Source organism: Cupriavidus sp. 21MJTG02-4 (assembly GCF_057798975.1).
The window spans coordinates 226355-280008 of record NZ_JBYOJP010000001.1 but is presented as its reverse complement, the minus strand read 5'-3'; the positions used below and the strand labels follow the sequence as shown (position 1 = coordinate 280008).

At 66.0% G+C, this 53654-nt stretch carries 59 protein-coding genes and 1 tRNA gene (2 of these 60 running past the window's edge); 38 read left to right on the top strand and 22 right to left on the bottom strand.

The features are described from left to right. Together AC3FKH_RS01360 and AC3FKH_RS01355 are read right to left on the bottom strand one after the other, a co-directional pair. Window positions 1-907, bottom strand: partial view of a YifB family Mg chelatase-like AAA ATPase gene (locus AC3FKH_RS01360; protein ID WP_488672286.1) — the 5' portion only. The gene continues 635 nt to the left of window position 1, outside the view; 907 of the gene's 1542 nt are visible here — the first part of the coding sequence; the start codon lies at window positions 905-907; its stop codon lies beyond the left edge, outside the window. Between the two features lie 116 nt (window positions 908-1023). Further along, the gene (locus tag AC3FKH_RS01355; protein ID WP_483710282.1) at window positions 1024-1302 is read right to left on the bottom strand and encodes an accessory factor UbiK family protein; all 279 of its coding nucleotides are present in this window, start codon (window positions 1300-1302) and stop codon (window positions 1024-1026) included. 379 nt (window positions 1303-1681) lie between these two features. Between AC3FKH_RS01355 and AC3FKH_RS01350 the strand changes: the two genes are divergently transcribed. The 12 genes from AC3FKH_RS01350 (at window position 1682) to mnmH (ending at window position 12261) form a co-directional block, all read left to right on the top strand. Further along, entirely contained in the window at window positions 1682-2479 is a 798-nt protein-coding gene (locus tag AC3FKH_RS01350; protein WP_488672284.1) for a TorF family putative porin, read from the top strand. Window positions 2480-2530: 51 nt separating this feature from the next. Beyond that, window positions 2531-2869, top strand: coding sequence for a P-II family nitrogen regulator (locus AC3FKH_RS01345; protein WP_488672283.1), 339 nt, complete (start codon window positions 2531-2533; stop codon window positions 2867-2869). 26 nt (window positions 2870-2895) lie between these two features. Next, window positions 2896-4428 carry an ammonium transporter gene (locus AC3FKH_RS01340; RefSeq protein ID WP_488672282.1) on the top strand — a complete coding sequence of 511 codons (1533 nt, stop codon included), beginning with the start codon at window positions 2896-2898 and terminating at the stop codon, window positions 4426-4428. Between the two features lie 439 nt (window positions 4429-4867). Next, the gene (gene gshA, locus AC3FKH_RS01335; protein ID WP_483731085.1) at window positions 4868-6163 is read left to right on the top strand and encodes a glutamate--cysteine ligase; all 1296 of its coding nucleotides are present in this window, start codon (window positions 4868-4870) and stop codon (window positions 6161-6163) included. 9 nt (window positions 6164-6172) lie between these two features. After that, window positions 6173-7126, top strand: a complete 954-nt coding sequence (gshB, locus tag AC3FKH_RS01330) for a glutathione synthase (protein WP_488672279.1) — start codon at window positions 6173-6175, stop codon at window positions 7124-7126. A gap of 123 nt (window positions 7127-7249) precedes the next feature. Beyond that, window positions 7250-7705 (top strand): PTS sugar transporter subunit IIA, encoded by a 456-nt coding sequence (locus AC3FKH_RS01325; RefSeq protein ID WP_488672277.1) that lies wholly within the window; start codon window positions 7250-7252, stop codon window positions 7703-7705. Continuing rightward, window positions 7674-7943 (top strand): HPr family phosphocarrier protein, encoded by a 270-nt coding sequence (locus AC3FKH_RS01320; RefSeq protein ID WP_483710288.1) that lies wholly within the window; start codon window positions 7674-7676, stop codon window positions 7941-7943. Before AC3FKH_RS01325 ends, AC3FKH_RS01320 begins: the two co-directional genes overlap by 32 nt. A 49-nt stretch (window positions 7944-7992) precedes the next feature. Then, window positions 7993-9753 carry a phosphoenolpyruvate--protein phosphotransferase gene (ptsP, locus tag AC3FKH_RS01315; RefSeq protein ID WP_488672275.1) on the top strand — a complete coding sequence of 587 codons (1761 nt, stop codon included), beginning with the start codon at window positions 7993-7995 and terminating at the stop codon, window positions 9751-9753. Window positions 9754-9876: 123 nt separating this feature from the next. Beyond that, window positions 9877-10269, top strand: a complete 393-nt coding sequence (locus AC3FKH_RS01310; protein ID WP_488672273.1) for a (2Fe-2S)-binding protein — start codon at window positions 9877-9879, stop codon at window positions 10267-10269. Between the two features lie 121 nt (window positions 10270-10390). Further along, the gene (gene bfr / locus AC3FKH_RS01305; protein ID WP_224081290.1) at window positions 10391-10870 is read left to right on the top strand and encodes a bacterioferritin; all 480 of its coding nucleotides are present in this window, start codon (window positions 10391-10393) and stop codon (window positions 10868-10870) included. Between the two features lie 148 nt (window positions 10871-11018). After that, a complete protein-coding gene (locus tag AC3FKH_RS01300; RefSeq protein ID WP_488672899.1) occupies window positions 11019-11168 on the top strand; it encodes a hypothetical protein in 150 nt (49 codons plus the stop codon). Then, window positions 11161-12261 (top strand): tRNA 2-selenouridine(34) synthase MnmH, encoded by a 1101-nt coding sequence (mnmH, locus tag AC3FKH_RS01295; RefSeq protein WP_488672271.1) that lies wholly within the window; start codon window positions 11161-11163, stop codon window positions 12259-12261. Before AC3FKH_RS01300 ends, mnmH begins: the two co-directional genes overlap by 8 nt. Before the next feature lie 18 nt (window positions 12262-12279). Here mnmH and AC3FKH_RS01290 read toward each other — a convergent pair whose 3' ends face one another. The 3 genes from AC3FKH_RS01290 to gpmA form a co-directional block, all read right to left on the bottom strand. Next, complete coding sequence (locus AC3FKH_RS01290) at window positions 12280-13029, bottom strand: HesA/MoeB/ThiF family protein (RefSeq protein WP_488672270.1); 750 nt, start codon at window positions 13027-13029, stop codon at window positions 12280-12282. Between the two features lie 97 nt (window positions 13030-13126). Beyond that, a complete protein-coding gene (locus tag AC3FKH_RS01285; protein ID WP_488672268.1) occupies window positions 13127-14725 on the bottom strand; it encodes a S41 family peptidase in 1599 nt (532 codons plus the stop codon). 171 nt (window positions 14726-14896) lie between these two features. Then, window positions 14897-15643 (bottom strand): 2,3-diphosphoglycerate-dependent phosphoglycerate mutase, encoded by a 747-nt coding sequence (gene gpmA, locus AC3FKH_RS01280; protein ID WP_483710294.1) that lies wholly within the window; start codon window positions 15641-15643, stop codon window positions 14897-14899. A 176-nt stretch (window positions 15644-15819) separates the two neighbouring features. On the opposite strand from gpmA, the gene AC3FKH_RS01275 reads away from it, so the two are divergent. The 5 genes from AC3FKH_RS01275 to AC3FKH_RS01255 all read left to right on the top strand — a co-directional run bounded on the left by AC3FKH_RS01275 (window position 15820) and on the right by AC3FKH_RS01255 (window position 19364). Further along, complete coding sequence (locus AC3FKH_RS01275) at window positions 15820-16233, top strand: rhodanese-like domain-containing protein (protein ID WP_488672265.1); 414 nt, start codon at window positions 15820-15822, stop codon at window positions 16231-16233. Between the two features lie 91 nt (window positions 16234-16324). Then, window positions 16325-16582 carry a glutaredoxin 3 gene (gene grxC, locus AC3FKH_RS01270; RefSeq protein WP_483710296.1) on the top strand — a complete coding sequence of 86 codons (258 nt, stop codon included), beginning with the start codon at window positions 16325-16327 and terminating at the stop codon, window positions 16580-16582. A gap of 119 nt (window positions 16583-16701) precedes the next feature. Beyond that, window positions 16702-17226, top strand: coding sequence for a protein-export chaperone SecB (gene secB, locus AC3FKH_RS01265; RefSeq protein ID WP_483710297.1), 525 nt, complete (start codon window positions 16702-16704; stop codon window positions 17224-17226). 110 nt (window positions 17227-17336) lie between these two features. Beyond that, entirely contained in the window at window positions 17337-18353 is a 1017-nt protein-coding gene (locus AC3FKH_RS01260) for an NAD(P)H-dependent glycerol-3-phosphate dehydrogenase (RefSeq protein WP_488672262.1), read from the top strand. A 33-nt stretch (window positions 18354-18386) separates the two neighbouring features. After that, on the top strand, window positions 18387-19364 hold the full coding sequence (locus AC3FKH_RS01255) for a Bug family tripartite tricarboxylate transporter substrate binding protein (RefSeq protein ID WP_488672261.1): 978 nt from the start codon (window positions 18387-18389) through the stop codon (window positions 19362-19364). A gap of 9 nt (window positions 19365-19373) precedes the next feature. Here AC3FKH_RS01255 and trmL read toward each other — a convergent pair whose 3' ends face one another. Together trmL and AC3FKH_RS01245 are read right to left on the bottom strand one after the other, a co-directional pair. Further along, window positions 19374-19844, bottom strand: coding sequence for a tRNA (uridine(34)/cytosine(34)/5-carboxymethylaminomethyluridine(34)-2'-O)-methyltransferase TrmL (gene trmL, locus AC3FKH_RS01250; protein ID WP_488672259.1), 471 nt, complete (start codon window positions 19842-19844; stop codon window positions 19374-19376). Between the two features lie 81 nt (window positions 19845-19925). Next, entirely contained in the window at window positions 19926-20750 is an 825-nt protein-coding gene (locus tag AC3FKH_RS01245) for a ComFC family protein (RefSeq protein ID WP_488672257.1), read from the bottom strand. Between AC3FKH_RS01245 and AC3FKH_RS01240 the strand changes: the two genes are divergently transcribed. The 8 genes from AC3FKH_RS01240 to AC3FKH_RS01205 all read left to right on the top strand — a co-directional run bounded on the left by AC3FKH_RS01240 (window position 20685) and on the right by AC3FKH_RS01205 (window position 27538). Further along, window positions 20685-21686, top strand: a complete 1002-nt coding sequence (locus AC3FKH_RS01240) for a methyltransferase domain-containing protein (RefSeq protein ID WP_488672255.1) — start codon at window positions 20685-20687, stop codon at window positions 21684-21686. The genes AC3FKH_RS01245 and AC3FKH_RS01240 overlap by 66 nt on opposite strands. Window positions 21687-21989: 303 nt before the next feature. Continuing rightward, entirely contained in the window at window positions 21990-22499 is a 510-nt protein-coding gene (locus AC3FKH_RS01235) for a DUF2244 domain-containing protein (protein ID WP_483711444.1), read from the top strand. A gap of 59 nt (window positions 22500-22558) precedes the next feature. Next, entirely contained in the window at window positions 22559-23824 is a 1266-nt protein-coding gene (coxB, locus tag AC3FKH_RS01230) for a cytochrome c oxidase subunit II (RefSeq protein ID WP_488672253.1), read from the top strand. A gap of 38 nt (window positions 23825-23862) precedes the next feature. Beyond that, window positions 23863-25470, top strand: a complete 1608-nt coding sequence (gene ctaD / locus AC3FKH_RS01225) for a cytochrome c oxidase subunit I (RefSeq protein ID WP_483710304.1) — start codon at window positions 23863-23865, stop codon at window positions 25468-25470. A 71-nt stretch (window positions 25471-25541) separates the two neighbouring features. Further along, the gene (locus tag AC3FKH_RS01220; RefSeq protein ID WP_488672870.1) at window positions 25542-25673 is read left to right on the top strand and encodes a cytochrome oxidase small assembly protein; all 132 of its coding nucleotides are present in this window, start codon (window positions 25542-25544) and stop codon (window positions 25671-25673) included. Window positions 25674-25698: 25 nt separating this feature from the next. Beyond that, on the top strand, window positions 25699-26325 hold the full coding sequence (locus tag AC3FKH_RS01215; RefSeq protein ID WP_488672251.1) for a cytochrome c oxidase assembly protein: 627 nt from the start codon (window positions 25699-25701) through the stop codon (window positions 26323-26325). Between the two features lie 16 nt (window positions 26326-26341). Next, window positions 26342-26566: a DUF2970 domain-containing protein gene (locus tag AC3FKH_RS01210; RefSeq protein ID WP_483710306.1), complete on the top strand. Its 225-nt coding sequence runs from the start codon at window positions 26342-26344 to the stop codon at window positions 26564-26566. A gap of 111 nt (window positions 26567-26677) precedes the next feature. Continuing rightward, window positions 26678-27538 (top strand): cytochrome c oxidase subunit 3, encoded by an 861-nt coding sequence (locus AC3FKH_RS01205; protein WP_488672248.1) that lies wholly within the window; start codon window positions 26678-26680, stop codon window positions 27536-27538. Window positions 27539-27664: 126 nt separating this feature from the next. On the opposite strand, the gene AC3FKH_RS01200 is transcribed toward AC3FKH_RS01205, so the two are convergent. Then, entirely contained in the window at window positions 27665-27874 is a 210-nt protein-coding gene (locus AC3FKH_RS01200) for a twin transmembrane helix small protein (protein ID WP_488672246.1), read from the bottom strand. Window positions 27875-27982: 108 nt separating this feature from the next. On the opposite strand from AC3FKH_RS01200, the gene AC3FKH_RS01195 reads away from it, so the two are divergent. The 5 genes from AC3FKH_RS01195 (at window position 27983) to AC3FKH_RS01175 (ending at window position 32262) form a co-directional block, all read left to right on the top strand. Further along, the gene (locus AC3FKH_RS01195; RefSeq protein ID WP_488672244.1) at window positions 27983-28738 is read left to right on the top strand and encodes an SURF1 family protein; all 756 of its coding nucleotides are present in this window, start codon (window positions 27983-27985) and stop codon (window positions 28736-28738) included. 63 nt (window positions 28739-28801) lie between these two features. Further along, entirely contained in the window at window positions 28802-29458 is a 657-nt protein-coding gene (locus AC3FKH_RS01190) for an SCO family protein (RefSeq protein ID WP_488672243.1), read from the top strand. A gap of 12 nt (window positions 29459-29470) precedes the next feature. Beyond that, window positions 29471-30574, top strand: a complete 1104-nt coding sequence (locus tag AC3FKH_RS01185) for a COX15/CtaA family protein (protein ID WP_488672241.1) — start codon at window positions 29471-29473, stop codon at window positions 30572-30574. After that, window positions 30571-31506 (top strand): heme o synthase, encoded by a 936-nt coding sequence (cyoE, locus tag AC3FKH_RS01180; RefSeq protein WP_488672239.1) that lies wholly within the window; start codon window positions 30571-30573, stop codon window positions 31504-31506. Before AC3FKH_RS01185 ends, cyoE begins: the two co-directional genes overlap by 4 nt. Before the next feature lie 135 nt (window positions 31507-31641). Continuing rightward, window positions 31642-32262 (top strand): SCO family protein, encoded by a 621-nt coding sequence (locus tag AC3FKH_RS01175; protein WP_488672237.1) that lies wholly within the window; start codon window positions 31642-31644, stop codon window positions 32260-32262. 96 nt (window positions 32263-32358) lie between these two features. Here AC3FKH_RS01175 and rpoH read toward each other — a convergent pair whose 3' ends face one another. Then, entirely contained in the window at window positions 32359-33288 is a 930-nt protein-coding gene (rpoH, locus tag AC3FKH_RS01170; RefSeq protein ID WP_483710313.1) for an RNA polymerase sigma factor RpoH, read from the bottom strand. A 348-nt stretch (window positions 33289-33636) separates the two neighbouring features. On the opposite strand from rpoH, the gene AC3FKH_RS01165 reads away from it, so the two are divergent. Beyond that, a complete protein-coding gene (locus tag AC3FKH_RS01165) occupies window positions 33637-34512 on the top strand; it encodes a pirin family protein (RefSeq protein ID WP_488672236.1) in 876 nt (291 codons plus the stop codon). Between the two features lie 12 nt (window positions 34513-34524). On the opposite strand, the gene ybiB is transcribed toward AC3FKH_RS01165, so the two are convergent. The 5 genes from ybiB to AC3FKH_RS01140 form a co-directional block, all read right to left on the bottom strand. Beyond that, window positions 34525-35535 (bottom strand): DNA-binding protein YbiB, encoded by a 1011-nt coding sequence (gene ybiB / locus AC3FKH_RS01160; RefSeq protein WP_488672234.1) that lies wholly within the window; start codon window positions 35533-35535, stop codon window positions 34525-34527. Window positions 35536-35622: 87 nt separating this feature from the next. Beyond that, window positions 35623-36426 carry an ABC transporter ATP-binding protein gene (locus AC3FKH_RS01155; protein ID WP_488672232.1) on the bottom strand — a complete coding sequence of 268 codons (804 nt, stop codon included), beginning with the start codon at window positions 36424-36426 and terminating at the stop codon, window positions 35623-35625. A 32-nt stretch (window positions 36427-36458) separates the two neighbouring features. After that, a complete protein-coding gene (ntrB, locus tag AC3FKH_RS01150) occupies window positions 36459-37361 on the bottom strand; it encodes a nitrate ABC transporter permease (RefSeq protein WP_488672230.1) in 903 nt (300 codons plus the stop codon). Window positions 37362-37422: 61 nt separating this feature from the next. Further along, complete coding sequence (locus AC3FKH_RS01145) at window positions 37423-38736, bottom strand: CmpA/NrtA family ABC transporter substrate-binding protein (RefSeq protein WP_488672228.1); 1314 nt, start codon at window positions 38734-38736, stop codon at window positions 37423-37425. Between the two features lie 354 nt (window positions 38737-39090). Then, complete coding sequence (locus AC3FKH_RS01140; RefSeq protein WP_488672226.1) at window positions 39091-39753, bottom strand: ANTAR domain-containing response regulator; 663 nt, start codon at window positions 39751-39753, stop codon at window positions 39091-39093. Between the two features lie 217 nt (window positions 39754-39970). Here AC3FKH_RS01140 and AC3FKH_RS01135 point away from each other — a divergent pair, with 217 nt between their 5' ends. Together AC3FKH_RS01135 and maiA are read left to right on the top strand one after the other, a co-directional pair. Beyond that, entirely contained in the window at window positions 39971-40672 is a 702-nt protein-coding gene (locus tag AC3FKH_RS01135; protein WP_488672224.1) for a fumarylacetoacetate hydrolase family protein, read from the top strand. A gap of 4 nt (window positions 40673-40676) precedes the next feature. After that, window positions 40677-41324 (top strand): maleylacetoacetate isomerase, encoded by a 648-nt coding sequence (maiA, locus tag AC3FKH_RS01130; protein WP_488672222.1) that lies wholly within the window; start codon window positions 40677-40679, stop codon window positions 41322-41324. 67 nt (window positions 41325-41391) lie between these two features. Here maiA and ftsY read toward each other — a convergent pair whose 3' ends face one another. Beyond that, window positions 41392-42519 (bottom strand): signal recognition particle-docking protein FtsY, encoded by a 1128-nt coding sequence (gene ftsY, locus AC3FKH_RS01125; RefSeq protein ID WP_488672220.1) that lies wholly within the window; start codon window positions 42517-42519, stop codon window positions 41392-41394. A 194-nt stretch (window positions 42520-42713) separates the two neighbouring features. Between ftsY and AC3FKH_RS01120 the strand changes: the two genes are divergently transcribed. From AC3FKH_RS01120 to AC3FKH_RS01100, 5 genes are all read left to right on the top strand, one after another. Continuing rightward, entirely contained in the window at window positions 42714-44234 is a 1521-nt protein-coding gene (locus tag AC3FKH_RS01120; RefSeq protein WP_488672218.1) for a M16 family metallopeptidase, read from the top strand. Window positions 44235-44277: 43 nt separating this feature from the next. Beyond that, the gene (locus tag AC3FKH_RS01115; RefSeq protein ID WP_488672217.1) at window positions 44278-45633 is read left to right on the top strand and encodes a M16 family metallopeptidase; all 1356 of its coding nucleotides are present in this window, start codon (window positions 44278-44280) and stop codon (window positions 45631-45633) included. A gap of 82 nt (window positions 45634-45715) precedes the next feature. Next, window positions 45716-46360, top strand: a complete 645-nt coding sequence (gene rsmD, locus AC3FKH_RS01110) for a 16S rRNA (guanine(966)-N(2))-methyltransferase RsmD (RefSeq protein ID WP_488672215.1) — start codon at window positions 45716-45718, stop codon at window positions 46358-46360. 179 nt (window positions 46361-46539) lie between these two features. Then, a complete protein-coding gene (coaD, locus tag AC3FKH_RS01105) occupies window positions 46540-47025 on the top strand; it encodes a pantetheine-phosphate adenylyltransferase (RefSeq protein WP_211947085.1) in 486 nt (161 codons plus the stop codon). Window positions 47026-47093: 68 nt separating this feature from the next. Then, window positions 47094-47354, top strand: a complete 261-nt coding sequence (locus AC3FKH_RS01100) for a YfhL family 4Fe-4S dicluster ferredoxin (RefSeq protein WP_066739904.1) — start codon at window positions 47094-47096, stop codon at window positions 47352-47354. A gap of 117 nt (window positions 47355-47471) precedes the next feature. Here the strand turns inward: AC3FKH_RS01100 and AC3FKH_RS01095 are convergent, their stop codons facing one another. The 7 genes from AC3FKH_RS01095 to lolB form a co-directional block, all read right to left on the bottom strand. Then, window positions 47472-49340 carry a PhoX family protein gene (locus AC3FKH_RS01095; RefSeq protein ID WP_488672212.1) on the bottom strand — a complete coding sequence of 623 codons (1869 nt, stop codon included), beginning with the start codon at window positions 49338-49340 and terminating at the stop codon, window positions 47472-47474. Between the two features lie 225 nt (window positions 49341-49565). Beyond that, entirely contained in the window at window positions 49566-50162 is a 597-nt protein-coding gene (pth, locus tag AC3FKH_RS01090) for an aminoacyl-tRNA hydrolase (protein WP_483710326.1), read from the bottom strand. Between the two features lie 132 nt (window positions 50163-50294). Beyond that, window positions 50295-50909: a 50S ribosomal protein L25/general stress protein Ctc gene (locus AC3FKH_RS01085; protein ID WP_483710327.1), complete on the bottom strand. Its 615-nt coding sequence runs from the start codon at window positions 50907-50909 to the stop codon at window positions 50295-50297. A 131-nt stretch (window positions 50910-51040) separates the two neighbouring features. Then, window positions 51041-51994 carry a ribose-phosphate pyrophosphokinase gene (locus tag AC3FKH_RS01080; RefSeq protein WP_483710328.1) on the bottom strand — a complete coding sequence of 318 codons (954 nt, stop codon included), beginning with the start codon at window positions 51992-51994 and terminating at the stop codon, window positions 51041-51043. Window positions 51995-52088: 94 nt separating this feature from the next. Then, a tRNA-Gln gene (locus AC3FKH_RS01075) sits at window positions 52089-52165 on the bottom strand. 59 nt (window positions 52166-52224) lie between these two features. Then, complete coding sequence (gene ispE, locus AC3FKH_RS01070) at window positions 52225-53103, bottom strand: 4-(cytidine 5'-diphospho)-2-C-methyl-D-erythritol kinase (RefSeq protein ID WP_488672209.1); 879 nt, start codon at window positions 53101-53103, stop codon at window positions 52225-52227. After that, a protein-coding gene (lolB, locus tag AC3FKH_RS01065) for a lipoprotein insertase outer membrane protein LolB (RefSeq protein ID WP_488672207.1) crosses the window boundary here: on the bottom strand, window positions 53100-53654 show its 3' portion. 60 nt of this gene lie beyond the right edge of the window; only the last 555 of its 615 coding nucleotides appear in the window; the start codon falls outside the window, past its right edge; the stop codon is at window positions 53100-53102. The genes ispE and lolB overlap by 4 nt, the downstream gene beginning before the upstream one ends.

Here is a 53654-nt window from a genome sequence, read left to right as displayed (position 1 = left end):
TCTCGCCCGGGCGTGGATTGCCGCCCCCACCGACCATGGCCGGCCCGGACGCGGTGTGATGGGGCGACCGGCACGGCCGCACGCCCCATCGCGAGGGCTTGAAGCCGCCCGGCGTCAGGCTTAGCACGGCGGCCGATTCCAGGGCCTCGTCGAGCGACATCGGCGGCAGCAGTCCGGGCAGGCGCTGGGCCAGCATCGACTTGCCCGTGCCGGGCGGCCCCACCAGCAGGGCGGAATGCTGGCCAGCGGCGGCCACTTCCAGCGCCCGCCGCGCCTGCGCCTGGCCGCGCACGTCGCGCAAGTCCGGCCCAGGCTCCGGCACCAGCGCGAGCGCGGCCGGGACCGCGCGGGCAATGCGCTGGTCGAGCGGCGGCGCGAAGTGGCTACAGACCTCTCGCAGCGTGGCGGCGCCGTGGACGGCCAGGTCTTCGATGAGTGCCGCCTCGGCACCGTTGCCCGCTGCCACCAGGAACGCGCGCGGGGTGTCGCCGCAGGCCTGCCGCACGGCGTTCTCGCGCGCCAGGCGCATGGCCATCGCCAGCGCGCCGCGCACCGGCCGCAGGTCGCCCGACAGCGACAGCTCGGCGGCGAACTCGTATTGGTCCAGCTCCGTTGACGGTATCTGCCCGCTGGCCGCCAGGATGCCCAGCGCAATGGCCAGGTCGAAGCGGCCCGATTCCTTCGGCAGGTCCGCCGGCGCCAGGTTGACGGTGATCCGGCGGTTCGGGAACTCGAAGCCGCTGTTCAGGATGGCGGCGCGCACGCGCTCGCGGCTTTCGCGCACGCCGGTGTCGGCCAGGCCGACGATGGTGAAGACTGGCAGGCCATTGGCCAAGTGGGCTTCGACACGCACGGGCGGCGCCTCGATGCCGGTGAGCGCGCGGCTGTGCAGGACGGCAAGGCTCATATGTCTCGAACGTCGTTGTGACGCGGTTGTGATGGAAGCTTGTTGGAAACGTTAACGAAAAAGGCCGCCGTGAAACGGCGGCCTTTCGGCAACGGGTCGGGCCAGCGGCCTGGGCGTCATGCGCCCCCGGTGCTGTCCACGGCACCAGGGCCGGGCGGAATGCCGGCACGACGCTCCAGCTCGGCCACGCGTTCTTCCAGTTCCTCCAGGCGCGCGCGCGTGCGGGCCAGCACCTGCGACTGCACATCGAATTCCTCGCGCGTGACCAGGTCAAGCTTGGCGAAGCCCTGGGTCATCATGCTGCGCACATTCTTTTCAATGTCCCTTGCCGGCGAGTTGCGCAGTGCCTCGTTGACCTTGTTCTGCAGGTCGTTGAAGAGATCGGTGGGTTTCATGGTTTCTCCTTCGCGCACCTTGGTGGTGCCAATGCCGGGAACGACCTGCCGCAAGCCTCGCTTTCGCACAGGAATTGGGCGTCCCCGTTGCGGGCGATCCGTTCGCTGGCGTGTCGGCCGGTCATCTTCAGGCTTCGATTATCGCCCTTCAGGCACGTCGGTGAAAGTCTGCGGGGCGGCTGTTCACACCTTTTGACGCGATCCAGCCTTGCTGCAAGGCAGGTTCAAGCCTGACTTTGCTCATCTTCTCGCGCTCCTTGCTTTCCCGGATACCCGTGACTTACGTAGCTGGCACGGCTGTTGCAGTAGTGGGTTCGCCAGATCACCAGAATCGCCATAAACGAAATCCGAGCCAAATAAGGAAAAGGAGAGGGAATCCATGAAGAAGTTGGCCCTTGCAGTCAGCGCGGTCATTCTCTGCAGTTCCGCCGCCACCGCATTCGCCCAGACCGCCACGGAAGCGGCCGCGCCAGCCCCGGCTGCCGCTGCCGCCGAGCCCGCGTCGCCCCATACGTTCACGGCCAACGTCGCGCTGGTGTCGGACTACCGCTATCGCGGTCTCAGCCAGTCGAACCGGCGTCCGGCCATTCAGGGCGGCTTCGACTACGCGCACGAAAGCGGCTTTTATCTCGGCAACTGGAACTCCAGCATCAGCTGGATCTCGGATGCCGACAAGTCGGTGTCGGCGCCGGTCGAGATGGATTTCTACGGCGGCTTCAAGAACACCTTCAAGGCCAGCGACCTCGAGTTCAACTATGACGTCGGCGTGCTGCAGTACTTCTATCCGGGCGGCTACAGCCAGCCGCGTCCCTACACCACCGAGGTTTATGCCGGCATTGGCTATGGCCCGGTATTCCTGAAGTATTCCCAGGCACTGACCAACCTGTTCGGCATCGCCAACAGCCAGTACAGCAGCTACATCGACCTGAGCTTCAACTACCCGCTGAATGTGTGGGACCTGACGCTGAACGCGCATGTCGGCTACCAGAACGTCCAGCACATCAGCGCCGCGTCCTACCTGGACTGGAAGCTCGGCCTGACCAAGGACCTGGGCAAGGGCTTCGCCGTGGCGGTGGCCTATATCGGCACCAACGCGAAGGACTCGTTCTACACCAACAGCTATAACCACAACGTCGGCAACAACACGGGGTGGGTGTCCCTTTCCAAGACCTTCTAATCGAGCGTTAGTCCGGGCACGTCGCAGCGGTCGTGCCCACAGGAGAAATCGATGAAACTGATCATCGCAGTCATCAAGCCGTTCAAGCTCGACGAAGTGCGCGAGGCACTGTCGGACGTGGGCGTATCCGGCATCACCGTCACGGAAGTGAAGGGCTTCGGCCGCCAGAAGGGCCACACCGAGCTGTATCGCGGCGCGGAGTACATCGTCGACTTCCTGCCCAAGGTGAAGATCGAAGTGGCCGTTCCCGACGACGTGGTGGACCGCGCCATCGAAGCCGTCGAGAAATCGGCACGGACCGGGAAGATCGGCGACGGCAAGATTTTCGTCGCGCCGATCGAGCAGGTCATCCGCATCCGCACCGGCGAGACCGGCGGCGATGCCCTGTGACAGCACAACGACAAGAGGGTAAGCAAATGAAAACCTGGTTCAAGCGAATCCTGACGGCGGGCGCGATGGCGCTGGCCATCGGCACGGCCGGAGTCGGCCTGTCCACCCATGCCGTCGCGCAGGACAAGCCGGCGGCCGAAGCCTCCGCGCCGGCCGCATCCGTGGCGCCCGCGGCGGCACCTGCCGCCGCCGCGACCGCTCCCGCAGCGGCTGCGCCGGCCGAAGCGGCTGCCGCGCCGGCCGCCCCCGTGCCCAACAAGGGCGACACCGCCTGGCTGCTGGTCAGCACGGCCTTCGTGATCCTGATGACGCTGCCGGGCCTGGCGCTGTTCTATGGCGGCCTGGTGCGCTCCAAGAACATGCTGTCGGTGTTGATGCAGTGCCTGATGATCTTCTCCGTGGTGGCGCTGCTGTGGGCCGTCTATGGCTACAGCTTCGCCTTTACCGAGGGCAACGCGTTCTTCGGCGGCACCGATCGTCTGTTCATGAAGGGGCTCACGGTCGACGCCGTGGCCGCGACCTTCAGCAAGGGCGTGGTCGTGCCGGAACTGGGCTACTTCGCCTTCCAGTGCGCCTTTGCCTGCATCACCTGCAGCCTGATCATCGGTGCCTTCGCCGAGCGCGCCAAGTTTTCGGCCGTGCTGGTGTTCGTGGTGCTGTGGTTCACCTTCGCCTACATCCCGATGGCCCACATGGTCTGGTTCTGGCCCGGCCCTGACGCCTTCACCGATGCCGCCGCGGGTACGGCCGCAACCGGCAAGTCCGGCTGGCTGTTCCAGAAGGGCGCGCTCGACTTCGCCGGTGGCACCGTGGTGCACATCAACGCCGCCGTGGCGGGCCTGGTCGGTGCCTTCCTGTTCGGCAAGCGTATCGGCTTCGGCCGCGAGGCGATCCGTCCGCACAGCCTGACTTTCACCATGGTCGGTGCCTCGCTGCTGTGGTTCGGCTGGTTCGGCTTCAACGCCGGCTCGGCACTGGAAGCCAACGGCTCGGCCGCACTGGCCTTCGTCAACACGCTGCTGGCGACCTGCGCCGCGGTGCTGTCGTGGACCTTCGGCGAGTGGATCGGCAAGGGCAAGCCGTCGATGCTGGGCGGTGCCTCGGGTGCAGTGGCCGGTCTGGTGGCCATCACCCCGGCAGCCGGATTCGTCGGCCCGATGGGCTCGATCGCGATGGGGCTGGTGGCTGGCCTGCTGTGCCTGTGGGGCGTGACCGGCCTGAAGCGCATGCTCGGCATGGACGACTCGCTCGACGTGTTCGGCGTGCACGGCGTTGGCGGCATCCTGGGTGCGCTGCTGACCGGCGTATTCGCCGCGCCGAGCCTCGGCGGCACGGGCATCTACGACTACGTGGCCAACAAGGTGGCGGACGACTACTCGATCGCCGGCCAGGTCTGGATCCAGTTCCAGGGCGTGCTGACCACCATCGTGTGGTCCGGCGTGGTGGCCTTCGTGGCCTACAAGCTGGTGGACATGCTGATCGGCCTGCGGGTGCCGGAAGAAGAAGAGCGCGAGGGCCTCGATATCACCTCGCACGGTGAAACCGCTTATGAGGTCTGATCGAAAAGGTGTTGTGCTGGAGAGCTGATTTGGGAATCGACTCTCAGGAGTTTTGCCCGGCCGCGTGCCGGGCTTTTTTCTGTTACGCCGCAAGGGCCGGCCTGGCGCGGCAACGGGCGGTTCTTCGCCGGGTGCTTAAATCCGATCTTAAAAAGCTTCAATTGTATTTGGGGGGTAGCGCACATACATTGCCAGTGAGGCAGTTTCCTCCACCTGCAGAACGCTCCCCGTATCTGTCAGGCCATTTAAAGGCGCGGCCAATGCCGCGCTTCTTTTTTTGTACCGCCGCCGGGGTTTACATCTGCGCGGGCGTCCCCATATCCACATCCCTTATGCTGCGCCGGGCATATCCTTATAAAGGGCGTGCCAGCAGCCAATTGGCCGTTCCTCTACAATCTGGGCGAACGATTAAGACGACCAATAGATCAACAGGATGGATATGGTCCCGCATCTCATCACCGCGCTGAACGGTCCGCTGCTCGAACTGGAGAAGAAAATCCTGGACGCCACGCCGTCCATCGAGCGCTGGTTCAGGCTGGAATGGCAGGAACATACGCCTCCGTTCTACTGTTCGGTGGACCTGCGCAATGCCGGTTTCAAGCTGGCGCCGGTCGACACCAACCTGTTCCCGGGCGGTTTCAACAACCTGGCGCCCGAAATGCTGCCGCTCGCCGTGCAGGCGGCCATGGCCGCGATCGAGAAGATCTGCCCGGACGCCAAGAACCTGCTGCTGATCCCCGAGCGCCATACCCGCAACATGTTCTACCTGCAGAACGTGGCGCGGCTGTCGCTGATCATGCGCCAGGCGGGCCTCAATGTGCGCCTCGGGTCGCTGTCCGAGGAAATCACGGAGCCGACGCCGATCGAACTGCCCGACGGGCAGACGCTGGTGGTGGAGCCGCTGGCACGTCTCGGCACCAAGGACCGCCGCCTCGGGCTGAAGGATTTCGATCCCTGCTCGATCCTGCTGAACAACGACCTCTCGGCCGGCATTCCGCCGATCCTCGAGAACATCAACGAACAGTACCTGCTGCCGCCGTTGCACGCCGGCTGGTCGACGCGCCGCAAGACCAGCCACTTCGCCGCCTATGACGAGGTCGCCAAGAAGTTCGCCAAGCTGATCGACATCGACCAGTGGATGGTCAACCCGTACTTTGCGCGCTGTTCGGGCGTGAATTTCCACGAGCGCATCGGCGAGGAAGCGCTGGCCGACTCGGTCGAGGCCGTGCTCAAGAAGGTGGCCAAGAAGTATCGCGAATACGGCATCAAGGAAACGCCTTACGTGGTGGTCAAGGCCGATGCGGGCACTTACGGCATGGGCATCATGACCGTGCGCGACCCGTCCGAGGTCAAGGGCCTGAACCGCAAGGAACGCAACAAGATGAGCGTCGTGAAGGAAGGCCTGGAGGTCAGCGACGTCATCATCCAGGAAGGCGTCCATACCTTCGAGAAGGTCAACGAGGCCGTGGCCGAGCCGGTGGTCTACATGATCGACCGCTACGTGGTCGGCGGCTTCTACCGCGTGCACACCGGCCGCGGCAACGACGAGAACCTGAACGCCCCGGGCATGCACTTCGTGCCGCTGGCGTTCGCGCCCAACGGCATCCCGGACAGCCATGCCAAGCCGGGCGCGGCGGTGCCGAACCGCTTCTACATGTACGGCGTGGTGGCGCGGCTGGCCCTGCTGGCGGCCTCGCTCGAACTCGAAAAGACCGACCCGAATCCGATTCTCTGACGAGCCGCCATGCGCATCCTCTTCATCACCGATCCGCTGGAGACCTTCAAGACCTACAAGGACTCCACCTACGCCATGATGACGGAGGCCGCCGCGCGCGGCCACCAGCTGTCCTGGAGCCTGCAGTCGCAGCTGTCGCTGTTCGGCGACCAGGTCGAGACCGTGGCCACGCCGCTGCAGCTCACGGGCGACAGCCATGACTGGTTCCGCGAAGGCACGCCGGCGCTCACGTCGCTGAAGGACTTCGACGCGGTGCTGATGCGCAAGGATCCGCCGTTCGACATGGAGTACGTCACCAGCACCTGGCTGCTGGAGCTGGCCGAGTCCCAGGGCGCGCGCGTGTTCAACAAGCCGAGCGCCATCCGCGACCATTCAGAGAAGCTGGCGATCAACCAGTTTCCGGAATTCATCACGCCGACGCTGGTGACGCGCGACATCGCGCGCATCCGCGACTTCCACGCCGAACACCGCGACATCATCATCAAGCCGCTGGACGGCATGGGTGGCATGGGCGTGTTCCGGGTGGGCCCGGACGGCATGAACCTCGGTGCCATCGTCGAAACGCTGGGCGAGGACGGCCGCCGCACGCTGATGATCCAGCGCTATATCCCGGCGATCAAGGACGGCGACAAGCGCATCCTGCTGATCGGCGGGGTGCCCGTGCCGTATTCGCTGGCGCGGGTGCCGATGGCCGGCGAAGTGCGCGGCAACCTGGCCGCGGGCGGCACGGGCCGCGCGCAGGAGTTGAGCGTGCGCGACCGCGAGATTGCCGAGGCTCTGGCGCCGGGGTTGTGGGAGAAAGGCTTGCTGCTGGTGGGGCTCGATGTGATTGGCGATTACCTCACGGAAGTCAATGTGACGAGCCCGACCTGTTTCCAGGAGATCACCCAGCAGACCGGATTCCAGGTGGCCGCGATGTTCGTCGACGCGCTTGAACATGCCGTGGAGGCACCTGGCGCCTGAGCGGCGGAAGCTGCCGCGACGGTTCGGCTAAGAGCAGTCCGAAAGCCGGCGGAAGCGGGCAGGAGCGCGAAAAAACCGGGGAAGGCGCCTGCTACAATCGGGCCAGTCCAACGGATTCACACCATGGCAGGAATTCTGATCATCGCGCACACCCCCTTGGCTTCGGCCTTGCGCGATTGCGCCACCCACGTCTACTGTGGCCAGCCGCAGCGGCTGGAGGCCATCGACGTTCTTCCTGATGCGGATCCTGCCGCCGTCCTTGCCGAAGCCAGGCAACGGCTCGATGCCGTCTGCGACGACAACGGCGCGCTGGTACTGACCGACATCTTCGGGGCCACGCCGGCCAATATTGCGGCGCGGCTGGCGGAGCCGGGGCGTGTCCGGGTGCTGGCCGGCGTCAACTTGCCGATGCTGGTGCGCGCCATCTGCTATCGCGGGGAAAAGCTCGACCAGCTGGTGGCCAAGGCGCTTGCCGGGGGATCGCAGGGCGTGCTGCAGGTCGGCACAACAACCGTACAAAACCAAACAGCCAACCATCCCGACCGATATGCTGCAGAGGGACACCACCATAATCAATAAGCTCGGGCTGCATGCCCGCGCATCGGCCAAGCTGACCCAGCTGGCCGGCAGCTTTGCCAGTCAGGTCAAGATGTCCCGCAACGGGCGCCAGGTCGATGCCAAGAGCATCATGGGCGTGATGATGCTCGCGGCGGGCATCGGGTCCACGGTGACCATCGAGACCGACGGGCCGGACGAGCAGGCGGCGATGGACGCGCTGCTGGCGCTGATCGCCAATCGCTTTGGCGAGGGCGAGTGAGGTCCGCCGCGCCACGACGCCTCCCTGAACGTTCCTGACGGAGCGGCACATGTCATTTGCCCTGCACGGCATCCCGGTCTCCCGCGGCGTCGCCATTGGCCGCGCCCATTTGCTGGCGCCCGCGGCGCTGGACGTCTCGCACTACCTGGTGGATGAAGACCGGCTCGACGACGAGGTCGAGCGCCTGCGTTCGGCCCGCGCCGCCGTGCGGGCCGAACTGTCCGCGCTCAAGCGCGACCTGCCGCGCGAAGCCCCCGAGGAAATGGGGGCGTTCCTGGACGTGCACGCGATGATCCTCGATGACGAGGCCTTGTCGCGCGAGCCGGAAGCCCTGATCCGCGGGCGCCGCTACAACGCGGAGTGGGCGCTGACCACGCGGCTCGAAGAGCTGATGCGCCAGTTTGACGAGATCGAAGACGAATACCTGCGCGAGCGCAAGGCCGACATCCAGCAAGTGGTGGAGCGGATCCTGAAGGTGCTGGCCGGCGCGCCGGTGCTGGCGCCCGCGCCTGTGCCCGCCCTGGCCGCCGACGGCGAGCCGGCGCCGGGCGTGATCGTGGTGGCCCACGACATCGCGCCGGCCGACATGCTGCAGTTCCGCCACACCGTCTTCCACGGCTTTGTGACCGACATGGGCGGCCGCACCTCGCACACGGCCATCGTCGCGCGCAGCCTGGACATCCCCGCGGCGGTCGGCGTGCAGAGCGCCAGCGAGCTGATCCGGCAGGACGACTGGATCATCATCGACGGTGACGCCGGGCTGGTGATCGTCGATCCGTCGGCCATCATTCTCGAGGAATACCGCCACCGCCAGAGCGAGCGCGTGCTGGAAAAGAAGCGCCTGCAGCGCTTGCGGCACACGCCGGCGGTCACGCTGGACGGCCAGGAGATCGACCTGCTGGCCAATATCGAAATGGCCGAGGACGCCGGCGCCGCGCTGGCGGCGGGCGCCGTGGGCGTTGGCCTGTTCCGCTCGGAATTCCTGTTCATGAACCGGCGCGGCGAGTTGCCCGACGAGGACGAGCAGTTTGCCGCCTACCGTCGCGCGGTCGAGGCCATGCATGGCCTGCCGGTGACCATCCGTACCATCGACGTCGGTGCCGACAAGCCGCTGGACGGACGCGGCGACGATTTCGAGACCGCGCTCAATCCGGCGCTCGGGCTGCGTGCGATCCGCTGGTCGCTGTCGGAGCCGGCCATGTTCCTGACGCAACTGCGTGCCTTGCTGCGCGCCTCGGCCTTCGGGCCGGTGCGACTGCTGGTGCCGATGCTGTCGCATGCGCGCGAGATCGACCAGACTCTCGAATTGCTCGCGCAGGCCAAGCGCCAGCTCGACGAGTGCGGCGTGCCCTACGATCCCGGCCTGAAGGTCGGCGCCATGATCGAGATCCCGGCCGCGGTGCTGCTGTTGCCGCTGTTCCTGAAGCGCATGGATTTCCTGTCGATCGGCACCAACGACCTGACGCAATACACGCTCGCCATCGACCGTGCCGACAATGCCGTGGCACACCTGTTCGATCCGATGCACCCGGCCGTGCTGCAACTCATTGCCCGGACCATCCGCGAAGCCAACCGGGCCGGCGTGCCGGTGGCGGTCTGCGGCGAGATGGCCGGTGATCCGGGCATGACGCGCCTGCTGCTGGGCATGGGCCTGCGCGAATTCTCGATGCATCCGGCGCAGCTGCTGCGGGTCAAGCAGGAAGTCCTGCACGCCGATTGCACCCGTCTCGAGCCGCTCGTGGACCAGGTGCTCAGCGCCTACGACCCCGAGGAGCAGGAAGCCGCGCTGCGGCAACTCGCTAAGCCCTAGGACGCAAAGGGTTTTTCTGCAAGTTTGCCCAGAATCGTCACTTTTACATGATGAATGTGCGCCAAAAACTGCTTGTTACGCGCCCTGACGTGATGCAAATCCCACCTTTGCACATGTGGCTTAATGGGAATTGTTATCATTTTCGATCTTTGGTATTCTGACGTTCATTCGAGCGGCATGCCGGTGCCGCCAGCCCCCAAGGAGGGAGTTGTGTACGTCTGCATCTGCAACCAGATTACCGATCGCGAAATCCATGGAGCCGCGCTTCTGGGCGTCGAGACCCTCGACGAACTGGCCGAGACGCTTGGCGTCGGGACTTGTTGCGGCCGGTGCCGCGAGTGCGCCCACGAGGTGCTGCAGGAAGGCGTAGCGGCCGTGCGCAATGTGACCGCAGCCAAGATCGGGAGCATTCCGGTTGTGGAGATTTCTACCTGTTCGGTGCCCAGCACATGTACCATAATGGACACTCGGGACCCGGCAGTCGCGAACGACCAGCGTCAGGCGCTGGTGGCTTGAACGCGCCCATGAACTGAAACGCGGTTCACGGCGCGTTTTCGCGCATTCTTGATTCGACTGCAAACGGCGCCTCTGGCGCCGTTCGTGTTTTGGCGCGGGCCCGATGCAACAGGAGCCACCCATGAAAGGTGACAAAAAGGTCATCCAGCATCTGAATGCCCAGCTCAAGAACGAGCTGACCGCGATCAACCAGTATTTCCTGCACGCGCGCATGTATCGCCACTGGGGCCTGAAGAAGCTCGGCGACGTGGAGTACAAGGAATCGATCGGCGAAATGAAGCACGCCGACCGGCTGATCGAGCGCATCCTGATGCTCGACGGCCTGCCCAACCTGCAGGACCTGCACAAGCTGCTGCTCGGCGAGGACACGCCGGAGATGCTCAAGTGCGACCTGAAGCTCGAGCAGGGCGCGCATGCCACCGTGAAGGAAGGGATTGCCTACTGTGAATCCGTTGGCGACTATGTCAGCCGCGAGATCCTGGTCGATATCCTCACCGACACCGAGGAGCACATCGAATACCTGGAGACGCAGCTGGACCTGATCGACAAGGTCGGCCTGCAGAACTACCTGCAGTCGCAGATGGAGCCGGGCGAGCAGTAAGCCGCCAGTTCCTGCCGGGCTGCCTTTTCGGGCGGCCGGCATCCCCGCGTGGCGCATCCGGGCGCCGCCGACTTGTTTGCCCGCCTGCAGTAACCCTTCTCATTCCAATTCTTTTCTTCATCCAGACCGCCGTACAGGAGCCATGACCATGGCCGAATCCATTCGCCTGACGCAGGACAGCCACGGGGCCGGCTGTGGCTGCACCATTTTCCCCAATATGCCCGACGTGATTCGCGCCGGAATGGAACTCGCCGCTATCGTTGAACTCGTCGTGCGCCGGAGGTGGCCTGATGCGTAAGGACACCGACGACTTCCGGCAGCTGTTTCTGAGCGGCGCGCCGATGATGGATGTGCGGGCGCCACTGGAGTTTGCACGCGGCGCTTTCCCGGGCACCGTCAGCTTGCCGCTGATGGACGACGAGGAGCGGCATCAGGTCGGCCTTTGCTATGCGCAGGCGGGGCAGGACGCGGCGATCGAACTCGGTCATCGCCTGGTGTCGGGCGATATCAAGGCCGCGCGGCTAGCGCAATGGGCGGCGTTTGCCCGCGCGCATCCGGACGGCTACCTGTACTGCTTCCGTGGCGGGCTGCGCTCGCAGATCGTGCAGCGGTGGCTGCGCGACGAGGCGGGCATCGAATACCCGCGCGTGACCGGCGGCTACAAGGCCATGCGCAGCTTCCTGATCGACGTGACGGAGCAGGCCGCGGCCACGCGGGATATTCTCGTGCTGGGTGGCATGACCGGCACAGGCAAGACCGACGTCATCGACGAGGTGCCGGCGGCCGTGGACCTGGAAGGGCTGGCCCGTCACCGCGGCTCCGCGTTTGGCCGCCGCGCGCAGGCGCAGCCGCCGCAGGTCGATTTCGAGAACGCGCTGGCCATCGACCTGTTGCGGCGGGCCGATGCCGGTTACCGCGCGCTGGTGGTTGAGGACGAGGGCCGCTTCATCGGCGGCCGCGACCTGCCCAAAGTGCTGTGGCAGCGCATGCAGGCGAGCCCGCTGGTGTGGCTGGAGGCGTCATTCGACGAGCGTGTCGAACGCGTATTGCGCGACTATGTGCTGGGACTGGCTGCCGAGCACATCGACCAGCTTGGTCCGGAGGCCGGGTTCGAAGCGTATGCGGCGCGTCTGCGTGATGCCATGGCGGCAATCTCCCCGCGCCTGGGCGGCGAGCGCTACGCGCGGCTGTCGACGCTGCTCGAACAGGCGCTGGTCCGCCAGTCGGAGCAAGGCGAAACCGGCTTGCATCGCGGCTGGATCGAAGTGCTGCTGCGCGACTACTACGATCCGATGTACGCTTACCAGCAGCAGAATCGCGCGGCGCGCATCGTGTTCCGCGGCGACCGTGCCACAGTGACCGAGTGGCTGCGCGAGCGCTCCGCGCGTTGAGGTTAGCCCGGCGTCGCGCTAGTGTCCCGCGCAGACCGGGCAGTCCGGCGTCCGCGCGAGCTGCATCGTGGTCCACTCCATCGTCATGGCATTGACCATCAGCAGCCGGCCGGCCAAGCTCTGGCCGACGCCGCTGAGCAGCTTGAGCGCTTCGGCCGCCTGCACGGTGCCGACCATGCCCACCAGCGGCGCGAACACGCCCATGGTGGCGCAGGCGACTTCGGGCGCTGGCTCTGACGGCGGGAACAGGCAGGCGTAGCACGGCGCGTCGTCGCGGCGCCGGTCGAACACACTGATCTGGCCATCAAAGCGCAGCGCCGCACCGGATACCAGCGGCACGCGGTGCCGCACGCAGGCCCGGTTGACGGCCTGGCGCGTGGCGAAGTTGTCACAGCAATCGAGCACCACGTCAGCCTGCGCCACGAGCTGGTCCAGCTCCGCATCGCCGACGCGGGTTGCGATGATTTCCACCTGCACGCCCGGGTTGATGCGCAGCATGCCTTCGCGCGCCGATTCCACCTTCAGGCGGCCGACGTTTTCAGTGGTGTGGATGATCTGGCGCTGCAGGTTGGTCAGGTCCACATGGTCGTTGTCGACCACGCTGATCCGCCCGACGCCGGCCGACGCCAGGTAGGGCAGGGCGGCGGCGCCGAGGCCGCCGGCGCCGATCACCAGCGCGTGGGCACCCAGCAGGCGTTCCTGGCCTTCGATGCCCAGTTCATCGAGCAGGATATGGCGCGAGTAGCGCAGCAGTTGATCGTCGTTCATGGCATCAGGCTCAGGACAGGGCCCGGAGACAGCGCTCAGGGCAGGGCGTGCAATGTAAAAAGCGGCCCCGCGGGGCCGCTTCTGGTCAGGGTGCCGCTCAGGGCGAGGGCGCCTTGCCGGTCGGCGTGCCCAGCGGCGCGCCCATCGGCGCGCTGGCCGGCGGCTGCTTGGCCGGGGCCGGCGCAGGCTTGGCCGCCGGAGCGCTGCCCTTCTTCGCCGGTGCGGCCTTGGCCGGCTTGTCGGCGGGCGGGTTGGTTTCGAGCTTCGACTTGGAACGCTTGACCGGCTGGCCATCGAGCTGGGCGATGGCCTGCTGCAGCATGAAGTCGTCGGCCGAGCCGAATTCGATCGGCTTCTTGCGGCGGTCCTTCTCGCGCTCTTCCGGCGTCTTCTTCGCGTTTTCCTCTTCCAGGCGGCGCAGTTCTTCCACGCGGCGCTGTTCGCGCTCGTTCATTTCCGGCTCTTCCGATTCCTGCTTGTTGTGCAGGTGGCGCTCGGTGTCGATCTCGCGGGTGATCAGCGCGTCGTCCGGATCGCCGTCCGCGTTCTGGTCGACCGGGATGTCCGGGCGGATGCCCCTGGCCTGGATCGACTTGCCCGTCGGCGTGTAGTAGTACGCGATGGTCAGCTTGATGCCGGTGTCATTGGTCAGCGGCCGCACGGTCTGCACCGAACCCTTGCCGAACGTGGTCTTGCCCATGATCAGCGCGCGGTGGTGATCCTGCAGCGCGCCGGCCACGATCTCGGACGCCGACGCCGAATAGGCGTTGGTCAGCACGACCATCGGGATCTTCTTGTACAGCGCCGGCAGGTCCTTGAGCGGATCGTCCTCGATCGACGACAGGCGGTAGTTGTTGAAGGTCGCCTTGTACACGCGCTTGGCGTCGGGAACCTGGCCATTGGTGGAGACCACGGTCGAGTCTTCCGGCAGGAACGCCGCGGCCACGCCGACCGCGCCTTGCAGCACGCCGCCGCCGTTGTTGCGCAGATCCAGGACGATGCCCTTCAGGGCCGGGTTCTTCTGCGACATTTCGTTCAGCCTGCGCCCCAGGTCCGCCACCGTGCGTTCCTGGAAGCTGGTCAGGCGCACCCAGCCGATGGTGTTGTTGTCCAGCATCTTTGTCTTGACCGACTGGACGCGGATCTCGGCGCGGGTGATCGAAACCGGGAAGGTCCGTTCCTCGCTCTTGCGATAGATCGTCAGCGTGACCTTGGTGCCCGGTTCGCCGCGCATGCGCTTGACCGCCTGCTCAAGCGGCAGGCCGCGCACGGGCTTGTCATCGATACGGGTGATCAGGTCGCCGGGCTGGATGCCGGCGCGGAACGCGGGCGTGTCCTCGATCGGGTTGATGACCTTGACCAGGCCTTCTTCCTGCGAGATCTCGATGCCCAGGCCGGCGAAGCGGCCGCGCGTGCCTTCCTGCAGTTCCTTGAAGTCCTTTTCATCCAGGTAGGCCGAGTGCGGGTCGAGGCTGGCGACCATGCCCTTGATGGCTTCGGTCAGCAGCTTCTTGTCATCGACCGGCTCCACATATTCGCGCTTGATCTGCCCGAAGATGTCGGCCATCAGCCGCAGCTGGTCCAGCGGCAACGGGCCGGAAGAATTCTGCGCGGTTGCCGAAATCTGCAGCGTGGCGAGCACGCCGGCGACAAGTCCGACCGAGACGAGACTGATGTTCTTGAGCGTCTTACGCATGAGGGCTGCCTGAACGTGTACGTAGGGGGATTATGCCGGCTGCAGCCGCCACGCGTGGGGCGCGGGGCGGTTTGTCCGACAGTATAAGTGGGTGTGAAGAAAAAGGCCTGTCACGTACCGGCGGTCGGTGGGCGGCCGCACCTTGGCTGGTGCAGGCCGCCCGGCGGGCTTTCAGCGCGCCTTGCCCTGGCTGGCCACGGCCGCCAGCGAGGCGGCGATGGCTTCCTGGTCGCCCAGGTAGTAGTGGCGCAGGGGGCGCAGGTTGGCATCGAGCTCATAAACGAGCGGGGTGCCGTTGGGGATGTTGAGGCCGACGATATCGTCATCCGAGATCTGATCCAGGTATTTCACGAGGGCGCGGATGCTGTTGCCGTGAGCGGCGATGACCACGCGCTTGCCCGATTGGATGTCGGGCGCGATGGATTCGTTCCACAGCGGCAGCACGCGGGCCACGGTGTCCTTCAGACATTCGGTCAGCGGGATTTGTTCGCGCGGAACGCTGGCGTAGCGCGGATCGTCGTACGAGGCACGCGGATCGGTAGGTTCCAGCGCGGGCGGCGGGGTGTCGTAGCTGCGGCGCCACACCAGCACCTGCTCGTCGCCGAACTTGGCGGCGGTTTCCGCCTTGTTCAGGCCCGCCAGCGCACCGTAGTGCCGTTCGTTCAGGCGCCACTCGTTGCGCACCGGGATCCACATCTGGTCCATTTCGTCCTGCACGTGCCACAGCGTGCGGATGGCACGCTTGAGCACCGAGGTGTAGGCCACGTCGAAGGCGAAGCCGGCATCCTTGAGCAGCTTGCCGGCCAGGCGGGCCTGGGCGGCGCCGGTTTCGGTCAGGTCGACGTCGACCCAGCCGGTGAAGCGGTTTTCGAGATTCCACGTCGACTCGCCGTGGCGGATAAGGACTAGCTTGTACATGCTGCTGCTTCCAGAGTGTAGGTAACCTGCGTGCGCCGGTATCGCCCCGTGAGCGTCGCCATGTGCCAGCCAGGCAACAATGAGGCGACAATGGCCGCTGTGGCCTGACAGCGGAGGCCCGGACACCAAACCGCGTATTTTATAATGCCGCCGACCCAACCCAACGGAACGCCAACGTGAATTTCTTCGCCGACTATAACAACCTTGCCCTGATCGCCCTTGCAGTGGTCTCCGGCGGACTGCTCGCCTGGCCCACGATTGCCCGCGGCACCGGCGGAAAAGCCGTCAATACGGTGGCTGCCACCCAGCTGATCAACAAGCGCGGCGCCGTGGTGGTCGACATCCGTGATGCGTCCGAGTATGCCAAGGGCCACCTGCCGCAGGCCAAGAGCGCCCCGCTGGCCGACCTGGCCTCGCGCGCGGCCGGTCTTGCAAAGGACAAGGCCGTCCCCATCATCGTGGTATCCCAGACTGGCCAGGGCCTCGGCAAGGCTCAGGCAGCGCTGAAGGAAGCCGGGTACAGTGAGACGTATGCCCTTGAAGGCGGCCTCGCCGCCTGGCAGCAGGCCGGTCTTCCGGTCATCAAGTAAGCCGCGCCCGACTGGCCGGCCTGTCCGTCACATCGCGCCGGACCCCGCATTTCGCAGGGCCGTGGCGTTTGAGTATCGAAGGAGATTCAGCATGGCCCGCGTCGTCATGTACAGCACGGTGGTGTGTCCCTATTGCGTGATGGCCGAGCGCCTGCTCAAGGCCAAGGGCGTAGAGACGATCGAGAAGATCCTGATCGACCGCGAACCCGGCAAGCGCGAAGAAATGATGTCGCGCACCGGCCGCCGCACCGTGCCGCAGATCTATATCGACGACACCCATGTTGGCGGTTTCGACGATCTCTCCGCGCTGGACCGCCAGGGCGGCCTGTCGCCGCTGCTGGCTGCCTGAGCCCGCCCCGGCGCGGGTGATATTGCCACCCGCGTCATGTACCATATGCGTTTTCCAACCGGGCGCAGGCTCGTGCCGATACCGGCCGCCACGCCCAACGCCCATCCCGGAAGCCTTTCATGAGCGACCAGCAAAACACCCAGCAGGAAGACCAACCCTTCTTCAATATCCAGCGCGTGTACCTCAAGGACATGTCGCTCGAGCAGCCGAATTCGCCGGGTATCTTCCTGGAATCGGAAGCGCCGTCGGTCGAAGTGCAGGTCAACGTGGCCGCTTCGCAGCTGCAGGAAGGCATCTTCGAAGTGGTGGTGACGGGCACCGTGACGACCAAGGTCCAGGAAAAGGTCGCCTTCCTCGTGGAAGCGCACCAGGCCGGCATCTTCGACATCCGCAACGTGCCGGTCGAGCAGCTCGACCCGCTGCTGGGCATTGCGTGCCCGACGATCCTGTATCCGTACCTGCGCGGCAATATCGCCGACGTGATCACGCGCGCCGGCTTCCAGGCCATCCACCTGTCGGAAATCAACTTCCAGGCCCTGTACGAGCAGCGCCTGCAGGCCGCCATGGAAGAAGCCCAGGCCGCCGGCGGCGGCAACAGCAACAGCGGCATCGTGATGCCTGACGGCAGCCAGGCTCGCCACTGATCCCGCAGTCCCGCACTGCCTGACGAAACGGGGCTGCGGCCCCGTTTTGCCTTTCCGGGGCACGTGCACCGGATTACCATCGATTGCGCCGATCCACCGTTCGAGCCGCCATGAAACTGACCTTCCTCGGTGCGGGTGCCTGGGGTACTGCACTCGCCAGCCATGCCGCCGTCAACCATGACGTGATCCTGTGGGGACGCGATCCTGCCCAGCTTGCCGCGATCGGGGCCAGCGGCAGCAACGATGCCTATCTGCCGGGCGTACGGTTGTCTGAGCGGCTGCGCGTCGAGGCCGATTTCGAGCAGGCGGTCGCTCATGCCGCCGACGATCCGGACGGTCTCGTGGTGGTCGCCACGCCGGTCTCGGGCCTGCGCGAGATGACCCGCAGGCTGGCCACGCGCGGCGAGGGCCATGTCCGCATGCTGTGGCTGTGCAAGGGCTTCGAAGCCGGCACGCATGCGCTGCCGCACCAGATGGTGCGCGAGGAGCTCGATGCCGCCGGCCGTACCAGCGGATTCGACTACGGCGTGCTGACCGGGCCGAGCTTTGCCCGCGAAGTCGCGCTGGGTTTGCCGTGCGCACTGACGGTGGCTGCGAGCGTGCCCACGCTGGCCGAGTGCGCGCAAGCCGCCTTCCACCACCACGCCATGCGCATTTACGGCAGCGACGACCTGACCGGTGTCGAGGTCGGCGGTGCCGTGAAGAACGTGCTGGCGATTGCCACCGGCGCCAGCGACGGCCTCGGATTGGGCCTGAACGCACGCGCCGCGCTGGTGACGCGCGGTCTGGCGGAAATGACGCGCCTGGGCCTGGCGCTCGGCGGTCGCGTGGAAACGTTCATGGGCCTGGCCGGCGTGGGCGACCTGATCCTGACGGCTACCGGCGACCTGTCGCGCAACCGCAAGGTCGGCCAGCAACTCGCGGCCGGGCAGACCCTGGAGCAGGTCCTTGCCGGACTCGGCCACGTCGCCGAAGGCGTGCGGTGCGCGCAGGCCGTGGCGGCGCTGGCCGCTGCCCACAAGATCGAGATGCCGATCACGCGCGCCGTGTGCGCGGTGCTGTTCGAAGGCCTGGGCGCCGCCGATGCCGTCGCACAACTGCTGCAACGCGATGCGCGCGACGAATAGCGTCAACTCCCCTTTTCCCGAACCGGTTTCCGCATGATTTCCCGTCGCCACGCGCTGATCGCGCTTGCCTGCGCCAGCGCCGCTGGGGCTGTTTCCCCGGCCTGGGCCGACACCTGGCCGTCGCGGCCGCTGCGCATGGTGGTGCCATTTCCGGCAGGGTCGTCGCCGGACCTGATCGCGCGCATCCTCACCGAAAAACTGGCGTCCACGCTCGGGCAGCCGGTGGTGGTGGAAAACCGTCCCGGCGCCGGCGGCAATATCGGCACCGGCATGGTGGCAAAGGCGGCGCCGGACGGCTACACGCTGCTGTTTACGATCAACGGGCCGCTGGTGACGGCGCCATCGCTGTCGCGCAACCTGAGCTATGACCCGTTCCGCCAGCTGGCTCCCGTCACGCTGGTGGCGACGTCGCCCAATGTGCTGGTCGTCGATGCCAACCTGCCCGTGCATAACGTGCGCGAGTTCGTGGCGCTGGCGAAATCCAGGGCGGGCGCGCTGAACTACGGCTCGGTTGGCAATGGCAGCGCCGCGCACCTGGCAATGGAACAGCTCAAGGCCATGGCCGGCATCGACCTGCAGCATGTGCCCTATCCGGGCTTCCCGCAGGTCACCACCGCCATGGTCGGCGGGCAGATCCAGGCCGGCTTCATGGTGCCCGCGATTGCGATGCCCCTGGTCAATGCAGGCAAGCTGCGCATCCTGGCGGTGACGACGACCGGCCGCACGGCGGTGCTGCCCTCGGTGCCGACCGTCGCGGAATCCGGATATCCCGGTTTTGAAGCGATTTCATGGCAGGCGGTGCTGGCGCCGGCGGGCACGCCGCCGGCGATCATCGACCGGCTCTACCGCGAGCTGGTGGCTATCATCGGCAGCGCCGACGTGCGCGAGAAGATGCGCGCCCAGTATTTCGTGCCGGCCGGCACGGCGCCGGCATCGCTGCGCCAGACCATGGCGAGCGAGAAGGTACGCTGGGACAAGGTGATCCGCGCTGCCGGCGTGCAGCCCGAATAACGGTCGCACTCAGGCGCCGCCGGCAAAGCCGTTCTGGCGCCAGGCTTCGAAGACGACCACCGCCACAGTGTTCGACAGGTTCAGGCTGCGGTTATTGGGCCGCATCGGCAGGCGGATGCGCTGCGACGCCGGGAATCCTTCGCGCCGTTCCGGCGCCAGCCCGCGCGTCTCCGAGCCGAACACGAACCAGTCGCCAGGCTGGAAGCTGACTTGCCCGAACGGCGTGGAGCCGTGCGTGGTGAGCGCGAACATGCGCGCCGGGTCGGGCTGTTCGCTGGCCATCAGCGCGTCCCAGTTGTCATGCACGCGCATGGTCGCGTACTCGTGATAATCGAGTCCCGCGCGCCGCATGCGGGCGTCTTCCAGCGGAAATCCCAGCGGCTTCACCAGGTGCAATTGCGCACCGGTGTTGGCGCACAGGCGGATCACATTGCCGGTATTGGGCGGGATCTCCGGTTCGACCAGGACGACGTTGAACATGGGGACTTCCTTGCAGGGGCATCGAAAACGGTGCGCAGCTTACCGCGCGACCGCGGCGCTGTCATCCGCGCTGTCATCCGTTCAGGGCGTGCGCAGCGCCACGATCACGCTGACCCGCGCCGCACCGTGCGCTTTCAGCGTGCGCGCCGCTTCATCCAGCGTGGCGCCCGTGGTCATGACGTCATCGACCAGGCCGATGTGCCTGCCCGCGAGCGACTGCGGGCGGCCCAGGCGGAACGCGCCGCGCACGTTCAACTGCCGATGCGCCAGATCCAGCAGGTGCTGGGTGGCGATGTCGCGCGGTCGCTCGAGCAGCACGGGGTCGCTGGGCACGCCGAGGTGGCGCGCGAGCGGCCGGGCGATCTCCCAGGCCTGGTTGAAGCCGCGTTCGGCCAGCCGTTGCGGCGACAGCGGTATCGGTGCGATCAGGTCCGGCCGTAGCGCGCCGGTGCGTAACCCGCGCTGCATCCGCTCCGCCAGCGCGCACGCGAGCCAGCTGGCCAGTGGCAGCACCTTGCCGTACTTCAGTGCCAACACCAGCGAGTCCTGAGGGAACGCGTAGTCGCCCAGCGCGATGGCCTGGTCGAATGCGGGGCGGTGCTGGGCACAGGCCGGGCAGGGCTCGCCGGGCGCCCGGCCCATTGCGCAGACCGGGCAGCGCGACACCGGGTAGAGCAGGTCGCTGACGCAGTCGCGGCAGACCACTTCGTCCTGCACCACGCCGCAGAGCGCACAGGCGCACGGCAACAGCGCACGCGCCAGCCCGCGCACGTGCCCGGCGGCTTTCGCGGTGCGCGCGTATACTTGCCGTCCAGCCGCCCGCCAACGCGCGCGGCCGCCATGCGCGGTGTCTGCTGCCGCGACTTCCCCGTCTTCCTGTTGCCTGGTTTTCCCGTGTCCCTGCATGCCGCCGATTCCCCCGATGCCTTCCTGCCGCCCACGCGCCTGACCCGGCTGGCCTTCGACCGGCGCAGCGCCGCGTTCGGCCAGCTCGACTTCCTGCTCGGCGAGATCGGCCGCCGCATGCAGGAGCGCATGGAAGTCGTGCGCCTGGCGCCGCAGCGCGCGCTGGATCTTGGCTGCGGGCATGGCCAGGGGCTGGCGGGCCTGCGAGCACGCTTTCCCGATGCGCAGATCGCCGGCCTCGATATCTCCGGCGCGATGCTGGCCGAAGCGGGCCAGCGTGATCCGCAGCGGCGGCCCGGCTGGGTTGGCCGCCTGCTCGGCAAGCGCCCGCTGTTCGATCTGGTCCAGGGCGATCTTGCCACATTGCCTTTTGCGCCCGGCAGCTTCGACCTGCTGTGGTCCAACCTGGCCCTGCACTGGCACCCGGAGCCGCACCGCGTGTTCCCCGAATGGCATCGCGTGACGCAGGACGAAGGCCTGGTGATGTTTTCGCTGTTCGGTCCCGATACGCTGCGCGAACTGCGCGCGGCCTTCGCCGAGGTCGATGCCGCGCCTCATACGTTGCGCTTCGTCGACATGCACGATATCGGCGACATGCTGGTCCACAGCGGCTGGTCCACGCCGGTGATGGACATGGAAACGCTGACCGTGACCTACGAATCGCCCGAGACGCTGCTGCGCGAGGTCCAGGCCTTCGGTGGCTTGCGTGCGCACCCGGACGCGCGCCACGCCGGCCTGCATGGCCGGCGCTGGCACGAGGCGGTCTGCGCGGCCCTGGCGCGCCGGCGCAACGCCGATGGGGTGATCCCGCTGAGCTTCGAGATCGTCTATGGCCACGCGTGGAAACTGCCCCCGCGCGGTGCGCAGCAACTCGATGACCAGGGCCATGCCGTGGTGCCGCTGGACAAGATCGGCCGGGCAAGACCGCGTCGCTGAACGCGGCGCCAGCGGTTACGACTGTATTGACTTTCGTGTAGCGGCGCGATGTGCCGATCGCCCGCAAAGCCGCGCTGGCATTGGCTTTACGGGTAGTCCGATTGATAGCGTCTAAGCATAAATCCTTACGGCGCGCAAGCGCTTTGGTCAATGTGCGGCCTTGTCCGTGTATGCGAAGCGCCCTATAATGCGCCAGTTTGTCGCAGTGGTCCCCTGGCACAAGAACGTCCTGGAGTTGCACTCGCAAGGTGCACTCCTGGCGCAATCGTCCCGGGTGTGCATCCAAATGCAGAGTGGTTGGCGATGCAAGACTTGGGTATCGCATTCCAGACGGCAAGTGGTGACTCCGGCGGAAATCTCGACGGACCTCCTCCCGCGCCCCACGACTGGCTGATGAAGCGGAATTGCTCGCTTTCCCCACGCCAGGTCGGCTGGTTTTACCTCTCGATCTTCACTGTCTCGCTTGCCATCGCGTTGTTTTTCGCGGTGCAAGGGTCCTGGCTCGTGCTGCCATTTGCCGGCCTGGACCTGCTCGGACTGGGGATTGCTCTGCTTGTGTACGCACGTCATGCGACGGACTATGAGCGTGTCAGCATCAACGATGGCGTGCTGGTCGTGGAGACAGCCAGCGCGCAGCGGTTGACGCGCGAGGAATTCAACCCGCACTGGGTGCGGGTCGAACTGGGGGAATCGCCCCGCGCGCTGGTAACGCTGCGCTCGGGCGGGCGCGATGTGCAGGTGGGGTGCTATCTGGACCTGCACAGGCGGCGCAAGTTCGCCCAGGAGCTCGCAGCGGCCCTGCGCCGCCTCTGAGAGGTGGCAGGGGCGGAGGCGGGGGGCAGATTTGAATCTGTAAATTGGGTAGATAACAAATGAAAATGTGGAAGAAGGCATCCGCAGTTTGTCTGGCGAGCGCATCCCTGCTTGCCAGCCAGGCGGCCCTGGCGGTCAGTGACATGCCCGGCGGTCCCGCCGTGCGTCAGCTGAACCTGACCGAGCCGGTCACCAAGATCGCCGAGCAGATTCACTGGCTGAACTGGATGATGCTGATCATCTGCACGGTGATCTTCGTCGCCGTGTTCGGCGTGATGTTCTATTCCATCTTCACGCACCGCAAGGCCAAGGGTGCCAAGTCCGCCTCCTTCCACGAAAGCATCACGGTCGAAGTGGTCTGGACCATCGTCCCGTTCCTGATCGTGATCGCCATGGCCCTGCCGGCGACGAAGACCGTTGTGGCCATGAAGGACACCACCAATTCCGACGTCACCATCAAGGCCACCGGCTACCAGTGGAAGTGGGGCTACGACTACCTGAAGGGCGAGGGCGAAGGCATCTCCTTCGTGTCGACCCTGACCACTCCGCGCGAACAGATCAACAACGAAGCGCCGAAGTCCAACACCTACCTGATGGAGGTGGACAACGAGCTGGTGGTGCCCGTCAACAAGAAGGTGCGCATCGTCACCACGGCCAATGACGTGATCCACGCGTGGATGATCCCGGCCTTCGGCGTCAAGCAGGATGCCATCCCCGGCTTCGTGCGCGACACCTGGTTCAAGGCCGAGAAGATCGGCGTGTACCGCGGCCAGTGCGCCGAGCTCTGCGGCAAGGAACACGCCTTCATGCCGATCGTCGTGCGCGTCGTGTCCGACGCCGACTACACCAAGTGGGTCGACGGCAAGAAGAAGGAAATGGCCGCCAAGGCCGATGATCCGAACAAGACCTGGACGCTGGACGAAATGAAGGTCCGCGGCGAGAAGGTCTACACCGCCAACTGCGCGGTCTGCCACCAGCCCAACGGCAAGGGCGGCGGCGCATTCCCGGCGCTGGACGGCTCCAAGATCGTGAACGGCCCGAAGGCCGGCCAGATGCACATCATGCTGGAAGGCAAGAATGCCATGCCGTCGTGGAAGCAGCTGTCCGATACCGAACTGGCCGCGGCCATGACCTACGTGCGCAACAGCTGGAGCAACAAGACCGGCGAAGTGATCCAGCCCAGCGACTTCGTGAATGCCCGCGCCGGCAAGTTCCCCGAAGGCGGCGGCGCCGCGGGCGGCGAGGCACCGAAGGCGGACGCCAAGCCCGCCAAGGAACAGGGCAGCAAGCAGGCCAGCATCGCGGGCAACCGCAGCGCGGGCTGACCGGCTGAAGACAGGACAGGATTAGAGGAGCATTTGCGATGAGTACTGCTACCCACGACGCAATCGGCCATCCGCACGATCACGCGCACGACGACCACGCGCACGATCACCCGCATGGCTGGCGCCGCTGGTTGTTCGCGACCAACCACAAGGACATCGGCACGCTGTACCTGCTGTTTTCGTTCACCATGCTACTGTCTGGCGGCGTGCTGGCGCTGCTGATCCGCCTGGAGCTGTTCGAGCCGGGCCTGCAGTTCTTCCGCCCCGAACTGTTCAACCAGTTCACCACCATGCACGGCCTGGTGATGGTGTTCGGCGCGATCATGCCGGCCTTCGTCGGCTTCGCCAACTGGATGATCCCGCTGCAGATCGGCGCCTCCGACATGGCGTTCGCGCGCATGAACAACTTCAGCTTCTGGCTGATGCCGCCGGCCGCGCTGCTGCTGGCCGGCTCGTTCTTCGCGCCGGGCGGCGCCACCGCCGCCGGCTGGACGCTGTATGCGCCGCTGTCGGTGCAGATGGGTCCGGGCATGGACATGGCGATTTTCGCCATGCACATCATGGGCGCTTCGTCGATCATGGGCTCGATCAACATCATCGTGACCATCCTTAACATGCGCGCCCCGGGCATGACGCTGATGCGGATGCCGATGTTCTGCTGGACGTGGCTGATCACCGCCTACCTGCTGATCGCCGTGATGCCCGTGCTGGCCGGCGCCATCACCATGGTGCTGACCGACCGCCACTTCGGCACGAGCTTCTTCTCGGCCGCGGGCGGCGGCGACCCGGTCATGTACCAGCATATCTTCTGGTTCTTCGGGCACCCCGAGGTGTACATCATGATCCTGCCGGCGTTCGGCATCATCTCGCACGTGGTACCGGCCTTCGCGCGCAAGCGCCTGTTCGGCTACAGCTCGATGGTGTACGCCACGGCGTCGATCGCCATCCTGTCGTTCATCGTGTGGGCGCACCACATGTTCACGACCGGCATGCCGGTGACGGGCCAGCTGTTCTTCATGTACGCGACCATGCTGATCGCGGTGCCGACGGCCGTGAAGATCTTCAACTGGATTGCGACGATGTGGCGCGGCTCGATGACCTTCGAAACCCCGATGCTGTTCGCGATCGGCTTCATCTTCGTGTTCACCATCGGCGGCTTCACCGGCCTGATGCCGGCGGTTGCGCCGATCGACATCCAGTTGCAGGACACCTACTTCATCGTGGCGCACTTCCACTATGTGCTGGTGGCCGGCTCGCTGTTCGCGCTGTTCGCGGGCTTCTACTACTGGGGTCCGAAGTGGAGCGGTTTCATGTACAACGAAACCCGCGGCCAGATCCACTTCTGGGGTTCGCTGATCTTCTTCAACGTGACCTTCTTCCCGATGCACTTCCTGGGTTTGGCCGGCATGCCGCGTCGCTATGCCGACTACCCGACCCAGTTCGCGGACTTCAACGCGATCGCGTCGATCGGGGCACTGGGCTTCGGCCTGATGCAGGTGTATTTCTTCTTCTTCGTGGTGCTGCCGTCCTACCGTGGCGGCGAGAAGGCCGCGGACAAGCCCTGGGATGGTGCCGAGGGCCTGGAGTGGACCGTGCCGTCGCCGGCGCCGTTCCACACCTTTGAAGTGCCGCCGCAAGTTCGCTAAGCACTGAACGCAACAAGGCACGGAGGGCGCCAGCCGCCTTCCGTGCCGGCAGGTAATACAAGATGCAGAAGATGCAGGCTCCACAAAAAAACCCATCGCAAGCAGGCCAGAAAGCCGCCAACCGGCGCCTGGGACTGATCCTGTTTTCCATCGTGGTGGTTTTCTTTCTGGGGTTCTTCGCCAAGATGGTGTTCCTTGGCTGAAGCTGCGGGGTAGCGGGGAAGCGGGATGAGCGTCGATCAGCAGGAGCAGCAGCCAGGTCAGGGCAGGGAAGCCGACAAGCGGTTCAACCGCGGCATGATGCTGCGGCTGGTCGTGATCGTTGGCGTGATGTTCGGCTTTGGCTACGCGCTGGTGCCGCTGTACAAGAAGATATGCGACCTCACCGGGATCAACGTGGTGACCACGCGCGAGCTGTATGGCGGCTCGCTCAAGAACACGCAGGTCGACACGAGCCGCACCGTCACGGTGGAGTTCGATTCGAACGCGCGCGGTCCCTTTGCCTTCCGTCCGGTGAAGAACAGCATGCAAGTGCATCCGGGCGAGATGGTGACGATCGTCTACGAGGTGGCCAACGGGCAGTCGCGCGATATCTCGGCGCAGGCGATCCCGAGCTACGCGCCCAAGCAGGCGACCGAGTACTTCAAGAAGCTCGAGTGCTTCTGCTTCAAGCAGCAGACGCTCAAGGCCAAGGAAGCGCGCGAGATGCCGGTGGTATTCGTGATCGATCCGAAGCTGCCGAAGGACGTGAAGAACATCACGCTGTCGTACACCTTCTTTGAAGTGGGTACGCCGGTGGCGCAGGCACCGCAGGGCGCGCTGGAAAGCCCGCCCGCGGCGCGCAGCGGCGGCTGAGGCAGGAGGAAACGCCGTGGACGAGTTGAAAGACGCGGTCAAGCGCAAGATGTCGTTCGCGCAGACCATGCGTGCGGTGTTGTGGTCGTTCATCGGCCTGCGCAAGGGCGCGGAGCACGAGAGCGACATGGCCAGGCTGAACCCGGTGCACGTGGTCATTGCCGGGGTGATCGCGGCGGTTGTGTTCATCGCGATCCTGGTCACGATCGTACGGGTCGTGGTCAGTTCGGCCGCGGCCTAGCAGGGCAGGTAGGGTAGACAGAAAAGCAGTGCCGCCGGCGGCCAGGGAGACAAGGCCGCCGGGTGTGCCGATATAACGATTGAACCAAGACTCTGAGCTGGAGATAAAAGAATGAGTGCGAATCGCGCAAACGCTCCGTACTACTTCGTACCGGGACCGTCGCGCCACCCGATCACGGCAGCCATCGGCCTGCTGATGACCGGCGCCGGCGCTGCCGGCTGGGTGAACGGACAGCACTGGGCGCCGTACCTGTGCGGCTTCGGCCTGCTGTGGTTCCTGTTCGTGCTCAAGAGCTGGTTCGGCGACGCCATCGGCGAATCCGAAGGGGGCATGTACGGCAAGAACATCGATCTGTCTTTCCGCTGGTCGATGGGCTGGTTCATCTTCTCCGAGGTGATGTTCTTCGCGGCCTTCTTCGGCGCGCTGTTCTACGCCCGCACCATCGCCATGCCGTGGCTGGGCGACCTCGACAACAGGATCCTGTGGCCCGACTTCGCCGCCGTATGGCCCAACACCGGCCCCGCCGGCGTGGTCGAGACCTTCCAGACCATGGGCCCGTGGCCAATCCCGACCATCAACACGGCACTGCTGCTGATGTCGGGTGTGACGCTGACCTGGGCGCACCACGCGCTGCTGGCCGGCAAGCGCAGCCAGCTGATCCAGGGCCTGGTGCTGACCATCCTGCTCGGCGCGATCTTCATGTGCTTCCAGGCGTACGAGTACATGCACGCTTACTCGGAACTGAACCTGAAGCTCACCTCGGGTGTGTACGGTTCCACGTTCTTCCTGCTGACCGGCTTCCACGGCTTCCACGTGACCATGGGCGCGATCATGCTGACCGTGGTGCTGATCCGCGTGCTCAAGGGGCATTTCACGCCCGAGCATCACTTCGCGTTCGAAGGCGCCGCCTGGTACTGGCACTTCGTTGACGTGGTGTGGCTGTTCCTCTACATCGTGGTGTACTGGCTGTAAGCAGCAATTTGTCGTACCGGCGGAAGGCCTGAAGCGCCTTCCGCGGCGGACCACAAAACAGAAGCGCCGCAGGAGGGAAACCCAGCCTGCGGCGCTTGTTTTTTGCGGTTTCGGGAAACCGGCCGACTAGGGATTCACGCGGATGCCGGTGCTGTGGATCCAGCCCATCCAGTTCGAGAACAGGATGAACAGGAACAGCGCCACCGAGAAGCCCACGCGCAGCATCAGCGAGCGCATCATGTTCGGTGTCCTGCCGCGGTCGCGCATCATGAAGAAGAGGGCCGAGGCCAGGCTGCCGATGATCAGGAGAAAGGCGACGATGATGACAAAGCGCATGGCGGGGCAGGCTGGCCGCAATACGTACGATACGTGCCGCGGGCTCGGGGGCGGAAAGGGTCATTATCGCACCGCCGGCATGTCGCCGTATGCGACGGGAGCGGACCGATGAAGCTGTGGCGCGCCCTGAGTCCGGTGCCGACTGTCGCGGCCGCAGTGGTAATCGCGGTGACCTGCGCGCTCGGCAACTGGCAGCTCAATCGGGCGCACGAGAAGATCGCGCGTGCCGAACGGCTGCAGGCGCTGGCCGCACAGCCGCCGGTGACGTTGACCACGGCGCCCGCTTCGGGTGGCCTGGCGGACCGCACCGTGCGCGTCACCGGGCGTTTTGACGCGGGCCGGACCGTCTTGTTGGATAATCGCCCCCACGGCAATGGCTCCGACAGCCGCGCCGGCTTCCTGGTGCTGACGCCCCTGCAGATCCGGAGTGATGACGCCGCCGCCCGCAGTGTGCTGGTGCTTCGTGGCTGGCTCCCGCGAGATGTCCAGGACCGCACGCGCATTGCGCCATTCGCGACGCCAGCCGGTGAAGTCACCGTCGAAGGCACGGCACTTGCCGCGGTGCCCAAGGTCTATAGCCTGGGCCAGCCCGCAAGCGCCGAAGCCGGACAACGGATTCGACAGAACGTGGACCTGGGTGCCTATGCGACCGAGACCGGGGTGGCGTTGCAGCCGATCGTGATCGAGCAGCGCACCGATACGGGCGACGGCCTCGCGCGCGACTGGGCGCCGGCCGACCTGGGGGCCGACCGGCACTACGGCTACGCCTTCCAGTGGTTCGGCCTGGCCGCGCTGACACTGGTGCTGGTAGTCGCGCTGGGCTGGCGCCGCGCACGCCGGCTTGCCGGGGCAGGGCCCACTTGACGGACAACAGGCGCGCGCCACCGGGCGGGCGCCACGACCAACGAACGAACGACAGACGTACGCATGCCACACCAAGACTCCGCCCCGGCTCCGGCCGGCACGGCACCAGCGCCGGATTCGCGCATCGACGCCCGCACCCGCCGCGGCCGCATCCAGATGCTGATGCTGTTGCTGGTGTGCGCATCGCCGGTGATCGCGTCTTACCTGACCTTCTATGTCTTCAAGCCGACGGGCGGCGCCACCAACTATGGCGCGCTGATCGATCCCCAGCGTCCGATGCCCGCCGTTCGCGTCGCCAACGAGCGCGCCGAAGCCGTGCCGCTCGAAAGCTTCCGCGGCAAGTGGCTGCTGGTAACGGCCGATGGGTCGGCCTGCGACGAAGCGTGCGCAAAGAAGCTGTTCACCATCCGCCAGATCCGCGCGGGTCAGGGCCAGGACCGCGAACGGATCGTGCCGGTGTGGCTGATCACGGACGAAGGCGCTGTCGACGAACGCCTGTCCGCGGCCTACAACGAGCCCTACGCCGGCGTGCGCTTCCTTCGCATTGCGCCTGACGTGGCCCGTCAATGGATACCCGCGGCCGAGGGCGGCCGCATCGAGGACACCATCTTCCTGGTCGATCCGCTTGGCAACCTGATGATGCGCTTCCCGAAAGACCCCGACCCCAAGAAGATGAGCGGCGATCTCAAGAAGCTGCTCCGGGTCTCGCGCATCGGCTGAGGGACGACTGGCATGCTGCTTCAACTCGCCATCATCGGCGTCCTGATCGCGCTGTTCCCGATCTCTTACGTGCTGGTCCGCGGCGACCGCAACAAGTACCGCAAGCTGGTCTGGATCACCGCTTTCCTGACGCTCGACCTGATCATGTTCGGCAGCTTCACGCGGCTGACCGATTCCGGCCTCGGCTGCCCGGACTGGCCGGGCTGCTACGGCCATTCCAACCCGCATGCGGCGATGGAGCCGATCCACGCCGCCCAGACCGCGCTGCCCAGCGGCCCGGTAACCCTGGCCAAGGCGTGGATCGAGATGATCCACCGCTATTTCGCCATGGCGGTGGGCGTGCTGATCATCACGCTGATGGTGCTGGCGTGGGTCAAGCGCAAGGAACTGAAGCAGTCGCCGTGGTTCGCCACCAGTGTGCTGCTGCTGGTGTGCGTGCAGGGCGCGTTCGGCGCGTTCACCGTGACCATGAAGCTGCAGCCAATCATCGTCGTGACGCACCTGCTGCTTGGCATGAGCCTGCTGGCGGCGCTGATCTGGCTCGGTTCGCGCAATGATCCGCCGCATCCCGTGGCGCGGCAGGCCGGGGCGTTGCGCTGGCCCGCGCGCGCGGCGCTGCTGCTGCTGGTGATCCAGATCTTCCTGGGCGGCTGGGTCAGCACCAACTACGCGGTGATGGCCTGCACCGATTTCCCGCTGTGCAACGGCCAGCTGGTGCCGGAGATGGATTTCACGCACGGCTTCACGCTATGGCGCCAGCTCGGCATGACGGCTGATGGCGACTACATTCCCCATGCGGCGCTGGTGGCGATCCACTGGGTGCACCGCGGCTTCGCCGTGGTGGTGCTTGGCTACCTGGCGTGGTTCGGCCTGCGCGCGCGCAGGCTCGAAGGGCTGGGCGGCACGTCGCGCTGGCTGCTGGCCGCGCTGGCGCTGCAACTGGCCACCGGTCTCTCGAACATCGTGCTGGACTGGCCGCTGGTGGCCGCCGTGCTCCACAACGGTGGCGCGGCGGTGCTCCTGCTGCTGCTGGTGCGACTCAACTACAATATAGGGCTCGCGACCCGTCCCGCCGACGCTGCCTCAAGCGTGCCGGCTGCCGCTCGCGCCACATGAAAGACAAACTCCCTCCCGTGGTTACTGCAACACAACCCCATCCCGTGGGCCGGCTGCGTCACCTGGCTCGCCAATATGCCGCCCTGACCAAGCCGCGCGTCACGCAGCTCGCGGTGTTCTGCGCCATCATCGGCATGTTCCTGGCCACGCCGGGCATGGTGCCATGGCGCGTGCTGATCGGCGGCGCCGCCGGCATCTGGCTGCTGGCCGGGGCCGCGTTCGCGATCAATTGCCTGGTCGAGCAGAAGATCGACGCGCTGATGCGCCGCACCGCCTGGCGCCCGTCGGCCACCGGCGAGATCACCACCACCCAGACGCTGATCTTCTCGGCAGTCCTGGGCGGCGCCGGCATGTGGCTGCTGCACGTGTTCGCCAACGACCTGACGATGTGGCTGACCTTCGCCACCTTCCTGGGCTATGCGGTCGTCTACACCATCCTGCTCAAGCCGGCCACGCCGCAGAACATTGTCATCGGCGGCCTGTCGGGCGCCATGCCGCCGGCGCTGGGCTGGGCGGCCGTGGCCAACGACGTGCCGGCCGAGGCCTGGTTCCTGGTGCTGATCATCTTCACCTGGACCCCGCCGCATTTCTGGGCGCTGGCCTTGTACCGCCGTGCCGACTACGCCAAGTCCGGGCTGCCGATGCTGCCGATCACGCATGGCGAAAAGTACACGCTGCTCAATATCCTGCTGTACACGCTGGTCATGATCGCCGCGACGCTGCTGCCTTTTGTGTATGGCATGTGCGGCTATATCTACCTGGCCAGCGCACTGGTACTGGGCGCCTGGTTCCTGAAGTACTCGTGGACGCTGTACCGCAATTACTCCGACGAACTGGCGCAGCGCACCTTCCGCTTCTCGATCCTGTACCTGTCGATCCTGTTCGCGGCTTTGCTCGTCGATCACTACTTCAAGTTCGTGCCGCAGGTCTGAGCGGCACCATTGTTCGCGGCCTGCGGCATCTTGTCGCGGCCGCCGTGCCGCACGGCGCGGATGGGCGATACTGTGTGCTGCCCTCGCCATCGCGCGCCACCGCAGTCTTGCCGGCGCCCCGACTTCCTATCTCGCATGAACAAGCCAAGCCAATCTTCCGGGCTCCTCGCCTCGTTCCGCCGCTTTGCCGCGCTGGCCTTCCTGGCGCTGGCGCTTGCCGCCTGCGGCCAGCAGAAGGCCTCGTTCCGCAACGTCGATATCAGCGGCGGCGCGGACTTCGGCAAGGATTTTTCGCTGACGGACCATAACGGAAAAGTCCGCACGATCGCCGACTTCAAGGGCAAGGTCGTGGTGATGTTCTTCGGCTACACGCATTGTCCCGATGTCTGCCCGACCACCATGGCCGAACTCAAGGCGGTGATGGAGCAGCTCGGCCCGGACGCCGACAAGGTGCAGGTGCTGTTCGTCACGGTCGATCCGGAGCGCGATACGCAGGCGCTGCTGGCGCAGTACGTGCCGGCGTTCGATCCGCGCTTCCTGGGCATGCGGCCGGCCGACGAGGCGGCGCTGCAGAAGGTCGCGAAGGATTTCAAGGTGTACTACGCGAAGGTGCCGGGTTCTTCGCCGAACAACTACACCATGGATCACTCGGCCGGCAGCTACGTGTTCGACCCGGAAGGGCGGCTGCGGCTTTTCATCCGCCACGGGCAAGGGCCGGAGCCGATTGCCCACGACATCAAGCAGCTGCTGTCCTGAGCGCAGCGCGGGAATGAAAAAAGGCCGGTCCAGTGGACCGGCCTTTTGCATGGCGCCAGCGGTTATGGCGCCAGCAGTTGCCCGGGCGCGGCGGGATCAGGCAAATGCCTGCAGCGCGCCCTTCATCTTCTTCATGGCCGCCGCTTCGATCTGGCGAATCCGTTCGGCCGACACGCCGAATTCATCGGCCAGCTCATGCAGCGTGGCGCCGCCCGAGCCATCGTCCTCGACGTTCAGCCAGCGCGCCTCGATGATGCGGCGGCTGCGGTCGTCCAGGCGCGTCAGCGCTTCTTCCAGGCCCTCGACCTGCATACGGTCGTGACGCTGGGCTTCCAGCACCCGCGTGGGCTCGTTGTGGTTGTCCGCCAGGTAGGCGATCGGGGCGAAGTCTTCCTCGCCGTCTTCGATTTGCCCCTCCAGTGCGAGATCGCCACCCGACAGGCGGGTTTCCATCTCCATCACTTCTTCCGGCTTGACGTTGAGCTCGCGCGCAACGGCTTCGACCTGCTCCGGCGTGAAGGTATGGGCACCCTTCTTGTGGCTGCGCAGGTTGAAGAACAGCTTGCGCTGGGCCTTGGTGGTCGCCACCTTGACCATGCGCCAGTTCTTCAGCACGTACTCGTGGATCTCGGCCTTGATCCAGTGCATCGCATACGACACCAGGCGCACGCCCTGGTCCGGGTTGAAGCGCTTCACGGCCTTCATCAGGCCGATATTGCCTTCCTGGATCAGGTCAGCGTGCGGCAGGCCATACCCGAGGTACTGGCGTGCGATCGACACCACCAGGCGCAGGTGGGACATCACCAGCTGGCGTGCGGCATCAACGGAATCATGGTCGCGCAGTTCGCGCGCGAGACGCTGCTCTTCCTCGGCGGTCAGCAGGGGAATGCGGTGGATGGCCTGGATATAGCTTTCCAGGTTGCCCACGGTGGCCGGGAAGGTCAATGCAAAGCTTCCAGCCAGCTTGGGCGCCGTCGGCAGACGGCTGTTCAGCACGGTTTGGTCGGCAGGCAAGACTGCGTTCACTCAATTACTCCTTTCGCATCCGGCGGTTCAGTTGCCGGTGTGCCACTCCGGACGGGAGGACACAGCATTGCAACACATCTTAGCACTCAAGCCGGGTGAGTGCTAATTGGAGTCCCTGACGCCCTGATAGTTCCTGATGATTGTCATCTATATTTGGATAGTGTTATGCGCACCAAGTTGCTCAGACGGCATATCCGGCGCTCGGACATCCTGTGTTAGAGGTCCGCGAGGGTTCGGGGTTCGCACCGGCCGGCGGGATACAGTATTGCGCCAGACGCTACACTGACAGTGCCGTCGCGAGCACCGTCACGGCTTGTGCAAGAGCCTGCCCCACGATCCGGAGGAGCTATGTCTGCCATCGAACACCTGCTCAAGCCCCATGTACGAGACCTGGGCGATTTCACCGTGCGCCGCCTGCTGCCGGCCGCTGCCGCCCAGACCGTCGGCCCGTTCATCTTCTTCGACCATATGGGGCCGGTGACGCTGCCGCCTGGCCACGGTGCCGATGTGCGGCCGCATCCGCATATCGGCCTGGCCACGGTGACCTACCTGTTCGACGGGGAGATCATGCACCGCGACAGCCTTGGCAGCGAGCAGCTCATTCGCCCCGGCGACGTCAACTGGATGACCGCCGGCAACGGCATTGTCCATTCGGAGCGTTCGCCCGAGACCGTGCGCGAAGCCGGCGCGCGCCTGCATGGCATCCAGACCTGGGTGGCATTGCCGAAGGACCATGAGACCGTCGCGCCCTCGTTCTTCCATCATCCCGGTGCCACGCTGCCGAAAATCGAACAGCCCGGCGTGCGCATGACGGTGATTGCCGGAGATGCCTTTGGCAAGACATCGCCGGTCAAGGTATTCAGCCGCACGCTCTACGTCGCGATCGAACTCGATGTCGGCGCGAGCGTGGAGATCCCGCCGGAGCATGCCGAGCGGGGCATCTATCCGGTCGACGGCAGCGTGGCGCTCGACGGCGAAGCGCTGCCGGCCGAGCATATGGTCGTGCTGACGCCCGGCCAGGCGGCCACGCTGACGGCCACCGCGCCGTCGCGCGTGATGCTGCTGGGCGGAGATCCCACCGACGGTCACCGCTTTATCTTCTGGAACTTCGTGGCCAGCAGCAAAGAAGCGATCGAGGCGGCTTCGCAGCGCTGGGAGGACGACGGCTTCCCTCATGTCCCCGGCGAGACCGAGCGCATTCCGCTGCCGCCGCGCAAGACCTGAAGCGCCTGCGGGTCAGAGCGGACTGGCCCAGGCCACGCGCGTGCCCTGGCGCAGGCATTCCTGGATGGCGCGCACCTGCGTGGCGATCGGCGCGGGCACCGGCACCGAGCCGTCCAGCACCTTGCGCGTCCAGGCCGCCGTGTCGGCCACGTCGCTGCCCTGGGGCAGCTCGGGCACATCGGCAATCGATCCGCTGGTCGGGTCGACCAGGGTCTGCTGGTGCCCGTCATGCAGCCAGTCGATGCGGCTGCCGCGGCGCGCATCGGCCACCACCTCGCCTTCGGTGCCGCGGGCCAGCAGCACATTGGCGGGCTCATGCGAGAAATAGTCGGTCAGCGTTTCGCGGTACTCGGGGTGCGTATAGCTGTACAGGCGCAGGGCCTCGGCGGGCGAATGCGAGCCGACCGGCTGCAGCATCTTGGCCACGGTGTGCGACGAATTGCGCAGGCCGATGACCGTGCGCCGGTCCAGCAACTGCGACAGGCCCGGCGAGAGCACATCCACGGGCACCACCGCCAGCGGCCCATTCGCCCCATCGCCATCGCGCAGGCGCGCAGTGGCCTCGTCGGTGGTGGCGCACAGCGGTACGCCCAGCGCCTCGAACAGGGCCAGGCTAGTCACGCGACCCTGGAATTCGCGCGAACCGTGCACCAGCACTGGAATATTCTCGCGAGCCAGCAACAGGGCCAGCAAGGGTACGAGGTTGGGCTGCTTGCGCGCGCCGTTGTAGCTCGGAATGACCACCACCTGGCGATCCCCCGGCGCGGCCAGCGGCTGGCAGTGCGCGTGCGCGGCCTCGAGCATGCCGGCCAGTTCGTGCGGGGCTTCGCCCTTGATGCGATAAGCCATCAGCACGGCACCCAGTTCCAGGTCGGATACGCGCCCGGCCAGCATGGCGTCGAACAGGGTTTGCGCGTCTTCGCGCGGCAGTGCGCGGGCGCCGTTCACGCCGCGACCGATTTCCTTGATGTAGCGGGCCGCTGAAAACGGGCCCGTGGCGGTTGTGGCGGTGGATGTAGTCATGGGCGGGCAGCGTGGGGTTTGGTGTTTCGCTTCATGATAGCGGAGCGTCGCCGCCACGCCCATGGCGGCGGGCGCGTCCGTGGCCGTTCACGCCGCTTCCTGAAGGGCCGGGTTGCGCTGCTTGCGGTAGAGGAAATCCAGCACCGCCGTGCGGCAGGCGTGGTAGTCCTTGTCCTCGGCCAGCGCCACGCGGTCGCGCGGACGCGGCAGGCCGACGCTGAGGATTTCGCCGATCGTGGCCGCCGGGCCGTTGGTCATCATCACGATGCGGTCGGCCAGCAGGACGGCCTCGTCCACGTCGTGCGTGACCATGACCACGGTGCTGCGCGTCCGCTCCACGATCTTCAGCAAGGCATCCTGCAGGTGTGCGCGCGTGAGCGCGTCGAGCGCGCCGAACGGCTCGTCCATCAGCAACACCTTGGGCGCCATGGCGAGCGCGCGCGCAATGCCCACGCGCTGCTTCATGCCGCCCGAGATCTCGTGCGGGAACTTGCCTTCCGCGTGGGTCAGGCCCACCAGCGCCAGCGTGTCGTGCGTACGCGCCTTGAGCTGCGCCTTGCTTTCGCTCCCGCCAAACACGCGCTCCACGCCCAGATGGACGTTGTCGAAGCAGGTCATCCACGGCAGCAGCGAATGATTCTGGAACACCACCGCGCGCTCGGGCCCGGGGCCGGCGATCTCTCTCCCCGCGCAGATCAGCGCTCCGGTGGTCGGCGTGGCCAGGCCCGCGACCAGGTTCAGCAGCGTGGACTTGCCGCAGCCTGAATGACCGATCAGCGTGATGAACTCTCCCTGCGCGATCTGCAGGTTGATGTCGCGCAGCGCCACGAACGGCCCCTTGCGCGTCCTGAAGGTCTGCCCGACGTTTTCGATGCTGACGAATTTTTCCATGGCGATTTCCGTTGGGTTTGCGCGCGGCGCGGTCAGTGGTTGCCGTAGCTGAAGCGCCGCGCCAGCGCGAGCAGCGCGTGCTCCAGCAGCAGGCCGATCACGCCGATCACGAAGATGGCGATGACGATGTGCTCGACCTTCAGGTTGTTCCACTCGTCCCACAGCCAGAAGCCGATGCCGGTACCACCGGTCAGCATCTCCGCGGCGACGATGACCAGCCACGCGGTGCCGATCGACAGCCGCACGCCGGTCAGCATGTACGGCAGCACGGCCGGGAACAGCACGCGCGTGAACACCTTCCATTCGGACAGGTCCAGCACGCGCGCCACGTTCAGGTAGTCCTGCGGCACGCGCGTGACGCCCACGGCGGTGTTGATCACCATCGGCCAGATCGAGCAGATGAAGATGGCCCAGATCGCGGCCGGGTTGGCGGCCTTGAACAGCAGCAGCCCGATCGGCAGCCACGCCAGCGGCGACACCGGCCGCAGCAGGCTGATCACAGGCGACGCCATCGCGTTCAGGAAGGCGAAGCGCCCGAGGATGAAGCCGGCCGGAATGCCAACCAGTGCCGCCAGCCCGAAGCCCGCCCCCACGCGCGCGAGCGATGCCAGCACGTTCCAGCCGATGCCCTGGTCATTGGGGCCATTGCGGTAGAACGGGTCGGTGAACAGCGGCATGGCGGCATGCCAGGTAGCGCCCGGCGTTGGCAACGCGGGGATAAACGTGGCGATGCCGTGCCAGGCCAGCACGAACAGCGCGAAGCCCAGTAGCGGCGGCACGCCCTTGAGCACGAAGGCGCGCAGCGCCTCGCGGCGTTCGGCGCGCCGTACCTGGGTTTCGATTTCCAGCGCGCGGCGCCGCGCGCGTTCGCTGGCATCAGGGTCGGCCTGCAAGCTGGTTGCGCCTTCCGGCGCGGGTCTGGCGATGGCATTCACGTCTGGCTCCTTGGTTAAGGGGCAATCGGGGCAATCCGAATCGATGGCAATGGCCTTCGCGTCAGGCCTTGACCTTGAAGCCATCGGCGTAGGCTTTCGGGTCCTTGGTGGCATCCCACACCACGCCGTCGATCAGCTTTGCGGTGCGGAAGTCGCTCTTGGGCAACGGCACCTGCGCCGCGGTGGCGGCCTGCTTGTAGACATCGATGTGGTTGACCTGTTTCGCCACCGCGAGATAGTCGGGGTGCGTCTTGAGCAGCCCCCAGCGCTTGTGCTGCGTCAGGAACCACATGCCATCCGACAGGAACGGGAAGTTGGCCGAGCCGTCCTGGTAGAACTTCATCGAGTCGGGGTCATCCCAGGTCTTGCCCAGGCCGTTGCTGTAGCGGCCGAGCATGCGGTCGAGGATGATGTCCATGTCGGTGTTGACATAGGACTTGGCGGCGATGGTCTCGGCCGTCTTGCGGCGGTTCGAGGCCGATGCGTCGATGTACTTCGACGCTTCCAGGATCGCCGCCACCATCGCGCGCGCCGTGTTCGGGTACTTCTGCACGAACTCGGCGGTGGTGCCGAGCGTCTTCTCGGGATGGTCCTTCCAGATCGACTGCGTGGTTTCCACCGTGAAGCCGATCTTGTCGGCGATGGCGCGCGCGCCCCACGGCTCGCCCACGCAGAAGCCGTCCATATTGCCCACGCGCATATTGGCGACCATCTGTGGCGGCGGCACGGTGATGGCCTTGGCGTCCTGCATCGGGTTGATGCCGTTGGCGGCCAGCCAGTAGTAGAGCCACATGGCGTGCGTGCCGGTCGGGAAGGTCTGGGCGAAGGTGTAGTCGCGCTTTTCCTTGCTCATCAGCGCCTTCAGGCTGGCACCGTCCTTCACGCCTTTCTCGGCCAGCTTGGACGACAGCGTGATGGCCTGTCCGTTGTGGTTCAGGCTCATCAGGACCGCCATGTCCTTCTTCGGGCCGCCGATGCCGAGCTGCACGCCATAGATCAGACCGTACAGCACGTGGGCGGCGTCGAGTTCGCCGTTGACCAGCTTGTCGCGTACGCCGGCCCAGGAAGCCTCCTTGGTCGGCGTGATCTTGATGCCGTACTTCTTATCCAGCCCGAGCGTGGCAGCCATGACCACCGAAGCGCAATCGGTCAGCGGAATGAAGCCGATGCGCACCTCCGGCTTCTCGGGCGCGTCCGAGCCTGCCGCCCAGGCGCCGGAGCGCACCAGCGGATCGACCAGCGTCATCACACTGGCCCCGGCAATGGTGGCGAGGGCGCGGCGGCGGCCGCTGCTGGCCGGGGCCGTATCGGCGGTGGCGAGGTTGGCATCGACCGCAGCGGGCAGAGGCTTGGCATTCCTGAGGCGAGAGGGCATTGCTGGGCTCCAAGAAGAAAAGGCGTCCCGATCCGCAGCCCGCGTTCGCCAGAAGACGGGGTGCAGCTCAGGACGCCGTTGTCCGTGGCGTAGCGCGGCCCGCGTTGGCCGTGCCCGCTGAGTTGTGATCGGCCCTCGTTGGCCGATGTGCGTATTACGCAATCGCTATGCCAGGCGCTTGCGAGGCCTGGAGAGTCCGCCCGGCGGCTGAATCCGGAAAAAAGGCGGGGTTCGGGGCGAGTCATGCCCGCCGGCCGCGCAAGCCGGGCCGGGCGGGAGCGCCACGGTCAAGGATCGGCGCCAGTTTTGTGCATTGCACCAGCCGCGTGCCGCGGCCGCACCGCACGCGCGGGCTCAGCCCATCACGTCGATCACGCGCTGGGCCGCCTCCACGAGCTTCAGCCCGCGTTCCATGGCCATGCTGCGCAGGCGCTTGTAGGCCTCGTCCTCGGGGATGCCGCGCGCCTGCATCAGCAGGCCCTTGGCGCGTTCCACCACCTTGCGCTCGGCCAGCTTCAGGCGCGTGGCGTCGAGTTCGGCGCGCAATTGCTGGTCGAGTTCGAAGCGGGCGTAGGCGACATCCAGCACGGTCTTGACGCGCTCGGCGCGCAGGCCGTCGACGATATAGGCCGTGATGCCGGCCGACAGCGCGGCCTTGATGCGCTGGGCGTCGTCGTTGTCGGTGAACAGTACGATCGGACGTGGCGCATGCTGCGTGGACACGCACACGTGCTCCACCGTGTCGCGCGCGGCGGACTCGGAGGCAATGATGATCAGGTCCGGTTGCCTGGCCGCGATGACATCGGGCAGGCGCAGGTCGGCGTCCACCGTCTCGATGTCCGTAAATCCCGTGCTGATCAGCCCGCCACGGATGGTCTCGACATTGAGCGGGTCGACGTCATGCGGGTCGCGCACCAGCAGGATGCGCAACGTGCGCGTGGCCGGTGCGCGGCCGTGCGAGGACGCGCTGGACTGAGTTGGCGAAGGGGGCGAAGGGGGCGCAGGGTGGCGAGTCATGGGTATTCTGGGTTGCCTCGCGTTATGCAAGATCCGCGCCGGGAACCCACTGCGGCACGGCCGCCGGCACATCGGGGGCTTTCCCCCATCCACTGTATGCCGTCGTACGCAGCCCCGCGGGCAAGGTGTATGCTGTTGCCCTGCTGCGCGCGGGGGTGTCTGCTGGCGACGCCGCGCACTCGTGCGCAGGAATATCAGAACAAGCCTGGAGAGATGCATGACCGAATTCGTTTTTGCCCCGCCGGCACCCGTTGGCGTGCCCGTGCGAGGCAGCAACGCTAGCTTCCCGGTGCGCCGCGTGTACTGCGTCGGCCGCAACTATGCCGCCCACGCCCGCGAAATGGGCTCGGACCCGGACCGCGAGCCGCCGTTCTTCTTCTGCAAGCCGTCGGACGCGGTCAGCTACGTGGCGGACGGTACGGAGGGCACCTTCCCGTACCCGCCGGGCACCAGCAACGTCCACTATGAAGTGGAAATGGTCGTGGCGATCGGCAAGGGCGGCAAGGACATCCCGGTCGAGCAGGCCGCCAGCCACGTGTTCGGCTACGCCGTGGGCCTCGACATGACGCGCCGCGACCTGCAGAACGAATCGAAGAAGACCGGCCGCCCCTGGGAGACCGGCAAGGCTTTCGACCATTCGGCGCCGATCGGCCCGATCGTGCCGGCATCGGCCATCGGCCATCCGGAGAAGGGCGAGGTGACGTTGTCCGTCAACGGCGCGGAAAAGCAGCGCGGCGACCTGGCCGACCTGATCTGGTCGGTGCCGGAAATGGTGTCGTACCTGTCGAAGCTGTTCGAACTGCAGCCCGGCGACGTGATCTTCAGCGGCACGCCCGAGGGCGTGGGCCCGGTGGTCAAGGGCGACGTGATGCAGTGCCACGTCGGCGGCGTGGGTGACCTGACCATCAAGGTGGTCTGATCCGATGAAGCTCTACAGCTATTTCCGGAGCTCCGCGTCCTATCGCGTGCGTATCGCGCTGGAGCTGAAGGGCCTGCCGTACGACTACGTGCCGGTACACCTGCTCAAGGACGGCGGGCAGCAGTTGCTGCCCGAGTTCCGCGCGGTGAATCCGGACGGCCTGGTGCCGGCGCTGGTGCTCGACGACGGCCAGGTGCTGCAGCAGTCGGTGGCCATGATCGAGTACCTGGACGAGATCCATCCCGAGCCGAAGCTGCTGCCCGGCACCGCACTGGATCGCGCCTACGTGCGCGGCCTGGCGCTGGAGGTTGCCTGCGAGATCCATCCGCTGAACAACCTGCGCGTGCTGAAGTACATCAAGCGCACGCTGGGCGTTGCCGACGAGGCCAAGGACGCGTGGTACCGGCACTGGATCGAACTGGGCTTTGCCTCGGTCCAGGCCAACCTGGAGCGCCAGGGCAAGGCCGGCCGCTTCTGCTTCGGCGATACACCGACGCTGGCCGATATCTGCCTGGTGCCGCAGGTCTTCAACGCGCAGCGCTTCAATATCGACGTGAGCCGTTACCCGACCATCGCGCGGATCCAGGACGCGTGCATGGAGCTGCCTGCTTTCCAGAAAGCACAGCCTAAGGAACAGCCGGACGCCGAATGATTGGCGGCGTCCCTGCCATGAATAACGCCCCGGCATGCCGGGGCGTTTTCTCATTCTGGCGAAGCCATCAGCCGAGCAGCGCGTCGGCAAACTCCTCGGCCTTGAACGGCTGCAGGTCCTCGACCTTCTCGCCGACGCCGATGAAGTAGACCGGCACCGGCCGCTGGCGCGCAATGGCGGCCAGGATGCCGCCCTTGGCGGTGCCGTCGAGCTTGGTGACGATCAGGCCGGTCAGGCCGAGCGCATCGTCGAACGCGCGCGTTTGCGCCAGGGCGTTCTGACCAGTGTTGGCGTCGATTACCAGCAGGACCTCGTGCGGGGCGGTGGGCATGGCCTTGCTGATCACGCGCTTGACCTTCTTGAGCTCCTCCATCAGGTGCAGCTGCGTGGGCAGGCGACCGGCGGTGTCGGCCATGACGATGTCGATGCCGCGCGCGCGCGCCGCATTGACGGCATCGAAGATCACGGCGGCCGGGTCGCCGCTTTCCTGCGCCACCACGGTCACGTTGTTGCGCTCGCCCCAGATGGTCAGCTGTTCGCGCGCGGCGGCGCGGAAGGTATCGCCGGCGGCCAGCAGCACGGACTGGCCGTAGTGCTGGAAATGCTTGCACAGCTTGCCGATGCTGGTGGTCTTGCCGGCGCCGTTGACGCCCGCGATCATCATCACCAGCGGCTGCTCGCGGCCCAGCGCCATGGTTTTTTCGAGCGGACGCAGCAGCTGGATCAGCAGGTCGCGCAGCGCGGCCTTGACGCCCTCGGCGGTCTCGATGCGGTCGTTGCGGACGCGCTTGCGCAGTTCGCCGAGCAGGTATTCGGTCGCCTCGACGCCGGCGTCAGCCATCAGCAGGGCGGTTTCCAGCTCCTCGAACAGGGCTTCGTCGACCTTCATGCCGACAAACAGCGTGCTGATATTGCGGCTGGTCTTCGACAGGCCGGTGCGCAGGCGCTGCACCCAGCCGCGGCGGGCTTCGGCTGACTGCACCGGCGCCGGGGTCAGTTCCAGCTCGTCGAGCGCGACCGGTGCCGGTGCCACTCCTGCCGGTGCAACGGTCGCAACCGGCGCGGGGGATGGGGCAAGGGACTGTGCCGGGCTGGCGACAGGGGAGGGCTCCGGAGCCTGGGCCGGAGTGGCGGCGGGCTGTTCTGCCGGCGCTGGGGCCGGCTCGGCCTTGCGCTTCTTCCAGAAACTAAACATTGGGGAAAGGGGTCAATACCCCGTCAGGATCGGCCGCCGTCCGGCGGCGTCATTAATCAATCAGGCCTTACGCGTTATTCCGGCACCCCACCAGCCTCTCGTTGTGGTGCGCGCCTGCTTTTGCGTATAGTTCGTAACACAGCGGATTCATGGAACCATGAATCGATCGGCAAAATTCTAGCAGACGGGGTTGCATGGACCATTGCACAGTCTTGACCGGAACGGGCGCCGCCCGCCCTGAACCCTTCCCCGCCCGTGCCGCGGGCCGGGCGTCGCTGCAACGCCTGGCCAGGCGGGCACTGCCCGTCCTGCTGCTGGCCGCGTTGCCGTGGTCGGCCGGCGCCCAGGCGCAGCGCACGGTCGCCTCGCCCATGCCGTCCGGACAGACGGCCCCGGTCGGCGCCACGTCGCAGGGCACCACCGAATACCGCTTGTCCAACGGCCTGCGCCTGATCGTCAAGGAAGACCATCGGGCGCCCACGGTGGCGCACCAGATCTGGTATCGCGTCGGCGGCGTCGACGAGGTCAGCGGCACCACCGGCGTCGCCCACATGCTCGAGCACATGATGTTCAAGGGCACGCCCAAGGTCGGCGTGGGCGAGTTCTCCAAGCAGGTCGCGGCGCTCGGCGGGCGCGAGAACGCCATGACCAACCGCGACTTCACGCTCTATTACCAGCAGATCAGCAAGCAATACCTGCCAAGGATGATGGAGCTGGAGGCCGACCGCATGGCCAACCTCATCTTCAACCAGGGCGAGTTCGAGCGCGAGATGAAGGTCGTGATGGAGGAGCGCCGCCTGCGCACCGACGACTCGGCGCGCGGCACGGTCTACGAGCAGCTGCTCGCCGCGGTCTATGTCGCCGCGCCTTACCGGCACCCGGTGATCGGCTGGATGGACGACCTGGTCAACATGCGCCTGGACGATGTCCAGGCCTGGTACCACGGCTGGTACGTGCCCAACAACGCCACGGTGATCGTTACCGGCGACGTCAAGCCGGCCGAGGTGCGTGCCATGGCCGAACGCTATTACGGCAAGCTCAAGCCGCGCACGCTGCCGCTGCGCAAGGAGCAGGTCGACCCGCCGCAGATCGGCATCAAGCGCATCTGGGTGAAGGCGCCGGCCGAGAACCCGTACATGGTGATGGCCTACAAGGTGCCGCGTCTGCGCGACGTGGAAAAGGATGTCGACCCCTACGCGCTGGAGGTGCTGGCCGCCGTGCTCAACGGCTACGACAACGCGCGCCTGACGCGCGAGCTGGTGCGCGAGCAGCGCCTGGCCGATGACGTCAACGTCGGCTACGACAGCATCAACCGCGGCAATTCCCTGTTCGTGCTCGACGGCACGCCGGCCGATGGCCACACCACCGACCAGATCGAGGCGGCGCTGCGCGAGGAAATCCAGCGCATCGCCAAGAGCGGCGTGTCGCCGGAGGAACTCAAGCGCGTCAAGGCGCAGGTCGTCGCCAGCCAGATCTACAAGCGCGATTCGGTGTTCGGGCAGGGCATGGAAATCGGTGTCGCGGAGATCTCCGGCATTTCGTGGCGCAACATCGATCGCATCCTCGACAAGATCAAGGAAGTCACCCCGGCTCAGGTGCAGGCGGTGGCCGCGAAGTACTTCAACGACGACAACCTGACCGTAGCCACGTTGTTGCCGCAGCCGATTGATCCGAACAAGCCCAAGGCAAAGGCACCCGAAGGCCTGCGCCACTGAGAATCCACGCATGTCGTTATCCGAGATAAGCGAGATGAGCGCGATGAGCGAGTTGATTATTCCTTCGCCGCGCGCACTGCGCCGGCTGGCCGGCGCGGCCCTGGGCGCGCTGGCGCTCCTGGTCGCACATGGCGCGCTGGCCGCCATTCCGATCGAACACTGGACTGCCTCCACCGGCGCGCAGGTGTTCTACGTACACAGCCCGTCGATCCCGATGCTGGACGTCAATGTCGATTTCGACGCCGGCAGCCGCTATGACCCTGCCGGCAAGGCCGGGCTTGCCACGCTGACTGCGGCGCTGCTCGACAAGGGGGCGGCCGCGCGCAGCGGCCAGCCCGCGCGCGACGAGGCGCAGATTGCCGACGCCTTTGCCGATACCGGTGCCGTCTTCGGCGGCGCGGCCGGCGGTGACCGCGGCGGCATCGGCATGCGCACGCTGACCGCGCAGCCGGAGCTCGACCAGTCCGTGGCGCTGGCCATGCAGCTTATCCAGGCGCCCACTTATCCGGATGCCGTGGTGGGCCGCGAGAAGCAGCGCCTGGTCAGCGCGATCCGCGAGGCAGACGCCAAGCCGGGCGTGATCGCCGACAAGGCGCTGGCCAAGGCGATGTATCCGGGCCACCCGTACGGCGTGTCGGCCACTGCGGCCTCGGTCGAGTCGATCACGCGCGACGACATCGTCAAGTTCTGGCGCGACAACTACGGCGCGTCGCGCGCGGTGGTCACGCTGATCGGCGCGGTCGACCGCAAGCAGGCCGAAGCGATTGCCGAGAAGCTGACCAGCGGCCTGCCGCAGGGCAGTGCGCCGCCGGCCATGCCGCAGGTGCGGATGACCATTCCGGCCAGCGAGCAGCGCGTACCGCATCCCGCGCAGCAGGCGGCGGTGGTGACTGGCCAGCCGTCGATCGCACGCGGCGATCCGGATTACTTCGCGCTGCTGGTCGGCAACTACGTGCTGGGCGGCGGCGGCTTCAGCTCGCGCCTGACCGATGAGGTGCGAGAGAAGCGCGGACTCACCTACGGTGTGGACAGCTACTTTGCGCCGTCGAAGCAGCCGGGCCCGTTCGGCATCAGCCTGCAGACCAAGAAGGAGCAGACCAACGAGGCGCTGGCGCTGGTCCGGCAGGTGCTGGCCCGCTTCGTCGCCGAAGGCCCGACCGATGCCGAGCTAAAGGCAGCGAAGGACAACCTCATCAACGGCTTCCCGCTGCGCATCGACAGCAACCGCAAGCTGCTGACCAACGTGGCGAATATCGGCTGGTACGGACTTCCACTCGAATACCTGGACACCTGGACGACGCAGATCGGCAAGGTTACCGGCCAGCAGGTGAAGGCGGCGTTCGGGCGCCATGTCCATCCTGACGCCATGGCCACGGTGATCGTCGGGGGTCCGGAGTGAGCGATAGTCCTCTGGCGCCCCTCGCACGCGATCCGCAACGTCCAGGGGTGGCTGAAGCGCCGTCAGGCTCTACAATCACGGGATGAATTCGCGTTCCCGATCTCCTTCGCCCGCCGCGAGCGGGCGATCGTCTTCTCCGGCGCCGCGCCAGGCGCCGTCCCAGGTCCGCATTATCGGTGGCCGCTGGAAGCGCACGATGCTGCCCGTGCCCGAAGCGCAAGGGCTGCGGCCCACGCCCGACCGCGTGCGGGAGACCCTGTTCAACTGGCTCGGACAGGACCTTGCAGGCCTGAACTGCCTGGACCTGTTCGCCGGCTCCGGCGCGCTCGGTTTCGAAGCGGCGTCGCGCGGTGCACAGGGCGTCACGCTGGTCGAATTCAACCCGCGTGTGGCCAGGCAGTTGCGCGACAACCAGTACCGGCTCGACGCCCCCCAGATTCGCGTGATGCAAGGCGACGCATTTGCGATTGCGGCACAGATGCCGGACGCCAGCTTCGATGTGATCTTCCTGGATCCGCCCTTTGCCGAGGACTGGCTGCGGCCCGCACTGGAACATGCGGCGCGGCTCCTGAGCGCTGGCGGGGCCGTGTACGTGGAAACGGACCGTTCGCTGACCGGCGCGGATGCGCCGGTCCCCGCATCGCTGGAGATCGTCCGCCAGGCACGCGCCGGCGCGGTGCATTTCCACCTGCTACAGCACCGCAGCGCCGGGAACGGTGCGGCTTGATGCATGCGGCGGCGCACGGTGCGATGCGGCAAAAGCACACCTTGACGACTTCCAATTCACGGAATTAGCGTTACACTACGCCGCTGTTATAACGCTCGCGACGCATCAACCACCCGGCGCGGCCGGTAGGTCAGGGCGGTCCGGAAAAGGGCCGGCAGCGGGCAGATCAAGGAGGAAGTATGGCCATCGCGGTCTACCCCGGTACGTTTGATCCCATGACCCGGGGGCACGAGGATCTGGTCCGCCGTGCGTCGAATATTTTCGACGAGCTGGTGGTTGGCGTGGCGCACAGCCCCAACAAGCGCCCGTTTTTCTCGCTCGAAGAGCGCATCAGCATCGCTCGTGAAGTGCTGGGCCACTATCCCAATGTGCGTGTCGAAGGCTTTGCCGGGCTGCTCAAGGATTTTGTCCGCAAGAACAACGCACGCGTGATCGTGCGCGGCCTGCGCGCCGTGTCGGATTTCGAGTACGAGTTCCAGATGGCGGGCATGAACCGCTACCTGCTGCCGGACGTGGAAACCATGTTCCTCACGCCGTCCGACCAGTACCAGTTCATCTCCGGCACCTTCGTGCGCGAGATTGCGGTGCTTGGCGGCGATGTCAGCAAGTTCGTGTTCCCGTCGGTGGAGCGCTGGCTGCAAGAGAAAATCGCCAAACCGGAATAAAATACCGGTTCAGACGCGTCGATTCGCGGCCAGTTCGGGCGCGGGCGCGTCAGCTGGAAGGAAACACCATGGCGCTACTGATCACCGACGACTGCATCAACTGCGACGTTTGTGAACCCGAGTGCCCGAACGAAGCCATTTCGATGGGGCCCGAGATCTATGAAATCGACCCCAACAAGTGCACCGAATGCGTCGGGCATTTCGATGAACCGCAATGCCAGCAGGTCTGCCCGGTCGCCTGCATCCCCAAGGATCCGAACCGGATCGAGACCCATGAGGTGCTGATGCAGCGCTACCGCCTGCTGACGGCCGCCAAGCACGCTGCCTGAATTGCCGCCCCCATACGGGCGACAGGTCGATACGGCACAAAAAAGCCCCCGCCACCGCAAGGTGGCGGGGGTTTAATTTTCCCCAGTTACTACGGTACTGCCTACAACACTGCGCGGTCAGGCGCCCATCGGCTTGCCGTCGGGTCGACGCACCACGATGGTGGACGAGCGCGGCGGCTTGGCCGCATCCGGCCACTTGCCGGTGGGATGCTGGATATTGATGAAGCAGGTGGTCAGGTCCGGCGTGTACGCAATGCCGGTAATCTCGCAGCCGGTCGGGCCGGTCAGGAAGCGCTTTGACTGACCGGTCGGCGCAATGTAGTACATGCTGTTGTTGCCGAAGGTGTTGATGTAGCTGGCGCTGGTGCTCGAGTCGGTTTCGACCCACAGGCGGCCCTTCGGGTCCACGCGCAGGCCGTCCGGGCTCGAGAACGTGTCGCCGTTGATGTTGCCCTTCAGGTTGGCGGTTGCCAGCGATGGGTCGCCGGCCTGCAGCAGGATGCTCCAGGTGAACGTGGTGGCCAGCGGCGAGCCGCCCGCTTCCTGCCACTGAATGATGTGGCCATGCAGATTGCTCGTGCGCGGGTTGGCGGCGTCGGTCTGTTTGCGTCCGCTGTTGTTCGTCAGCGTGCAATAGATGGACTTATCCGGCGCCACGGTGATCCACTCTGGGCGGTCCATCAGCGTGCCGCCGGCCACGCGCGCCGCTGCTTTGGTGTTGACCAGCACGTCGGCCTGGCTGGCGAAGTCGACCGTGGCCGGGGCCGGCGATGTGGCGAACTGGGTCCAGTTGCCCGGGTCGGAGGCGCCGACGGTCAGGCCGTTCTTGCCCTGCGTCAGCTCCACCCACTTGCCGCTGCCATCGGCGTTGAACCTGGCGACGAACAGCGTGCCGTTGTCCAGCAGGTTGGCGTTGGCGGCGCGGTTGTCCGGGTCGAACGCCTTGGTCGGCACGAATTTGTAGATGCAGCCTGGCGTGCCGTCGTCGCCCATGTAGAAGGCGACATTGTTGCCGGCATCCGCCAGGAAGGCGACGTTCTCATGGTCGAAGCGACCCATGGCGGTGCGCTTGGCCGGCGCGCCGAGCGTGCCGTACGGATCGATTTCGACGACCCATCCGTAACCCTTCTCGTCCTGGGTCGGGTCGAGGTAATTGTCCGTGCTTTCTTCGCAGGTCAGGTACGTGCCCCACGGCGTGTAGCCGCTCGAGCAGTTGTTGAGCATGCCGACCACGGTCGAGCCTACTGCGGACGCGGCCGGGCCGCTCACCCGATACAGCGAGTTGCCGGTGTGGCGCTTGTTGTAGATGGAGCCGCGCTTGACTTGCCAGTTGCCGCTTGCGGCCAGCTCCACCTCGATCACCGAGATGCCGACGGCCGAAAGCGCGATGCGCTTTTCCTCAGGCGTGGCGGTGCTGGCGTTGTAGGTGCCGCCGGCAAACAGGATATTGTAGTCGGGCAGTTCATGGTTGATCGCGAGCAGGCCGCCTTTCTGCGGATCGACGCCCGGCAGCGCGAAGTAGTGCATGCCGTCGTGATTGCCGCCTGCCTGGCGCTCGGTTTCGGCCGAGGACTGGAAGGCGCCGGCATAGCCGGTGGAGCCGGCCTCGACCGGATCTCCGGCGGAGAACAGCACGTCGACGCGGTAGCCGTTGGGCACGATCACGGCATCGGCGGTCGACCTGGCCACAGGTTCGAAGGTAACTTCGTAGCTCGCTGGGACAGCGTCGGGCGTGGCAACCGGTGCGGGAGAGGGCGCCGGAGCGGGTGCCGCTGCCGGTGCCGCGGCCGAATCGTCGCCGCCGCCGCACGCGGACAGCACGCCACTGCCGAAAGCGGTAGCCAGCGACAAACCGAGACCGCCGCGCAGCACGCGTCGGCGTGCCGGATTGGCGGCCACGATGTCCTCCAGCCTCTGGCCGGGCACGTCAACATCGGGCTTGGCGGCACGGCTGGCGGCGCGCGCTGCGTCGGTCAGGTACGACATGGACATTCTCCTGTGAGGTTCGTCATGTGCGGCCGCCATCCTGTAATGCCGGCCCGCTTGCTGAGCCCGCAATGTAGGTGCTGTCCGTGTAACTCTGATGACAAGATGTCTGCAACAAGAGACCGGATGCGAAACGGATATCGAAATGACAACGGGCCGCTGATGGCGGCCCGTTGTCATTCGGTTTCACGTAGTTGTCGCAGGGCTATGCCTGCGCCGGCTGGATCAACGGGCGGTATGCAACTGCGCCATGGCGCGCTCCGCATCTCCCCTGGCCAGCAGGCCGAGCGGGTCGACGCAGCGATCGATGGCTTCGTCGATTGCCTGCTGCTCTTCCTTGCGCGGCGGCTTGAGCACGAAGTTGACGACATCCTCACGGCCCGCGCCGGCGCCGCCGGGCAGGTTGCGCGGATGCCCCACGCCGAGGCGCAGGCGCCAGAATTCCTGCGTGGTCAGATGAGCGGCGATGTCCTTCAGGCCGTTGTGGCCACCGGCGCCGCCGCCGCGCTTGAGCTTGGCGGCGCCCGGAGGCAGGTCCATCTCGTCATGCGCGACCACGATCTCGTCAGGCAGGATCTTGTAGAAGCGGGCCAGCGACACCACGGCCAGGCCAGAGCGGTTCATGAACGTGGACGGCTTGAGCAGCCAGATGTCCTGGTCCCACAGGCGGGCCCGTCCGGCCAGGCCGTGGAAACGGCCTTCCACGCGCAGCGTGGTGCCGCCCATGCGGGCCAGCTGATCCACCAGCCAGAAGCCGGCGTTGTGGCGGGTAGCCTCGTATTCCGCTCCGGGATTACCTAGGCCGACGATGAGCTTGATCATGCGATGAACTGGATTGGATGGCGGCGGGGTTCATGTCGAACCGCAGCCGCCAAGCATACGCCAAAAAAAACCGCCGGCAGGACCGGCGGTTTTTTCCGTCTTGCGGCCAGGCCGCAATGCCGGGTAGGCAGCTTAGGCAGCCGGCGTTTCGCCTTCGCCTTCAGCGCCTTCGGCAGCCGAAGCGGCACCAGCCGGCAGCGAGATGCTGGCGATGGCCGGGTTTTCGTCGCCGTGGGTCACGACGGTCACGCCCTTCGGCAGCTTCAGGTCAGCCAGGTGCAGGGTCTGGCCCAGTTCCATCGTGCCGACGTCCACTTCGATGAACTCGGGCAGGTCGGCCGGCAGGCACGACACTTCCAGGTCGTTCACGATGTGGTTGACCAGGCCGTGGCCCAGCTTCACGCCAGGAGCGGTTTCCTGGTTCATGAAGTGCAGGGGTACCTTGACGTGGATCTTTTCGCTGGCCGACACGCGCTGGAAATCGACGTGCAGCACCATCGGCTTGAACGGGTGCATCTGGAATGCGCGCAGCAGGGCCTTTTCCGACTTGCCGGCAACTTCCAGGTCCAGGATCGACGAGTGGAAGGCTTCCTTCTTCAGGGCGTGCCACAGCGCGTTGTGATCCAGTTCGATCATCTTCGGATCGGCAGCGCCGCCGTAGATGATGCCGGGGGTCTTGCCCGAATTGCGCAGGCGGCGGCTCGCACCCGTTCCCTGTACGCTACGCTCGAAAGCGACTACTTTCATGATGACTCCAAAGTAAAGAAGGCTGTCCGCGACCAGACAGCCCTGTTGTGGCGCAATCGAAACTGATGCGCCGGTCACACGCGCTGATTGCCGGAAAACCCGCAATCAGCGCGGCAAAGCCGAAAATTCTATCAGGAACCCGCGAACAGCGACATGATCGAGTCGCCCTTGACGATACGCGTGAACGTTTCGGCCAGCAGCGGGGCGGTCGACAGCTGGCGGATCTTGCTGCATTTGGCAGCTTCTTCCGACAGCGGGATGGTGTCGCACACCACCACTTCGTCCAGTGCCGAGTCCGCGATGCGGGCAGCCGCGCCGCCGGACAGCACGGGGTGCGTGCAATAGGCGAAAACCTTCAGCGCGCCGCGCTCCTTCAGCACCTGGGCCGCCTTGCAGAGCGTGCCGCCGGTGTCGATCATGTCGTCCATGATCACGCAGTTGCGGCCGTCGACTTCACCGATGATGTTCATCACCTCGGCCACGTTGGCCTTGGGACGACGCTTGTCGATGATCGCCAGGTCGCAGTTCAGTTCCTTGGCCAGCGCACGGGCGCGGACCACGCCGCCGACGTCCGGCGACACGACCAGCAGGTCACCGTAGTTCTTCTCGCGCAGGTCGCCCAGGAGTACCGGCGAAGCGTAGATGTTGTCGACGGGGATATCGAAGAAGCCCTGGATCTGGTCGGCGTGCAGGTCCATCGTCAGCACGCGCTCGACACCAGCGACTTCGAGCATGTTGGCCACGACCTTGGCCGAGATCGCGACGCGCGCCGAGCGCGGGCGGCGGTCCTGGCGGGCATAGCCGAAGTAGGGCATGGCGGCGGTGATGCTGCGTGCCGAGGCGCGCTTGAGCGCGTCGACCATCACCATCAGTTCCATCAGGTTGTCGTTGGTCGGCGCGCAGGTGGACTGCAGCACGATGACGTGCTTGCCGCGAACGTTTTCCTGGATATCAACCTGAACTTCGCCGTCTGAGAAACGGCCAACGAGCGCCTTGCCCAGAGGAATGCCGAGGTGCTGTACGACAGCCTCCGCGAGTTTGGGGTTGGCGTTGCCGGTAAATACCATCAAGCCTTCGCTGCTCATTCGGGGCACCTGTCTTGCTGCTGGGGGAGCTTGTAGTCACCGGCAAGGCCGGTGACTGATACTGAGGGTCCGTGAGGACACTATAGGAATGTAATGGCAGGGGAAGAAGGATTCGAACCTTCGAATGCCGGAATCAAAATCCGGTGCCTTGACCAACTTGGCGACTCCCCTACACAACCTTGCTGCTCGTCGTGATACCTGACCGCTGTACCGCGCCGAACCAAAACTTGCTATGCGAACGCTGCGAGCGGGTGATGTGCCAGACTGCGCACACACCTGCCATCCCATTCAGGAGGCAACCGCTTCAGGACCTGCTGCGCCGTCTGCTCGTCGGGAAAACGTGCAAACACGCAGGCTCCGGAACCGGTCATCCTTGCATGCTGATTGAACTGCTTCAGCCATCCAAGGGCTCGGGCAACTTCGCCGAACTTCGCTGTTGCTATCGCTTCCAGGTCGTTGCGACCGAAAGAGAATTTGTTTGTGCAAGCAGCGAAGACCGCAATTATGGAGAGGGGGGTGTCCCTTGTCAAGCACTCGTCCGAAAAAATTTCAGACGTCGGCACATGTTGTTTCGGATGGATGATCACGAACCAGCTGTCAGGCAGCTCGACGGGCGTCAGTTCTTCGCCGATGCCTTCGGCGAAGGCGTTTTGCCCGAACACGAAGACGGGCACGTCCGCACCCAGCGTCAGCCCGATGCGCATCAGCTCCGCGCGCGCCAGGCCAAGTCCCCACAGGTGGTTCAGCGCCAGCAGCGTCGTGGCCGCGTCGGAGGAGCCGCCGCCGATGCCGCCGCCCATCGGCAGGAACTTGTCGATCTCGATGTCGGCGCCGTAGCGCGTGCCCGTCGCCTGCTGCAGCGCGCGCGCTGCACGCACGACGAGGTCGGTCTGCGCCGGCACGCCGGGGATGTCCGTGGCGCGCGTCACGATACCGTCGTCGCGGCGCTGGAAATGCAGCGTATCGCACCAGTCCACGAGCTGGAACACCGTCTGCAGCGTGTGGTAGCCATCCGGGCGCCGGCCGGTGACGTGCAGGAACAGGTTGAGCTTGGCCGGCGCCGGGCAATCGCGCAGTTGCGGCGGAGGCAAGTTGGTGGTCCCGGTCAAGGTGTTTCCTCCGGATCGATCACAAGCTTGACCGACAGCGGCGTAGGGCCGCCGTCGCGCTCCAGGTCAATGCGGCGCGGTCGCGCCGTCGTCGTCTGCGCGCTGGCGGGCACATCCTGCCAGGCCACGTAGCGCACGCTCCAGCCGTCCTGTGCCAGCGTGGCGAGGCGCCCCTGGGCATCGCGCGTGGCCTTGGCCGGGCGCCCGGCCGAAGGGCGCCCGTGCAGCCAGTCGCGCATGCCGGCCACCGGCAGCGCAAAGCCGAGCGCGTCTTCGAGCAGGCTGTCGACTTCCGGCGCATTGCGCGGCGGCTGGTTGGGCAGGTCAAGGGTCGCGCCCGAAGGCGTGGCGGTGACGACGGCCAGCGTCTGGCCCAGCGGCGAGAGCAGGTCAAGGCGAACGTTGCGGCCCTGTTCCTCCCAGCGGAAGCTGCCCTGCACCCCTTCGTCGCGGCCATAGCGGACGTAGTTTGCGGAAAAGCGGCCGGTGTAGTGCCGGCTTGCGGCGGTTTCGCCGGCATCGAAGCCGCGCGAAGGCGCGACGCTGGCGCA

What these genes read in the sequence shown, in the direction of transcription:
- AC3FKH_RS01355 (WP_483710282.1), bottom strand. Translation starts at nt 1,302, where the DNA reads ATGAAACCCACCGATCTCTTCAACGACCTGCAGAACAAGGTCAACGAG.
- AC3FKH_RS01350 (WP_488672284.1), top strand. Translation starts at nt 1,682, where the DNA reads ATGAAGAAGTTGGCCCTTGCAGTCAGCGCGGTCATTCTCTGCAGTTCC.
- AC3FKH_RS01345 (WP_488672283.1), top strand. Translation starts at nt 2,531, where the DNA reads ATGAAACTGATCATCGCAGTCATCAAGCCGTTCAAGCTCGACGAAGTG.
- AC3FKH_RS01340 (WP_488672282.1), top strand. Translation starts at nt 2,896, where the DNA reads ATGAAAACCTGGTTCAAGCGAATCCTGACGGCGGGCGCGATGGCGCTG.
- gshA (WP_483731085.1), top strand. Translation starts at nt 4,868, where the DNA reads ATGGTCCCGCATCTCATCACCGCGCTGAACGGTCCGCTGCTCGAACTG.
- gshB (WP_488672279.1), top strand. Translation starts at nt 6,173, where the DNA reads ATGCGCATCCTCTTCATCACCGATCCGCTGGAGACCTTCAAGACCTAC.
- AC3FKH_RS01325 (WP_488672277.1), top strand. Translation starts at nt 7,250, where the DNA reads ATGGCAGGAATTCTGATCATCGCGCACACCCCCTTGGCTTCGGCCTTG.
- AC3FKH_RS01320 (WP_483710288.1), top strand. Translation starts at nt 7,674, where the DNA reads ATGCTGCAGAGGGACACCACCATAATCAATAAGCTCGGGCTGCATGCC.
- ptsP (WP_488672275.1), top strand. Translation starts at nt 7,993, where the DNA reads ATGTCATTTGCCCTGCACGGCATCCCGGTCTCCCGCGGCGTCGCCATT.
- AC3FKH_RS01310 (WP_488672273.1), top strand. Translation starts at nt 9,877, where the DNA reads ATGGGAATTGTTATCATTTTCGATCTTTGGTATTCTGACGTTCATTCG.
- bfr (WP_224081290.1), top strand. Translation starts at nt 10,391, where the DNA reads ATGAAAGGTGACAAAAAGGTCATCCAGCATCTGAATGCCCAGCTCAAG.
- AC3FKH_RS01300 (WP_488672899.1), top strand. Translation starts at nt 11,019, where the DNA reads ATGGCCGAATCCATTCGCCTGACGCAGGACAGCCACGGGGCCGGCTGT.
- mnmH (WP_488672271.1), top strand. Translation starts at nt 11,161, where the DNA reads ATGCGTAAGGACACCGACGACTTCCGGCAGCTGTTTCTGAGCGGCGCG.
- AC3FKH_RS01290 (WP_488672270.1), bottom strand. Translation starts at nt 13,029, where the DNA reads ATGAACGACGATCAACTGCTGCGCTACTCGCGCCATATCCTGCTCGAT.
- AC3FKH_RS01285 (WP_488672268.1), bottom strand. Translation starts at nt 14,725, where the DNA reads ATGCGTAAGACGCTCAAGAACATCAGTCTCGTCTCGGTCGGACTTGTC.
- gpmA (WP_483710294.1), bottom strand. Translation starts at nt 15,643, where the DNA reads ATGTACAAGCTAGTCCTTATCCGCCACGGCGAGTCGACGTGGAATCTC.
- grxC (WP_483710296.1), top strand. Translation starts at nt 16,325, where the DNA reads ATGGCCCGCGTCGTCATGTACAGCACGGTGGTGTGTCCCTATTGCGTG.
- secB (WP_483710297.1), top strand. Translation starts at nt 16,702, where the DNA reads ATGAGCGACCAGCAAAACACCCAGCAGGAAGACCAACCCTTCTTCAAT.
- AC3FKH_RS01260 (WP_488672262.1), top strand. Translation starts at nt 17,337, where the DNA reads ATGAAACTGACCTTCCTCGGTGCGGGTGCCTGGGGTACTGCACTCGCC.
- AC3FKH_RS01255 (WP_488672261.1), top strand. Translation starts at nt 18,387, where the DNA reads ATGATTTCCCGTCGCCACGCGCTGATCGCGCTTGCCTGCGCCAGCGCC.
- trmL (WP_488672259.1), bottom strand. Translation starts at nt 19,844, where the DNA reads ATGTTCAACGTCGTCCTGGTCGAACCGGAGATCCCGCCCAATACCGGC.
- AC3FKH_RS01240 (WP_488672255.1), top strand. Translation starts at nt 20,685, where the DNA reads ATGCGCGGTGTCTGCTGCCGCGACTTCCCCGTCTTCCTGTTGCCTGGT.
- AC3FKH_RS01245 (WP_488672257.1), bottom strand. Translation starts at nt 20,750, where the DNA reads ATGCAGGGACACGGGAAAACCAGGCAACAGGAAGACGGGGAAGTCGCG.
- AC3FKH_RS01235 (WP_483711444.1), top strand. Translation starts at nt 21,990, where the DNA reads ATGCAAGACTTGGGTATCGCATTCCAGACGGCAAGTGGTGACTCCGGC.
- coxB (WP_488672253.1), top strand. Translation starts at nt 22,559, where the DNA reads ATGAAAATGTGGAAGAAGGCATCCGCAGTTTGTCTGGCGAGCGCATCC.
- ctaD (WP_483710304.1), top strand. Translation starts at nt 23,863, where the DNA reads ATGAGTACTGCTACCCACGACGCAATCGGCCATCCGCACGATCACGCG.
- AC3FKH_RS01220 (WP_488672870.1), top strand. Translation starts at nt 25,542, where the DNA reads ATGCAGGCTCCACAAAAAAACCCATCGCAAGCAGGCCAGAAAGCCGCC.
- AC3FKH_RS01215 (WP_488672251.1), top strand. Translation starts at nt 25,699, where the DNA reads ATGAGCGTCGATCAGCAGGAGCAGCAGCCAGGTCAGGGCAGGGAAGCC.
- AC3FKH_RS01205 (WP_488672248.1), top strand. Translation starts at nt 26,678, where the DNA reads ATGAGTGCGAATCGCGCAAACGCTCCGTACTACTTCGTACCGGGACCG.
- AC3FKH_RS01200 (WP_488672246.1), bottom strand. Translation starts at nt 27,874, where the DNA reads ATGCGCTTTGTCATCATCGTCGCCTTTCTCCTGATCATCGGCAGCCTG.
- AC3FKH_RS01195 (WP_488672244.1), top strand. Translation starts at nt 27,983, where the DNA reads ATGAAGCTGTGGCGCGCCCTGAGTCCGGTGCCGACTGTCGCGGCCGCA.
- AC3FKH_RS01190 (WP_488672243.1), top strand. Translation starts at nt 28,802, where the DNA reads ATGCCACACCAAGACTCCGCCCCGGCTCCGGCCGGCACGGCACCAGCG.
- AC3FKH_RS01185 (WP_488672241.1), top strand. Translation starts at nt 29,471, where the DNA reads ATGCTGCTTCAACTCGCCATCATCGGCGTCCTGATCGCGCTGTTCCCG.
- cyoE (WP_488672239.1), top strand. Translation starts at nt 30,571, where the DNA reads ATGAAAGACAAACTCCCTCCCGTGGTTACTGCAACACAACCCCATCCC.
- AC3FKH_RS01175 (WP_488672237.1), top strand. Translation starts at nt 31,642, where the DNA reads ATGAACAAGCCAAGCCAATCTTCCGGGCTCCTCGCCTCGTTCCGCCGC.
- AC3FKH_RS01165 (WP_488672236.1), top strand. Translation starts at nt 33,637, where the DNA reads ATGTCTGCCATCGAACACCTGCTCAAGCCCCATGTACGAGACCTGGGC.
- ybiB (WP_488672234.1), bottom strand. Translation starts at nt 35,535, where the DNA reads ATGACTACATCCACCGCCACAACCGCCACGGGCCCGTTTTCAGCGGCC.
- AC3FKH_RS01155 (WP_488672232.1), bottom strand. Translation starts at nt 36,426, where the DNA reads ATGGAAAAATTCGTCAGCATCGAAAACGTCGGGCAGACCTTCAGGACG.
- AC3FKH_RS01145 (WP_488672228.1), bottom strand. Translation starts at nt 38,736, where the DNA reads ATGCCCTCTCGCCTCAGGAATGCCAAGCCTCTGCCCGCTGCGGTCGAT.
- AC3FKH_RS01140 (WP_488672226.1), bottom strand. Translation starts at nt 39,753, where the DNA reads ATGACTCGCCACCCTGCGCCCCCTTCGCCCCCTTCGCCAACTCAGTCC.
- AC3FKH_RS01135 (WP_488672224.1), top strand. Translation starts at nt 39,971, where the DNA reads ATGACCGAATTCGTTTTTGCCCCGCCGGCACCCGTTGGCGTGCCCGTG.
- maiA (WP_488672222.1), top strand. Translation starts at nt 40,677, where the DNA reads ATGAAGCTCTACAGCTATTTCCGGAGCTCCGCGTCCTATCGCGTGCGT.
- ftsY (WP_488672220.1), bottom strand. Translation starts at nt 42,519, where the DNA reads ATGTTTAGTTTCTGGAAGAAGCGCAAGGCCGAGCCGGCCCCAGCGCCG.
- AC3FKH_RS01120 (WP_488672218.1), top strand. Translation starts at nt 42,714, where the DNA reads ATGGACCATTGCACAGTCTTGACCGGAACGGGCGCCGCCCGCCCTGAA.
- AC3FKH_RS01115 (WP_488672217.1), top strand. Translation starts at nt 44,278, where the DNA reads ATGAGCGAGTTGATTATTCCTTCGCCGCGCGCACTGCGCCGGCTGGCC.
- rsmD (WP_488672215.1), top strand. Translation starts at nt 45,716, where the DNA reads ATGAATTCGCGTTCCCGATCTCCTTCGCCCGCCGCGAGCGGGCGATCG.
- coaD (WP_211947085.1), top strand. Translation starts at nt 46,540, where the DNA reads ATGGCCATCGCGGTCTACCCCGGTACGTTTGATCCCATGACCCGGGGG.
- AC3FKH_RS01100 (WP_066739904.1), top strand. Translation starts at nt 47,094, where the DNA reads ATGGCGCTACTGATCACCGACGACTGCATCAACTGCGACGTTTGTGAA.
- AC3FKH_RS01095 (WP_488672212.1), bottom strand. Translation starts at nt 49,340, where the DNA reads ATGTCGTACCTGACCGACGCAGCGCGCGCCGCCAGCCGTGCCGCCAAG.
- pth (WP_483710326.1), bottom strand. Translation starts at nt 50,162, where the DNA reads ATGATCAAGCTCATCGTCGGCCTAGGTAATCCCGGAGCGGAATACGAG.
- AC3FKH_RS01085 (WP_483710327.1), bottom strand. Translation starts at nt 50,909, where the DNA reads ATGAAAGTAGTCGCTTTCGAGCGTAGCGTACAGGGAACGGGTGCGAGC.
- AC3FKH_RS01080 (WP_483710328.1), bottom strand. Translation starts at nt 51,994, where the DNA reads ATGAGCAGCGAAGGCTTGATGGTATTTACCGGCAACGCCAACCCCAAA.